This is a genomic window from Pedobacter sp. SYP-B3415 (assembly GCF_004138205.1).
Lineage (GTDB): Bacteria > Bacteroidota > Bacteroidia > Sphingobacteriales > Sphingobacteriaceae > Pedobacter.
This window is the reverse complement of the sequence record NZ_RXNQ01000001.1, coordinates 115344-171744: the sequence shown is the minus strand read 5'-3', so window position 1 is coordinate 171744 and position 56401 is coordinate 115344. Positions and strand designations below refer to the sequence as shown.

The window sequence follows — 56401 nt, the reverse complement described above, 5'->3', positions numbered from 1 at the left end:
TTGTGTTCTGACATAGCTTTAAACTCCGTTCAAAGGTATTGTTTTTTTGTTAATATGAGGAATCCGGGCGGTCATTTTTACATTGCCATGCCGCTCGCCAGGGCCTGTGGCTCAGGCATCGAAGCGCGTTACACCGGTTACCCCCTTAACCCGCATCAGGTCAGAAATCAGCTTTTCCAGGTGCTCGGTATCATTGACGTAAATCATGATTGAGCCGTCAAAAATACCATCATTGGTATCTACCGTAATGGAGCGCATATTGACCTTAAAGTCGTTCGATATAACTTTGGTAATGTTGTTGATCAGACCGACATCATCTATTCCCACAATATGCAGTCCGGTCAGGAAAGTCAGCTCTTTTTGTTTGTTCCATTTTGCCTTAACAACCCGGTAGCCATAATTGGCCATAAGCTGGGCTGCATTAGGGCAATTTGTCCGGTGGATCTTGATACCTTCATTAACCGTTACGAAGCCGAATACATCATCGCCCGGTATCGGGTTGCAGCATGCAGCCAGTGTGTAGTCGATCTTCTGCATATCTTCCCCAATAAGGAGAATATCATTTTCAGGACCTTTAACCTTGCTTAGCAGTGCTTCGATCTGCTGATTTTCAGAACGTTCAGGGCCACGGGTTTCAATCTCTTTCTCGCTGGCCAGATAATCCTTCATATCCTTCATCTCAATCTGCCCCTGGGCAACCCGGATAAACAGTTCCTGCGTTGAAGGCAGCTTGAAGAAGTAGGTCAGCTTATTTAAGTTTTCAGTGTTGTAGGTGATTTTGAGCGACTTGAGTTTACGCTCGAGCGTCTCTTTTCCTGTTTCAGCGATTCGGCGCTTTTCCTCTTTTAAAGACGATTTGATTTTCGACTTCGCCTTTGCTGTTACAACAATATTCAGCCAGTCTTCTTTGGGCGTTTGTTTACCCGAGGTTATAACTTCAACCTGGTCGCCATTCTGCAGCTTGTAAGATAGCGGAACAAGCTTATGGTTTACTTTTGCGCCAATACACTTCGCGCCTACATCCGTATGGATCTCGAAGGCAAAATCAAGCGCGGTTGCACCCATCGGCAGCTGGATCAGTGCGCCCTTCGGGGTAAAAATGAAAATCTCATCAGAGAAGAGATTCATCTTGAAATCGTCGATAAAGTCAAGTGCGTTCGCTTCAGGATTGCTCAGCATCTCGCGCACTTTCTGGATCCACTGATCGAGACCGTTATCATTCGTTGATTCCTTGTACTTCCAGTGCGCGGCAAAACCTTTCTCTGCAATTTCATTCATGCGAAGGGTCCGGATCTGTATTTCTACCCATTGCCCCTTAGGCCCCATAACGGTTGTATGCAGGGACTCGTAGCCATTTCCCTTCGGGGATGATACCCAGTCGCGAAGGCGATCGGGATTTGGACGATAGAGATCTGTAACAATCGAATACGCCTTCCAGCAATCTGATTTTTCGTGATCAGGAGCACTGTCGAGAATGATCCGGATGGCAAAAAGATCATATACCTCTTCAAAAGGGATATTTTTCTTCTTCATCTTGTTCCAGATCGAATGGATAGACTTAGGCCGCCCGTATACGCTGGCACGCAGGCCCTGTTCTTCAAGGATTTCCGTGATAGGCTCTACGAACTTCTTGATAAACAAAGTCCGTTCGGCCTTTTTCTCGTTAAGTTTCTTTGCAATAAATTTATAGGTATCTGGCTCAAGATACTTCATTGAGAGGTCTTCAAGTTCAGATTTAATGGCGTAAAGACCCAACCGGTGTGCCAGCGGGGCGTAGAGGTAAATCGTTTCTGAAGCGATTTTCAACTGCTTCTGGCGCGGCATGAAATCCATGGTGCGCATGTTGTGCAGCCGGTCGGCAAGTTTGATCAGGATCACCCTCACGTCATCTGCCAGGGTAAGCAGCATTTTTCTGAAGTTCTCGGCCTGCAGCGAACTGTTGTAATCAAATACCCCTGAAATTTTTGTTAGTCCGTCAATGATCTTTGCCGTCTTCTTTCCAAAAGAAAACTCAATGTCTTCCAGCGTGATATCGGTGTCTTCTACAACATCGTGCAACAGCGAACAAACGATGGAGGTCGTACCAAGACCAATCTCTTCGGCGGCAATCTGTGCAACGGCAATAGGATGGTAGATATAAGGTTCACCAGACTTACGGCGCATGTCCTTGTGGCTCTCGAGCGCCATATCAAACGCCTTACGGATTTCCTTTTTATCACCTTTTTGCAGAGTTGGCTTGCAAGCCCTGAGCAACGCCCTGTATCTCTTCAATATCTCTTTCTTTTCTGCCTCAAGATCAATAACAAGCTCGTTCTTCATTTGTATTATTTACGTAATAAATTACTTTCTGTGTCAGTTTAAGTTTATATTAGATAACGTGCAAAACCAATATATAAAATAAGCCGTAACTTTGCGAAAGCATAAATTTATGAAATTTCTGAGGTTTTTTCTTCCGCTTTGTGTCATCATTTCTGCCTGCTGGACGCTCAATGTGCGTGCACAGGAAGACCCCTCATCACTGCCGAAACCAAAAACCGGCAAGAATGATACCATTCGGGTAGCCCTTACCCAATACAACGGAGAAATGATTCCCTGGATCGCCTTATCGGAAGTCAGGATATTCGGGCAGCGCACATTCCGCTCGGAAGCCGACAGAGTGGCGTTCAACCGCCTCAGATACAACGTTCTCAAGGTGATGCCTTACGCACTGTATGCCAAACGCCGTTATGGTCAGCTGGAATATGATCTGTCGCAGACAAAAGACCGGAAAGAACAGCGTAAACTTGTCAAAGCCTGCGATAAGGAAATAAAAGACATGTTTAACCGCGAAATAAAAGAGCTAACCATTACACAGGGGCAGATTCTTACCAAGCTTATTGACCGCGAGGTGGGCCGCACCACATACGATATCGTAAAGGAGACCAAAGGTGGCTTTAACGCCTTTCTTTACCAGTCTGTTGCCCGTGTGGTTGGTCACAACCTGAAATCAAAATACGACCCCCGCGAGGATCGTGAGATCGAATCAATTATTATTTCGTCCGGTTACTATAACTACTAACTTATGGACAAAAAAGAGACGATCTACCGGTTTAAGGTAAGACGGACCGACGGGAAGGAAGTTCCCTTATCTCTTTATAAGGATAAGGTCCTGTTGATTGTTAATACCGCTTCACAATGCGGATTTACACCACAGCTTAAAGAATTGCAGGAATTGCGCGACCACTTCGGGGGCATGGACTTCGAGATTCTTGGTTTTCCCACCAACGATTTTGGAAGGCAGGAGCCCCTGGACGGCAATGCTATTCAAAGCTTCTGCGAAGTGAATTTCGGCGTAAAGTTTCCGGTTTTTGATAAGATCATGATCCGCGGCGCCCAGGCCCATCCCTTGTACGAATTCTTAGCGAATAAGAAACTCAATGGCGTACTGACCTCAACACCCCGCTGGAATTTCCATAAATACCTGATTAACAAACGGGGCGAAGTGTCAGATTACTTTTTCCCCTTTACAAAACCAGGGTCATCCAAGATCAAGAAACGCATTCAAAAGCTCCTGGCAGAAGATAAAAATACATGAAACTCGATATACTCGTGCTTGCAGCACATCCCGACGATGCAGAATTATGCTGTTCCGGTACCATCCTCAAACATATCAGACAAGGCAAGAAAGCCGGGATCATTGACTTTACCAGGGGTGAACTCGGCACACGCGGCTCGGCAGAGATCCGTGACGCAGAGGCTGCCGCTTCTGCCCGTGTCCTCGGACTGAGCGCAAGGGAAAACCTTCGTTTCCGCGACGGATTTTTCCAGAATGATGAGCAGCACCGCCTGGAGATAATCAGGATGATCAGAAAATATCAGCCTGATATCGTGCTGACCAACGCCTTACACGACAGGCATCCTGATCATGGTCGTGGCGGTGATCTGGCTAATGACGCTATTTTTCTTTCCGGCCTGCGCCGGATAGAAACCTCAGATGAGGGGAGGGCGCAGACAGAGTGGCGACCGCGCCTGGTTTTGCAATACATCCAGGACCGCTACATCCGTCCGGATATCATCGTTGATATTTCTGATGAAATGGAAGGTAAGCTGGAATCGATACGGTGTTTTGGTACCCAGTTCTTTAACCCTGATCTTGATGAACCGCAAACCTATATTTCATCTCCTGAATTTATGGATTCCATTCTTGGCCGCGCCCGCGAGTTCGGCAAAGACATCGGCGTAAAATATGGAGAAGGCTTCACTTCAAGAAAGCTGCTGGGCGTGAGCGATCTGTTTAATTTGCTCTAAATCAATATCTTGTTAGGGTTGCGGTGCATGCTGACCGAACAAAAAGCGCCTGGTGGTTGTTGGTCTTTGCATGGCAAACATCTTCTCTACCATCCGGAATGCGTACGCGCTGATCAAACATATCGACTTCGGCAAACTGGAGGCGCTGTCTAAAAAGGTCGACCTTCCAAAAGTTATGGACGCCTTCGCAAACCTTGACGATAAGCAACTGAGCGGCCTGATGAATATGATAGACAGTGGCCGCAAACAGAAGGCATTGCCGCCAATAGACGGTGATTTTTACCGGCTCGGTGAAGAAGCGCTTTCTGAAGAAGACCGGGCATTGCAGCTGCGTGTACGGGCATTTCTAGAGGCAGAGGTACAGCCCATTGTAAACTCCTATTGGAACAAAGCGGAATTTCCGTTTGAGATCATTCCCAAACTTGCAGAACTAAACATATGCGGTCTTACTTACCAGGGGTATGGCTGCCCCGGCAAGTCTAACCTGATGGAGGGCATTCTGGCGATGGAAATGGCCCGGATCGATACCTCCGTTTCTACCTTTTTTGGGGTTCAAAGCGGACTGGCCATGGGCGCCATCTACCTGTGCGGATCTGAAGCGCAAAAGGAAAAGTGGTTGCCCGGCATGCAGCAGTTCAAAACAATTGGCGCATTCGGGCTTACCGAGCCAGAGGTAGGGTCGGGGGCAGCCGGCGGCCTGACGGTCACCGCTAAGCGCGAAGGAGATACCTGGATACTGAACGGTCAGAAAAAATGGATCGGAAACGCCACATTTGCCGATGTAACCGTAATCTGGGCGCGTGACCTGAGTGATGGCGAGGTAAAAGGTTTCCTTGTTGAAAAGGGCACGCCCGGGTTTTCTGTAGAGAAGATGCAAAATAAGATGGCACTCAGAATTGTTCAGAACGGACTTATTACCCTGAGCAATTGTGTCGTTGCTGAATCAGATCGTCTGCAGCATGCCAATTCATTTAAAGATACAGCCAAGGTGTTGCGTATGACCCGGGCAGGTGTTGCCTGGCAGGCAGTGGGCTGCGCGCGGGGTGCTTATGAAAATGCGCTCGATTATACCCGCAAACGTAAGCAGTTCGGAAAGCCAATAGCATCTTTTCAGATGATCCAGAACCACCTGGTAGAAATGTTATCAAACCTGACTGCCATGCAGACGCTTTGTTTCCGCTTATCGCAGCTTCAGGATCAGGGCATTCTGCTTGATGAGCATGCTTCGCTGGCTAAAGTTTTCTGCTCCCTGCGTACACGTGATGTCGTAAGCCGGGCCCGCGAGGTCATGGGGGGTAACGGTATTTTACTGGAATATAACGTAGCACGGTTTGTAGCCGATGCCGAAGCGATCTACTCTTACGAAGGTACCCGAGAGATTAATTCACTGATTGTAGGCCGGGCCATAACCGGTTTTTCAGCATTCGTCTGACCTATAATTGCGGCAGAATTTTTTCCATTACCTCCAGACCTTCGTCGATATGGCTTTGTTCGATACATAAAGCCGGTCGGAAGCGGATGGTACGGTCGGCACAACCCAGGAACATGACGTTTTGTTCAAGACCCTTTTTGATAAAGGCATCTCGCATTTGTTTATCCGGAAAATCAAATGAGCATAAGAGGCCACGTCCGCGAACATTGCTCATTTTATCATAGGTTTCTGCCAGCCTTTCAAGGTTTTCAAAAAGATAACCGCCAACCCGGGCGGCGTTTTCGCAAAGGCCTTCTTCATCTATAATGTTTAGTACCTGCGTAGCGCGAACCATGTCGGTCAGATTGCCGCCCCAGGTCGAATTGATCCGTGAGGGAACATTGAATACATTTTTTTCGACCTCGTCGACCTTTTTACCTGCCAGAATACCGCATACCTGCATCTTTTTACCGAAGGCAAGAATGTCTGGCTGCGCATTCTCGTGAAAATGCTGGTGGCACCAGAACTTACCCGTCAGCCCAACGCCGGTTTGAACCTCGTCATAGATAAGCATGGCCTCGTTTTCGTCAGCCAGTTCTTTCAATGCGGCCAGAAACGTTTCTCTGAAGTGGTTGTCTCCGCCCTCAGATTGTATTGGCTCAATAATAATGGCGCAGATGTCATCCTTGTGGTCTTTAAACGCTTGTTTAACCTGTTCGAGCGACAGGGCTTCGGTAGACTCGGCCAACGCCAGATTTTCTTCATTAAGCGGAAAACGAAGCTGCGGCGTGCTGACCCGTGGCCAGTCGAACTTTGCAAACCATTTTGTTTTATCGGGCAGCGTATTTGTCAGGCTAAGCGTGTAGCCGCTGCGCCCGTGAAACGCCTTTTCAAAATGCAGTACCTTAAAACCTTTTTCTTCTTTATAGCCCTTCGCAAAATTTTTCTGGACCTTCCAATCCATGGCTACCTTTAGCGCGTTTTCAATAGCAAGTGTGCCGCCGGCGATAAAGAATGCATGCGGCAGGTAGTCGGGAATACCAACCCGGCCGAATGTCTGAACGAATTCCGCATATTGCTGGGTGTAGACATCTGAGTTTGACGGATTCGCCATCGCCGCAAGCAGCAGGTTCTTCTTAAACTCCTCATCGCCGCTCATTCCCGGATGGTTGTATCCTAGCGGAACTGAAGCAAAACAGGTAAAGAAATCCAGGATTCGCCGGTTATGCCGGGAATCGAACAAATAGGCGCCCTGGCTTTTTTCAAGATCAAAAGTCATGTCAAATCCATCAGCCAGGATGTGCTGGCGAAGAACCTTTGTAACATCAGATGGAGCAACTGAAAGCTGGTACATAACGTCAATGTTGGTTGATCAAAATTAACAGAATGCCCCGCATATGCAAACGCAGGCGGTCTCGCAGCCAGTGTCTGGACCGGCAGGCCGTGCATTAACCAGCTTTAAACTGTTTAAAGTATGTTTTGTATCAACAAAAAAAATAAAAAAAAATCGACTGCAGGCTGCTGCGCATAAGACGATTTGAGAATCGCAGAGACTGACCATCACTAAAATGAGAAAGCATTACGTTTGCCGAGCAGTCCGGTTAGCCCGCCGGTATGTACAGCCAGAACGCGTGAGCCACGGTCGAGCAGGCCTTTTTCCGCCAGGTCATTAATAGCATAAAACATTTTTCCGGTGTAGACGGGATCGGTCAGCATGCCTGAGGATTGCGACAGCGAAGCGATAAATTGCAGAAGCTGCGGGCTTGTTTTCGCGTATCCGCCGAAATGATAGTCCGCGTGTAATATCATCTGTTCAATGCTTGCCGTATGCGCCCCTATCCCGGCTGCAAGGAAGGAACCTCCCTTCAATACGGGTACAACATGGAGTGTGGTGTTTAAACCGGCCTGGATAATTCCACTGAGCAGGCCGGCAGCCGTAGTTCCTGTACCGGCGGCAACAAAGATGTGATCGTAGTGGTCGTTCAATTCATCAACCATTTCTGCACACCCCATCAGACCCTGGCTGCCTGCGCCGCCTTCATCAATAAAGTAAGCAGTCTCTTCGTTAGCATGATAATGCCTGAAAAGGGCTGGTTTATCGCGGTACGCGCTCCGCTCTGCAGGTATGAGCGTCATCCCGAAAAGTGAACATAAAAATAACAATTCATTTGCTGCTAACTCGCCGCGAACATACCCGGTTGCTTTAAAGCCAAACCGCGCCGCAGCTGCAGCTGTGGCCAGCAAGTGATTTGACCAGGCGCCCCCGAAGGTAACCAGGTGAGTTTTGTTTTGCCGGCGTGCGTCTTCGAGATGATATTTAAGTTTTCGCCATTTATTTCCGGATACATAAGGGTCTATCAGGTCATCGCGTTTAACGGAAATCTGGAAGCCCGAAGGCAATAGCAAGGGAAGAACCGGACTGGGCAGAAGCATACGTCAAAAGTAGACAATGCCGGTTAAAAAGCCAGCAAAAGCAACACAGCAAGCCTGAGTGCTTTTTGTGTTACGATCGGGATGTATGCGTGCAATTATTTAAGCATATAAAACGCTAAGGCTTCTAGGGACGGAAATAAATTTTTCTAACAAGGTAAGGGAAAAAGTTGAGGATGATTTTTACGTTGTCGGTAAAGTTTTTCATGAGATCCAAAATTAAGCATATGCGGTTCTACAAAGAACAAGCCAATTTTCAGCGCGGGAAATGAATAGGAAAGATTAGTTTTGTAAAATGGAAAATGAGGCTTTCGCGGGCGATCCGGATGAACAGGATCTGTACGAACATTTCAAAGTTGTAGCAGATAAAGGGCAGTCGCTGCTCAGACTTGACAAATTTTTAGTACAGCGAATTGAAAATGCCTCACGTAACCGCATACAAAATGCAATCGATGCGGGCAGTGTATTGGTAAACGGCAAACCCGGCAAATCGAACTACAAAGTCAAACCTCTCGATGAGGTGTCGATCGTACTTCCGCATCCGCCCCGGGATACAGAGGTTTACCCGGAGAATATTCCTCTTGATATTGTATATGAAGACGAGTCCTTACTGCTTGTTAACAAGGCGGCCGGCATGGTTGTTCATCCCGGCTTTAACAATTATACGGGTACGCTGGTAAATGCATTGGTTTACCATTTTTCTCAATTGCCTCAGCTACCGGGTAATGATGGTCGGCCCGGACTCGTCCACCGGATCGACAAAGACACCTCAGGGCTGCTGTTAATCAGCAAAAATGAACGTGCGATCACTTTTCTTGCGAAACAGTTTTTTGACCATTCGATCACCAGAAAATACCTGGCGCTCGTTTGGGGCGATATTGCTGAAGACGGTACGGTTGAGGGCTACATCGGGCGCAGCCTGAAAGACCGCAAGATCATGGATGTATACCAGGACGAGGATAAAGGGAAGTGGTCACGCACACATTTCAAAGTGCTTGAGCGGCTGGGTTATCTCACACTGATCAGTTGTGAGCTGGAAACTGGCCGAACGCACCAGATCAGGGCCCATATGAAACACATTGGTCACCCGCTGTTTAATGATTCGACCTACGGCGGGGACAAGATACTTAAAGGAACAACGTTTACAAGATACAGGCAATTTGTACAAAACTGCTTTGAACTGATGCCGAGGCAAGCCTTACACGCGCAGAGTCTGGGTTTTATTCATCCTGATTCGCGGAAATACATGCATTTCGAAGTACCTTTGCCGCTGGATTTCGCATCGGTGCTGGAAAAGTGGAGAAACTACAGCAACCAGCAGCAATAAACACATGGTTAGAGAATACATTCTTTTTCAGGACGAATTTTACCCGGCAGACGCGGGCATCCTTACTGCAGATAACCGTGCCTTTCGGTATGGCGACGGGTTATTTGAAACCATGCGCATGAGTAAGGGCAACCTTGCTTTTCCGGAGTCGCATGCAGACCGTCTGCAGGCGGGCATGAAGGCTTTGAAAATAGAAGGGGGGACGCTGCTCGACAGTTATTTCCTGAAGCAAAAGACCGGCGAACTGGCCAGAAAAAACCGCCAGAGCAATGCAAGATTCAGGTTGTCCGTTTTCAGGGAAGGCGCGGGGCTTTATACCCCTGAAAGCAACCGGTGCGGGTACCTGCTCCAGAGCTGGGCATTGCCGCATGCCGAATATGAGTTTAACCGCAAGGGTTTGATCGTTGATGTGTATGATGAGCTTACCAAACCAACCGGACCGCTGGCTAACCACAAAACAGCAAATTCCCTGCTTTATGTGATGGCGGGGATTTACAGGAAGAGCCGGCAGCTGGACGATGCTTTCATCTTAAACCAAAACGGTTTTCTGTGCGAAAGCATTAGTGCGAACGTTTTTGTGGTGTATGACAAACAGCTGTATACCCCAGCGCTTAGTGAAGGCTGTGTATCTGGCGTGATGCGCCGCGAGGTGATGCGTCTCGCCAAAATGCAGGATATTCCACTCATCGAAGCCCAGGTAAGCCCCGAAATTTTAAATGAAGCTGAAGAGGTTTTTGTTACAAATGCGGGGTCGGGTATCTCATGGGTAATGGGATACGGAAGAAAGCGTTATTTCAATGAAATGTCGCGGTTCCTGTCGCAGAAGCTGAACGAGCAGATCTTATAAGCGAACGCCACGCAGAAAATCTTCTACAGGCATTCTCTTTTTTCCTTCATACTGCAGATCAGTTACGCTAATATGGCCGTTGCGCGCGGCGAACTTTAAAAACGTTTTCCCGTCTGTCAAAAAAGTTCCGGGTGCCGCCGCCTGCGAAGCCTGATCAATTGCTGCGCCGAAGATCTTGAGCGTTTTTCCGTTTAATTCTGTAAATGCAGCCGGGTATGGGCTTAATCCGCGAATATGATTATAAACGGTGGCAACAGGCTGGTCCCAGTTTATCTTACAAAAGTCTTTAAAGATCTTTGGTGCATGTTTCAGCTCGCCGGTTTCAGGCTGTTGCTGCCCGGTGGCCGTACCGTCGGCAATGGCCCGAACGGTGTCTACGAGTACCTGTGCGCCTGTTTGCATAAGTTTATCATGTAATGAGCCGGCAGTTTCGTCAGCATCAATCGCGACCTTTGCAACACGGATGGTAGCGCCGGTGTCAATTTCATGCTGAAGGAAAAACGTAGTCACACCGGTTTCCTGCTCGCCGTTAATAATGGCATGATTTATCGGGGCTGCACCCCTGTATTGAGGCAGTAATGACGCATGGAGATTGATAGTGCCTTTCGGCGGCATATTCCAGACCACCTCGGGCAGCATCCTGAAAGCGACAACGACCTGCAGGTCGGCCTTCAGGTCAGCCAAAGATTCGAGAAAAGCAGGATCGCGTAATTTTTCGGGCTGCAGGACGGGCAGATCATGTTCAACCGCGAAGCGTTTCACCGCGCTTTGCTGCAGTTTCTGGCCCCGGCCCGCAGGTTTGTCTGCTGCAGTAACAACGGCTACAACCTCAAATCCGCCATCAATAAGGGCTTTCAAAGAAGCAACAGCAAAATCGGGGGTGCCCATAAAAACTATTCTCATACAGCTTGTGTTAATCTCCTGCAAAATAACTAAAAATAAACGCATCAAATGGTCGATACCCTGCAGGAAGTTAAAGAAAGCGGACTCATCTACGTAACAGACAGCAAAGCCGGTATCAAGCGGATGGGAAATCCGGGCGCTTTTTATTATACAGATGCGGCCGGAAAAAGGATCAGCGATGAAAAACAGCTTGACCGGATAAAAAAACTGGTGCTTCCGCCCGCCTGGACCAATGTTTGGATCGCTACATCTGCCAACGCCTACCTGCAGGCCACGGGTATTGACGCGGCCGGGCGTAAACAGTACCGGTATCACCCCAAGTGGACAAGCAGAAGATCTGATGCCAAATATTTCAGGCTTGCAGAGTTTGCCCGTGTGCTGCCAAAGGCGCGTAAACAAATCCTCACAGACCTGCGAAGAAAAAAACTTGACGAACGCAAGGTGCTGGCAATCTGTGTCGATGTAATGCAAAAGACGCTCATACGCATTGGAAATGAAAGTTATAAACGCAAGCATGGTTCTTTCGGGCTCAGTACGCTGCGTGACAAACATGCCGTTATAAAAGGATCCAGCCTGGAACTCAGCTTTACCGGAAAAAAGGGCGTTCAGCAAAAGATCCGGCTTACTGACAGGAATCTCGCAAAACTTGTAAAGAAGTGCAGGGAAATTCCCGGCCAGGAACTTTTTCAGTATTACCTGCCTGATGGCAGCCGCCGGAGTGTAGATTCAGGCAGGATTAATGCCTACATCCAGGAAATTACCGGCAGCGACTTTACAGCCAAAGATTTCCGTACCTGGGGCGGCACGCTTGAAGCCTTCAGGCAAATGGCGCAATGTTTCCATACAGGTGATGAGCGGCCGCGAAAAAAACTGATCGTTGACGTGCTGGACTGTGTAGCCTTTAAGCTTGGCAATACCCGGGCCGTATGTAAAAGCTCGTACGTTTATCCCATGTTACTGGAAGCTTTCGAAAATAATGAACTCAGCAAATTTTTAAAAAAGGTGCAACCCGGGCAAACGCCGAAGCTTAGTGGCCTTGAGAAGGACGAAAAAGTTTTGCTTACCTTCCTTAAGGCAGTAAGCGCACCCGATGAAGCTGCAAAACTACAAAAGGCCCTCGAAAAGTGAGAGTTGCGCACCGGGAAGGCCCGGCGCAGCTTGAAAGTTGGATAGGCTGATGCCTAAAAGCCTGATCTTTTCCTGGCCATCGACGGCTTTTTCGAGGAGCTCTGCTGCGGTTTCCGTTATGGGGCCGGCCAGGGTAAAAACCTGTTCCTGTGTGCGGCTGCGTGTAATCTGTCTGAAGTCAGCAAATTTGATTTTCAGTGTAAGCGTTTTGCCTTTTAAACCGTTACGGGCCACACGGCCGGCAACGATTTCTGCCAGACGTTTCAGCACAGCCTTCAGCTGAACAAGATCTGAGGTGTCTTCATTAAAAGTGTCTTCAGCAGCTACAGATTTGGTTTCCCGGTCTGGTTGAACAGGCCGGTTGTCTATACCCCGCACAACCTGAAAATAGAAACTTCCCGTTTTGCCGAAACGGAACCGGAGCTCGGCCTCGGTGAGTTTCAGCAGATCGGCACCCGTATGCAGTCCCATGGCTTTCATTTTTGCTGCGGTTACTTTTCCTACGCCAAAAAACTTCTCGACCGGCAGCTTTTCCATAAATGCTGCAACACGTGACGGTCCGATAAACGTGAGTCCATCGGGCTTTTGAAGGTCAGAGGCAATTTTGGCCAGAAATTTATTTACAGATACGCCTGCAGAGGCCGTAAGTGATAGTTCATTTTTAATGGCGTCTTTGATGTGCCGGGCTACGTCGATTGCCGACCCGATATTCATTTTGTCCGATGTGACATCCAGATACGCCTCATCCAGCGACAAAGGTTCAATCAGATCTGTGTACCTCCTGAATATGGCGCGTATCTCCTGCGAGACTTTTTTGTAAGCTTCAAACCGCGGCGGAACAAAGAGAGCGTGGGGGCAAAGCTTTGCCGCCTGGGCGCAGGGCATGGCTGATTTGACGCCGAATTTTCTGGCTTCATAACTCGCCGTTGTTACTACACCCCGGCTTTCAGGCGGACCGCCGACAACGATCGCCTTTCCGCGGTATTCAGGGAAGTCACGCTGTTCCACAGATGCATAAAATGCATCCATGTCAATATGAATAATTTTCCTGATCGGGTTCGCACCGTGTTCCATGAGGAATACGAAATTCAGTAATATCCTGCGAAATTCAAATCAAAAGAGACTTGTTTGCAGCGCCATGAGCTGTGCGGCCGGCTGAAAATGTTCCTCTTTAGATGAAACCACGTGAAACAGCGGCGTTTCCTCGTAGCGCGAGGCAACCACAACCCGCGTCTGACCCGCATGCGGGCTAAATAAATCTGCAACCAGTTGCGGATTATTGTTATCTCGCGAAAGATGAGAAAGAAGCAGCAGGCTCATATACTCCGGCCTGTGCGACAGAAACACGTCGAGTGCCTGCCGGTTAGACAAATGGCCGAAGCCACCGCGGATACGGTTTTTCAGGAAAAACGGGTAGCGGCCACTTTCCAGCATATCTTCGCAGTAATTGCTCTCCAGGAAAGCAGCGTGGCAGCGGCCGAAATGGCTGCTCAGTTCTTCGCAGCACGCACCCAGATCGGTAAAGACACCAACCCGCACACCCGCACCTTCAATAACAAAGCTATGCGGATCGATCGCATCATGACGCTTTAGAAAACATTTAACTGTTAACTCGCCAATCTGAATGCTTTCCCCCGACCTGAAAGCGAAAGTTCGCTCCTCGTCGAGGACCATGCGCATATGCTGACGGGTTTTCGGCGTCACATATACAGGAAGCCGGTATTTACGTGCCAGTACTGACAGCCCGCGGATGTGATCAGAATGTTCGTGAGATATAAAGATTGCCGCAACCTTATCCATCTTTTGTCCAAGACGCGCCATGCGCTTTTCAATCTCACGACAGGATATACCTGCATCTACCAGCACAGCCTCACGGTCATTGCCTACATAGTAACAATTTCCATTGCTACCGGAATTAAGGGATGTAACGAACAAAGACATGGTATAAAGGTCGGAAAATAATACGGACAAAAAAAAGCGGAGATGCTGCTTTTGCAACATCCCCGCCATCTAAATTAACGCTCTCAATATAAAGACGTTTTTAATAAAGGATTATTGTGAGCGGCATAAAATATTTTATTTATTTCCGGGATTAACCGACTGGTCAAATTTATCACCCTTCTCGTCAAGGTCGCTTTTTGGCTTGTCCTGCTCGGTCGTTATTTCCCCATCTTTCTGATTGCCATCCTTGTCAGCATTCTTTTGTTCTTCGGTCAGTTCAACGTCCGCGTTTCTGGGGTTCTTTTCGTTATGTTCTTCGCTGCTCATGTCTTTTATAGTTTTGAGTAAATAGGCTATCAAGAAGACATCTGCATGTACCGGAATGTTTAGATTAAATAAAAATCGGACAAAAAAAGCGGAGATGCCGCTTAGCAACATCCCCGCCATCTAAATTAACGCTCTCGATATAAAGACGTGCTCAGAAGCTATATATTGTGTGCCGGGTCAAATTTTTTTAAGAAGACAGGCGGGGGTGTTGCAGGTTGCTTCGAGAATATTTTCAATAACCCGGAAATCAAGATCCTCAGGTTGCGAAAACCAGATACAGCCTTTGCCGATCAGTAGTCCGTTAAGACGGTGTCTGAAGTTATTAAGCAAGTCATGTTTCATCACATAGAGTTTCAGGTAAGTCTGCCTGAAGTCGAATGCAACTTCAGACACGCCGTTGCGCTTATAAGCGTGCATGCCATAAGATGTGCCTTCATCATAACCTTTTAAAGTTTTGCGGCAGAGTTCGGTAAGTCGCATAACTGCGTCTCTGAAGGCTGCGGAAGAGTCGTTAACGCCGGGGTTGACTGTTGCAGTTTCCATAGGTTTAAGTTGAATAACTAATTTACAAAAGCGGAGTCATGGACACAACCCGCGTATTGCAGCGCATGCTGAAGATTCCCATTTGCAAGCTGCAAATTCCCGCCAATTAGGCGGCCTGCGGGTATTCCGAAGCAATGTTAAGTTTTTGTTAATCTTTTGTTTATTTATTGTTATGTCTGCTTAGCCGTCAGATTGTTTGATGGTTGTTTTTGGTTAATATGTTGAAAATCAGGGTTATGTCTTGCAAAATTCAATTTTTCTTTTGAACCCCCGGCCGGAATCGATACCTTAGCAAACCTCCGCTCTCCTTTAATAATCGCCGTATCAATAATCAGATGCGGTAAAAATGCACTTCTATGAAAAATAACATCGAAATCGCCGAAGGGCAAACCTGGAGCAATAACATTGAAACTTTTCAAATCAGCAGCATTGTAAACGACCAGGTCACTGTTGACAGCGCTGCAGGCGTACGTAAACTGGGTATCAACTTTTCAGGTTCTGTGAAAATGAGTGTTACCGAGCTCGAAGCGTTTCTTCAAAATGAGTTTGTAAGCTTTCAGCTTGTAGAATAACCGGCGTACCATGGCGCGGTTCCTTGCAAAGAATCGAAACAATTTTGTGGTGCTATTGGTTAATTCAGTCTATTAGTTGAATAAAATTTTTAACCCATGGATACTTTAAAGAAGTTTGAATTGATGGAAAAGATTGTTCGCGAGCTGGAAGACTTTCAAAACAGCGGGCAAGCGCTTATACAAAAGATTGCAAAGATCGAAGTCGACAACATTGAACTGGGCGATAAGCGCCTTGAAACCGATCTTCCCGAAATTCACCAGCGGGTAGCAGATAATACGGATACCATTCAGGGTATACTAAGTTATTTTGCAGAGAAAACCGCGAATTTTGGCAGTAAAAATAATGTCGATGCCCTGAAGGCCCAACAGGCCATAGATAACGCCACCGGACACTAACAAAAGCCCTTCGGGGCTTTTTTTTATAACTTGTGCGGCAGGGGCAGTTTGATGCAGAATGTTGACCCTTTACCGGGCTCGCTCGTAACGCCGATGCTGCCGCCATTCCTGATCATAAAGTCCCGGCAAACCAGCAGCCCCAGTCCTGTGCCGCGTTCATTCTGAGTGCCGCGCGTAGAACGGTTGTTAAACGAAAACATACTTTCCAAACGTGCCTCCTCTATACCTATACCCGTATCTGCAATACAAAGATTTGCTGTTTCGGTATCTGGAATTGTACCGAGGTGTATATTGCCACCAGGATAGCAGAATTTGATGGCGTTGTTGATCAGATTCCGTACTACAATCTGGATCATCAGCTTATCAGCATGAACCACAAGCTCTTTACCGAGGTCTTTTGTTATAGAAATAGATTTTGCCTTTGCCGCCGGCTCATAATAGGCGGCTTCATGTTCAACAAGGGCATTCAAACTGAAATAATCTTGCTGCAACGCAAATCCTTTCATCTGGCTTCGTGACCAGTGCAGAATATTCTCAAGCAGATCTGTCGTATAAAGAATATCCCGGTTTACACCCGGGGCGATCTCTTTGAACTCTTCAATGGTGATCAGATCTTTAGACAGCATTTTAACAACTTCAGACAGGTTTACAAGGGGGCCGCGCAGATCGTGCGCGATGACCGAAAAAATCGTGTCTTTCAACTGGTTTAGCTGCTGCAGTTCGTTGGCCTGTTCCTTAAGTTGCAGGGCATCTTTACGCAGAGCGGTCAAATCCTGGAGTTTGATCAGCGTTACAGGTACGTTCAGTTTGCTGTCGTTCATGAAACGAAGTTCAGCTTCCAGCTGGAATTTTCCGGCGGCAGCCGCAGTGCGTATCTCAAGTTTGCCCGACCGTTTTTCGCGTATTGCATCACTCAGCCGTGCGTCTGATGCGATAAGCGGATAGATTGAGCGGCCAATCAGCCTTTCACCAAGACCCAGAAAACGTTTCGCTGCCGAGTTGATATCGATCATGCGGTCGCGCTCATCGAGCAGGATGAAGCCATCCTGCATCAGGTCGAGTACCTTTTCGCGCGCCAGCGGAATAATATCAAATATTTTAAAACGGTAGATGCCGATCAGAACAATGATGATGGTCAGCGTAAATGCGAAGGGTGTAATGTCAAGGTTGTTTAATGGTCTGATGCCAAGGAGGTAGCAGATATTTGCAATCCACGGTATGAATGAGGCGAAAAGTATCAGGTGATTTTGTGCGCGGTATATAGGGTCGGCTCTTCTGAACCTGGAGATGAGCAGGTAGATACCATGGGCAAGAAGGCCGTAAAAATAGAAGGTGAATAACCGGTAGAACCAGCCCGGATGTATATCTGCCATAGGGAACGGACCGCTGTAATCAACCCGATGATCTTTATAAAAAAGATGGTGCCAGGCATTGGTCCATTCCAGCAGGATCGTGATGCAGGGAATAGAAAAAAGAAAGACCATATTCCGCGTGCGCTGGTACCATTCATCTTTGCCGCACATGCTTAAAGAAAAGAGGTACCAGAATACAGGAAGCGTTGCAATGCCCAGATACTGAATATCTGTAAAAAGCTTCATCTGCCAGATGGTTGACGAAGCAAGTTCGAAACCATAAGCAACCGACCAGATGGCGTTCGAAAAAAGGGTGAAACCCAGCCATTTCATCGCGCCACGTTCCCTGCGAATGATCAGGGATGACATGCCAAGTATGGCAAAGCCGGACACCAGCAGCAGAATGGCATAAATGTTAAAGGCAAAGGTCATGAAACGATTGGCGTTGAGCGTCTTGCCGGAAAATTACCGGACTGTTAATTTTAGGTGTGATATTTGTGAGCCAAACACTTGTTAAAAATAACAATAATATTCTTAAACCTTATCTCAATAAAGATGAAAAAGCTTTTACTTTCTTTTCTATTCCTTGGCCTGTATACCGCTGCTTCGGCCCAGATTGTGCCGGCATTTCAGCTTGGTGTGAAGGCAGGGGTGAACCTGGCCAAATTTAACACAGAGAACCGTTTTGGCAGCGATAACCGTACAGGTTTCTATGGCGGTCTCTGGGGGCGTGTTGGTGCAGCAGGCATTCATTTTCAGCCAGAGTTATACATTTCCGGCAAAAACACAGAGCTCACCAGCGATGCGACCGGTGAGGTAAACGAAGTGAACTTTACCAGCCTGGACGTACCCCTTCTTATCGGTACCAAGATCGGTGCAGCAGGCATTGGCGCGCGACTGAACACCGGCCCGATGGTTTCATTTATATTGAGCAAGGACCAGAAATTCGGTCAGGCTGCTGCTAATATATACAATGGAAATTTCAAGAACCAGGCTTTCGGCTGGCAGTTTGGTGCTGGTGTTGATGTACGCCGGATTAGTCTGGACCTTCGTTATGAACTTGGACTTTCAAAGCTCTCAAAAGACGGTTATCCTGATACAAAGCTGAACCTCTTTACGCTCGGCCTGGCGCTGCGCGTATTGTAGTCCTGCCTCAAAATACAAGGAACGTCCGCCCTGGTGCGGGCGTTTTTTTATTCCACCTGTTTCAGCTCATACTCAAAAGCCCCTTTGATCGGGGATATGGTTTTTTCACGATCAAGGCTGAGCACTTTGATGAAACAGCCTCCGAAATAAAAAATGAAAGAGGAATAAAAGACAAACAACATGATCAGCACGATAGATCCTGATGCGCCGTAGATGTTGCCAATATTACTCATTGGCAGCAAGATGCGCAGGATAAACTTGCCCAGCGTAAACAGTACCCCCGTAAGCAAGCCGCCTGATAAGGCAATGTTCCATTTCGGGCGACCATTGGTAAGGTATCTGAAAAGCACCGTAAACCAGGTCGTTACAATCACAATAAATATCAGTTGATTGAGGATAGATGTTACGACCAGACCGAAACTTGGCGATGCATCTTTCAGGTAGCTGGCAATCAGCACCTGGACACTATCAAGCAACAGCCCAACAAAAAACAACAAACCTGCCAGCAGAATGACCACGAAGGAGATGGCACGAAGCTTCAGGTTAAAGAGAATACCCGGTTTGTCCTTCACACCCAGCAGCCATATCTGGTTCAGCGAATTTTTGATCACGTTGAACAGGGTGGTGGCAACAAAAATAAAAAACACAAAACTGATCAGGGTAATGTACCACTGCTGATTGGCATCCCTGATGTTTCTTAGGGTCTGACGGATCTGAAGAATGCTGCTTTCATCCAAAATATTTCCCAACTGCTCGAACAGCTTCGTAACAAGTACCCGCCGGTCGGTAAAAATGCCGAACAGCCGGATCAGGATAATCAGGATAGGAGGGAGCGCAAAATTGGCGAAGAATGCCGTAGCCCCAGCCAGTCGCAACGGATCATTTCTTTTAAAAAGCCGGAATGCGTCTCTCAACAAAATAAAAAAATGTCCGAGTTTTCGGATGAAACTGCTTTGCATGATGGAGCGTATTGTGGACAGCGGATGCCTGCAACAGTTTGCCGGTCCCACCTGATGTCTTCAAATCAACCACGAACACGCTGAAATGTTTTCCTTGACGAACTTTTGAACATTCCGAATTTTACTGTGAATGGAGCGGAAGCAGGGCGCACCGCGTACAAACATTAGCAAAATGGCCGGTCTTGTGCAGACCGGCCCTCCTGGCAAAGCAAGTAATTGTTTATAGATTTCCGCGCAGTTCCTGCTCGCGCTCAAGCGCCTCAAACAGTGCTTTGAAGTTTCCCGCGCCGAACGATTGCGCTCCCTTGCGCTGGATAATTTCAAAAAACAAAGTAGGCCTGTCCTCGACCGATTTAGTAAAGATCTGCAGTAAATACCCTTCTTCATCACAATCAACCAGGATCCCGAGCTCGCGCAGCGGTGCCAGTTCTTCTTCGATCCTGCCTACACGCTCGGGGAGCATATTGTAATACCCCTCTGGCGGAGCACTCAAAAATTCAACACCCCTTGAGCGAAGTGCACGGACCGTTTTTACAATATCATTCGTGGCTACCGCGATGTGCTGCACACCTTCCCCTTCATAAAACTCGAGGTATTCTTCAATCTGCGACTTTTTCTTGCCTTCGGCCGGTTCATTGATCGGAAACTTCGAGTACCCGTTACCGTTGCTCATCACCTTGCTCATCAGTGCTGAATACTCGGTATTGATCTGCTTGTCGTCAAAAGAAAGGATATTCACAAACCCCATAACTTTTTCGTACCATTCAACCGTTTCGTTCATGCGGTTCCAGCCTACGTTACCTACGCAATGGTCAATATAAAGCAGGCCTGCATCTTCCGGGTTGTACTCACTTTCCCATGCGCGGTAGCCGGGCATAAATACCCCGTGATAGTTTTTGCGTTCGATAAACATGTGGACGGTTTCGCCATAGGTGTAAATGCCCGCCATACGCAGTTCCCCCGATTCATCATTGAGAACCAGTGGCTCCTGGTAAGGCCGGCCTCCCCGTTTTGTGGTCTCTTCGAAAGCTTTAAACGCATCATCGACCCAGAGGGCCAGCACTTTTACACCGTCACCGTGTTTACGAACATGCTCACTTATCGGGTGGTCTGATTTCAATGCCGTGGTGAGCACAAGGCGGATCTTGCCTTGCTGAAGCACGTAAGATGCCCGGTCGCGCAGCCCGGTTTCAGGACCTGCATAAGCGAGTGATTGGAAGCCAAAGGCAGTTTTATAGTAGTGGGCGGCCTGTTTTGCATTGCCCACATAAAATTCAACATAGTCTGTGCCGTTGATGGGCAGGAAATCCTGCGCATGGGCTATTTTTTCTGCAAAGGTTTGTGTCATATTATCTAAATAGGATGTTTTCAATTAACTGATCCAGCTTTTGTGGTAGTTCTCGTCTTCAATGCCCAGGGCATCTTCGGTAATCATAAGCGGCCGGAATGAGTCTATCATAACGGCGAGTTCCTGCGTAGATTCCTGACCGATCGATTTCTCAACGGTGCCGGGATGCGGGCCATGCGGTATGCCTCCGGGGTGCAGTGTGATCTGGCCCCTGACAACACTTTTCCTGCTCATAAAATCGCCGTCTACATAATACAACACTTCATCGCTGTCGACATTGCTGTGGTTATATGGTGCCGGAATAGACTGCGGGTGGTAGTCATACTTGCGGGGCACAAAAGAGCAGATCACAAAGTTATGCGCATCAAAGGTCTGGTGTACCGGAGGCGGCTGGTGCAAACGTCCGGTTATCGGCTCAAAGTCGTGGATCGACAAGGCCCAGGGGTAGTGAAAGCCATCCCAGCCGATATAATCGAAGGGATGCGTGCCGTACACATAAGGGTAGATAAGCCCCTGCTTTTTAATCAAAACCCTGAAGTCGCCCTTTTCGTCGATCGTCTGCAGGTTTTCCGGGCGTCTGATATCCCGCTCGCAATACGGTGAATGTTCTTCCAACTGCCCGAATGCGTTCCGGTACCGTTTCGGGCTGCGGACCGGGCTGAAGCTTTCGACAATAAGCAGCCTGTTTTCTGCGGTATCAAAATGCAGCTGATAAATTGTTCCTCGCGGAATGACCAGATAGTCACCATAAGCGAATTTCAGCTCGCCAAATCCGCTTTTCAGCGTTCCGGAACCTTCATGCACAAAAATCACTTCATCTGCCTCGCTGTTTTTATAGAAGTAATCCGTCATGGATGTGCGGGGCGCTGCAAGAATGATATGCAGATCTGAATTCACCAGCACCGCTTTCCGGCTTTCCAGGTAGTCATCTTGCGGTGGTATATTAAATCCGATCAGGCTGGTGTGTTTTAGGTGTTTTTCGCGGGCAATGCGCGGGGCAACACTGTACGGTTCAGCGATTGATTTGACGAGTGTTGGCGGGTGGCAGTGGTAAACGAGCGAGTATAAACTTGAAAACCCTTCGGTAGATACCAGTTCTTCGGCATACAGTTCTCCGTCAGGTTTGCGAAAGATGGTGTGCCGCTTTGGCGGAATTTTACCCAATTGATGATAAACAGGCATAGATGCAGGATTTGGTTAGAAAATTCTAAAAAGAAAACAGGCAACGTTGGCTAACGTTTGCAGCAGGCGATAAAATAGATGGGAATGCTAACAGTTAAGAATACTGTGCGAAGACGAGTTTTGACAGCATCCGGCTGCGGTAAACCGCCCGGCCTTCTTCGGCGGGCAGATTCAGGTACAAGCAGCCTGGTTTCGTGTTCATGTAACTAAAGTAAAGTTTTTTTCAATGGCAACAAAATCTCAGGTAACACGCCGGTTTATTCTACTGCAGCACGCCCTGCATAATTTTTCTTAGCTTTATCGCGATCATTTAACCAAATACCTAAGCGTATGAAACTAGTATCGTATAAAACGGAAGAGACTGAGCACCTTGGCGTTTTCATAGACGGACATATCTATAACCTGCATAGCTGCGATAAACAGCTGCCCGATCGTATGGCTGATTTCCTTGCCGGTGGCACAGACCTGATGGATCGCGCGAAACTGGTTGACCATAACATCCGTTCGGGAGCATTACAGGCAAAGGAAGAGGTGTTTTACGAGCTGATTGCCCCGGTTCCGCATCCTACTTCCTGCCGTGACGGTTACGCTTTCAGGCAGCATGTGGAGGCTGCAAGAAGAAACAGGAAAGTGGACATGATCCCGGAATTTGATGAATATCCGATCTTTTATTTTACCAACCACAATGCGGTTCAGGGTCCGGGTGAGATCAGCTGCATGCCAGACCATTTCGATAAACTCGATTTTGAGCTTGAGGTAGCCGTAGTTATTGGCACCAAAGGCCGGAATATTCGTGCTGAGGAGGCCGACAGTTATATTGCCGGATATATGATCATGAATGACATGAGTGCGCGCACCTTACAGATGGAGGAAATGAAATTAAATCTCGGGCCTGCCAAAGGAAAGGATTTTTCTACGGTGATCGGGCCCTGGCTGGTTACACCTGATGAGCTGGAGGCCTATCGCGTGCCGGCAAAGGCCGGACATGTGGGCGCTGCTTACGATCTGAAGATGACTTGCCGCGTAAACGGTAAGGAAGTGTCGTCAGGCTCAATGGCCGATATGGACTGGACCTTTGCTGAAATTATTGAGCGATGTGCGTACGGGGCCGATATCCTTCCCGGTGATGTAATTGGTTCAGGAACGGTCGGCACAGGTTGTTTCCTTGAATTAAACGGAACAGGGTTATTGCATGATCCGGCCTACCCGGTACAGTGGCTTCAGGATGGAGATACGGTTGAAATGGAGATTACCGGTCTTGGTGTACTGCACAACATTATTAAGAAGGAAGACGCTGATTTTTCAATCCTGGCACGCAAAAAATCCTGATATGCTCAGCCTTGACGCAGGTACACTGGGGCCGGCAGCGTTGCAAAACTACCTGCAGTATGCTGTTGCGCCCAGGCCAATCTGTTTTGCATCAACCATTGATGCCGCAGGAAATGTAAATCTCAGCCCGTTCAGTTTTTTTAACCTTTTCGGTACAAATCCGCCGGTATGTGTGTTCTCACCGGCCCGGCGCGTTCGTGACAATACCATCAAACATACGCTGGAGAATGTGCTGGAGGTTGCAGAATGCGTGATCAATATTGTCGATTATGCGATGGTACAGCAGACCAGCCTGGCCAGTACGGAATATGCGCGTGGTGTGAACGAATTTGTAAAGGCAGGCTTTACTATGCTGCCTTCCGATGTCGTTACTCCACCGCGCGTTGCAGAAGCGCCTGTACAGCTTGAATGCCTGGTTACGCAGGTTTTGCCCCTCGGCGAAAACAATGGCGCAGGCAACCTGGTCATTGCTGAGATTAAAAGGATTCACATCCGGGAGGAGATCCTTGATAACGAGGGAAAGATTGATCAGGCAAAGATTGATCTGGTGGCACGGCTTGGGGGCGACTGGTATTGCCGCATCACCGCAGACAATCTTTTTAAAGTGCCCAAGCCGTTAACTACCATGGGTATTGGTGTAGACGCCTTGCCTGCGGCAGCGCGAACATCGCATGTGCTGACGGGAAACGACCTGGGTTTATTGGGAAACCTCGCAAAAATTCCTGATGATGAGACCATCGAGGCGATGGCCCGCCGGGAGGAAGTAAAGGACATCCTGGATGCAACGATTGGCGATCCGGCGAACCGCGAGCGGGAACTGCATGAACTGGCCCGGATCTACCTGCAAGGCGGTCAGGCAGAAGAAGCGCTTAAAGTGGTGCTTTTAGCCGCGATTTAGATGGGGAGACCACCAGTCCCGTCATGAGTCAGGGATCACTGTTATCCGGTAAAAATTGGCTGAATGGAATAAGATCGTTCTGAACAGTCTCAAAGCAGTATTTGCCTGAGTCTTCTTAATCAAGCCCCCCCGGTATTCTCTGTCTGCGGGCTTCACGTACAGGCAGTGATTTTGATGACGGTTTTCAGTTAAAAGTTAAAAGTGAAAAGTTCAAACCCTCACGGCGCCAATCCCCACTGACGTCCCCCACGCCGTCATTCCGAAGCGCGTTTTCGCAGTCCGTTTTTTTTCAATATTGCAACGTCGAGGGATCTCCTGCGAAGGGGTAGCTCGAACGTTCGCCAATTGGACTAAACAAAAAGGAACCAGGACAAAGACACTAAAAGTTGAAAGTAGAAAGTTTGAAGTCAGGCGGGCAAGGAAAAAGGCACAGGAATGAAAGATCCTGTTGAGCTGAAAGGTAAAAGTCGAAAATGCAAAGATTGGGCGCGCAGGTGGCAAGGAAAAAGGAATAAGGATGAGATGGCGGCGCAGAAGACTATTTGTCGAGCCACGAGCCAAAATAAAGAATCAGGTGCCTAACCCTTCAGCCGCCGCAGCACTGCTGCCATTCCCCTGATCGTGATGCCGGGCTGGCGAAGATCTCATATGAACTTCCAGGGATCAGGAGGCCGGAGAGCAGATTATTAAATTGATTGATTAAAGCAGACTTACAACCTTCATCAGGCGGCGTTTGTAGTAGCCCTCGCTCAGACTGGTGATGGTAACACCTTTTTCACGACCTGAACTGGAATGAATAAACTCGACCTCTCCGCCCGAAACCGAGGTGATAATACCTACATGCCCGATGCGTCTTACCCTTGAGTTGGTGCCCGTAAAGAGAATGACATCGCCCGGTTTGGCGTCTGCAAGTTTGACCGGTTTTCCGGCACGCGCATATTCGTGAGACGAACGTGGTACCTTAAAACCGAAATTGCGGAAAACATACGTTACAAAACCTGAGCAGTCAAATCCCTTAGAAGGGCTTCCTGACGCATATCTGTACGGTACACCGATAAGATCTTTTGCAAAGTCGAGGACTACATCGGCGGTTGCCCGCTTTCCTGTGATTTTGTCAAGTACCTTGGTTACTACATTCTGGTAATATACCTCCTGCAGTGACTGCGATTTTGCCTGAATAGAAACCAAGCCTGAGAGCAACAAGATTACAAGTAGTTTGTTCAGCATTAAAACAAACATAAGTAATTAAGGCCGGGCTGCCAAACAGAACTTTTCCACATTCCTGTATAGTGTGAGTTATAATCTTTGCTGATTATCAAGGTGTTGTAACAGCAACAGGCAGCACTTTTCCGTTAAAGAACTTATGCGCCGTCCGGGCAAAATCGGCTACATATTTACCCATTTCGAAGGCCATAACCGGCGACTGGTAGCCTGGAAAGGCCTGTTCCAGCATTTCTGTCTGCGCCGAACCCAGGGCCAGGCAGTTGAAGCGAATCCCGGTATCTGCATACTCATAAGCCAGGCATTCAGTCAGCGTATGTAATGCGGCTTTGCTTGCGGAATAAGCTGAGAGTCCCGGAAACTTGACGCTGCCGGAATAGCCACCCATACTACCGATATTTACCACGTGACTTCCTGATTTTAACAGCGGAAACGTATTTTTTATCATCCTGAAATGGCTGATCACATTACTTTCAAGCATTTGGCCAAGGTCTTCCTCGCTGGTTTCAGAGAAAGGTTTGTTTACCAGGGCACCCGCGTTATTGATCAGAATGTCAATCTCTCCAAGATGCTGCTTCAGAAAGGGGAGAAGTGCTGCATAATCATCGTGCACGATATCAAAAGCAACGGGCAAAACTGTACAGTCAGGGCTAAGCCCCTTCGCAATTTCCAGTAGCTTGCGCAGTTTTTCGGCCGACCGGGCTATTGCAACGATCTTATTTGCCGGCGAAAGCGATAGTTCCAGTACGGTTTCGAAACCAATACCACTGCTTGCGCCTGTAATAACTATATTCATTTGTATGGTGTAAGGCCTCCCGGCAGATGCGGGAAGCCGTAAATTTTTATTCGTTCATTAATTGTGTAACCGGATTTTCGATTACGTGAAAACCATCATTGATCAATTTGGCATGATCCGGATCAACTGAAGCACGGAGCTCAAGCGAAACCCGGATCTCTTTTTCAAGCTCCGGATTGATTTTCATAAAATGCAGGATCTCGAGGATCTCCAGCGGCAGAAGCCAGTCGGTCCGGTATGTTGTCTTAAGCTGCTCCCAGATAGCAGGCAGTTCAGCATAGCCTTCCTGATTTTCACGGCAGTTGCGTACCTGACGATATAGTTCATGCAGCCTGAGCATCGGCTCATCATAAATGACTTTCTGAGTTAAATTGTCACTTACGTGTGTAATCGTTTCAAAACGGTCTTTGTCTGCAGCACCATTAAATACAGATATAATCTGCTCGCCAACAGCCATGTCGTACATTCCCCATTCTGGTCTGAAAAGAATATTTCCCAGATGATCCTGCACAGTGCAGTCGGTAAAGCCGATCAGGAGAATTTTATTCTCCCGGCGGGTTACGTACTTTACCGTTCCGCTTACGCTGATCCCGCTTTCAAAATGCAGTGATGTCTGCTGAAACGGCAGGATTCCCGCCGCTGTCAGTTGTTCAGAAGAGAAATCTTCCAACGGTGTACTGATCCCTTTCAGCCTGCCTACGGGCGATGAAAAGCCATCCTTATGGTAGGATTTTCCATGCCCCTCCAGTTCCTGATTGTTAAAGGCAAGCGCCGTTTCGCCTGTCGTTTTAAGGAAGGTGAGCCGGTCTTCCGGATCTATTCCCATATCAGTGAACACGCCGCTGACCTGCAGCCCCGAACTGTAAACGGCCGTTGCCGGATTTTTACATTCAATAGCCTTTACCATACTTTCGGCACCGCCTCTTCTGAAGGCCATGGTATCTGCAAATGCTTCGAGAACATCGATCAGATTTTGAAACGTTGGTGTAACGAACAGCTGCGGCTGGTTCTGTGTTATGTCATACGGATAGTTGATGGTGTCCAGGTTGTACCAGATTTTTTTGACATCCTGCTGCATGCAGGTATAACTTTCGCCTATTGACGAGAGGAGACCGGCACCATAAATCTTTGGGTTTTCCAGCGTCCCGATCAGGCCATATTCGACTGTCCACCAGTGCAAACGGCTTAACAAGGCCATCTCGGAGGGCTCCCCCATGTTTTCAGAAATAGTTTTCAGGTGCTTCTCAGCCTGCGCAATCTCCTGGTCGCCTGCATCAGTAGATTCCTTCAGGATCGAGAGGTGGCGGATTGCCTCGTACAATTCAAAATCTTTCGAAGAAAACATAGCCTTTGCACCGATTGATCCGAAATAACTCAGGTAGTTATTATAGTCGGTATCGGCAATAATTGGTGCATGCCCGGCCGATTCATGAATGATGTCAGGAGCCGGCGTGTACTCAATATGATTCAGTTGCCTGATGTCTGCTGCTATGACCAATACGCGATAAGCCTGATATTCCATAAACGCAGCAGGCGGAATAAAGCCGTCGACGGTAACGGCACCCCAGCCGATTTTTCCCAGGTTGTCATTCATTACCTGAAGATCAGGAATGCGCTCAATGCTGAGACCCGCACGTTGTAATCCTTTGATATACGGATAATAAGCCACATCTTTCAGATAACTGTAGTTCTGCCGCATTACGTAACGCCACACAGCCTGGTCAATGGGCGTGTATTTTTCGTAATGCTGCTCTACAATGAACTGTTTGAGATGATTAGGTAGACGGGCCACCTGCGGATTATTAAAATCATTAAAGGCACTCATTGCTGCGGGTTAAAAAATTATCAATCTGATTATTGCGAAAATAGGCCGTTAGGCCAAGGAATCCAAAAATAGGAACGTTCCGGCTTGTAAAAAATGATGTCAATCAGCTATTTTTACGAAAATCACAAAATCAGCGGTTGTTCATGCCCCCGGTATATGAATCTTACACAGGAAGCGCTCTTTGCCGCCCTTACAAAACCACTTTCGAAAAAGGCAATAGAACACCTTGCCAGTACTGTCGCAGCTAATCATGCGGCAGCACTCCTGCTGGATCTCAGTTTTGACGTTAACCCTCAGGTCGCATTCAGGGCGGCCTGGATTCTTGAAAATCTCTGTTATCACCATGCAGATTCTTTCGCCGTAGTGGCAGACGCGTTTATTCGCCGATTTGAACGGCAGCAAAATCATTCGGCCCAACGCCATTTTGCTAAAATCCTTACTATGATTAGCCGTCTGAAAACAGGCAAAGTCAATAAGTTAACTTTAGAAAACCAGGAAATGCTGACCCGGCCCGTATTTGACTGGCTCCTTGATGGCATGGTGCCAGTGGCCGTTAAATCGCATTGTATTCAAATTCTCGCCAACTTCTCGGTGCAGCAGCCCTGGATACGGGAGGAACTTTTAAATACGTTGGATTTTCTCGAAAGCAGCCACAGTATCGCGTTTTTTGCTAAAGCAAAGCAAATCAGAAAGCAATTTCAAAAAATGTAAAGCCTGGGTAAATTGGTTTGATCAGGCTTTTTCATGCCGATCCTGATGTTTAAATTCGCATAACGAAGTTTCACCCGGTATGCTGCAGAGCGTCTATCTTTTTTCATTTTCGGTATTGCCGGTTCTCGGTGTGGTTATATTTGTATCGAATCTCTGGTACCGGCACCGTAACTGGTTCTGCCTGCAGCCTGACCGCTGGCTGGACGAGCAAACCGTCTACCTTTCAGAACAGGTTATCGCTAAACATTTTTTCCGGAGCCGGGCCAATGCCTATATGGAAATTCCCTTTCAGGGCATTAAGATCGGCGGGTATCTGAGCATCCGCCGCAGCGGGATTTACACCTTTTATCTCAAAGACAAACACACGAAAATCTGCCTTAGAAAAGAACACGGCAGCTGGAAGCCTGAAAACCGTTATCCGAAAGACAGCTTTGAGCAGCGCTTCGCTTCTTATCTGGGCATCTACCTCGAAACCAGGCTTTTCAGTTAGGTCTGTCGATTTGTATTTTGAAACATGCATAAAAAAACCCTGCCGTTGCCGACAGGGTTTCAATATTAAGCGAAATTTAATTAGCTGGTCATGTTGTTAAACATGCTGCCGAGGTCGAGGCTGATGCCGTCGCCCAGCGAAAATGATGACTGGCTTTCTTCGTCTCCGTCTTTCGTATGTGTCGAGAACGACAACAGGTTGCCGATTCCGAGGTTTCCGATCAGTCCTGATGAGTTCGAAGAATCACTGTTTCCGAACAGACCGCCACCATTGATTGCTTTCATTTCCTGTGCATTTAACTCTTGCATTTTCATAACTGTAGATTTTAAGTTTTGCCTACTCTTTTTAGGTTTTCGGCGTCTCCTTAGGTTTTTTTCCTGATTGCTCAGTTATAATCATTAACGCAATCGCCGGACCAATAGATTTATAATATACTCATTATCAAAAACATATATGGAATGCATTATCCCTTGTTGTTGTGTTTATCCCAAAACCCTAACAGTTTAAAAAAAAGCAAACTTTTTTGTCACAATGCAATGTACGGTGCTTACGTAAAAGCAAAAAACCCTGCCGTTGCCGACAGGGTTTCAATATTTAAGCGAAATTTAATTAACTGGTCATGTTGTTAAACATGCTGCCAAGGTCGAGGCTGATGCCGTCGCCCAGCGAAAATGATGACTGGCTTTCTTCATCTCCGTCTTTGGTATGGGTGGAGAATGACAGCAGGTTGCCGATTCCGAGGTTTCCGATCAGTCCTGATGAGTTCGAAGAATCACTGTTTCCGAACAGACCGCCACCATTGATTGCTTTCATTTCCTGTGCATTTAACTCTTGCATTTTCATAACTGTAGATTTTAAGTTTTGCCTACTCTTTTAGGTTTTCGGCGTCTCCTTAGGTTTTTTTCCTGATTGCTCAGTTATTGTTATTAACGTAGCCTGAAAACAAAAGGATTTGTAATGTGCTCATTTTCAAAAACATATACGGAATGCACTATTCTTTTGGGTTGTGTTTTTTTTAAAACACTGTATTCTAGAAGGTTGAAGGCTGATTTTTGCAGGCGCTATTGCTATCGTTTAACCCCGCATTTTGGTATTTTTTTCCGTATATTTGAAACCTTATCTGTTTCCTGCTGTTGGGTATTGCAACACCTGAGGCAAGCTCACTTCTCCCGGTGGGATCCAGGTCACATTCATTAAAATCAAAAATATTGGCATTAAAAAGAAGAAGCACCAACAGGGGCCCGCGTTTGCCCTTTAAAAAGAAGGAAGCTGAACACCGCATTAACGAATTCATCACTGCTACAGAAGTCAGGGTAACCGGCGAAAACGTGGAGCAGGGTATTTATCCGCTTGCCGAAGCAAGGCGCATGGCAGAGGCACAGGAACTCGATCTTGTTGAAATTTCACCGAACGCCCAGCCGCCGGTTTGCCGGATCGTTGATTACAGCAAGTTTCTTTACGAGCAAAAGAAAAAACAGAAAGCCATTAAGGCAAATGCAAAACAGACTGTAATTAAGGAAATCCGTTTCGGCCCCAATACCGACGACCACGATTTTCAGTTCAAACTAAAAAACGCCAAAGGGTTTCTTGAAAACGGTGAGAAGGTTCGGGCCTATGTACATTTCAGGGGCAGGGCGATCGTCTATAAGGAACGCGGAGAAATACTTCTGCTGAAGTTTGCGCAGGCGCTCGAAGATTTTGCGAAAGTAGAGCTGATGCCTAAACTGGAGGGAAAGAGGATGTTTTTAACCCTTGCACCAAAAGCAGGAGCTAAATAAATAAATAAAGAGGGCTTGTTTGAAAGAACAAGCCCTGTGTTTTTACAGCAGAATCTGGCTGCTGATCTCCTTATCAATTGTAATGTATCCGGGGTAAGTAACCGCTGTGTTACCCAGCATAATGGTAGGCTTAATTTTTATGGTAAGCAGCCCAAGTACCTCGTTATCTTTCGATTTTTTTCGCAACGCTTTGATCACCCGGTCGGCCACGTCGGCGTTCGCTACCAGATTGTATACGTTGCTTGTCAGATTAACCGGTACGACCATTGTTTGTCCCGGCGCTATGCTGAAACCATTATTAACCATTCCCTCCGCAAGATCCTGCCTGTTTACCTGAATTTTGTATTCAAAGCGGTTAATGGCTGCCGTATTACCGGTAGGATTGCTTACTTCGAGATTTAAACGCGCATCGAGCGGTACATTCTTTCGCAACAGGCCAAGTGCCAGGCCGGGCAGGCTTCCTATGTTTAATTGTTCACCCCGGATAAGCGAACTCACATCTGCACCGGCTACACGTACGTTTTCAGCACTTACGAGGCGATATCTGCATTTCTCCAGGGTTTTGACCTGCTGTGCCTGGCGATTTACGCCACAGCCGGCAAACACAACTGCAGTTGCTAACAGCAAACCCATTTTTTTTATATAGTTCATTGTGTGTATAGTTATGTGCCCCGAAGAGCACGGTTCAGAAAACCGAAGCAATGGCGATGCCGAAATGCTTTTTTTCAAAAAGTTTCCCCATCAATACAAAAATAAGTTAACTTGCTTAAACGTATAAACAATCTGCCCGATGATATTAGCCTTTCTGAAACGTACCTTGTTTTTCATTGTTGTCCCCTTCACGTTGTATGCGCAGGAAGAGATCAGCGTATTGACCGAGCTCGACGAACTCACTCAGTTTTCCCGTCTCCCGACTTATCGTGATAAAAGCAGCGTGCTCCAATTTTCCTCATACGACAGAACCGGCAATAACGATGATGGTTTTAGCGGTAAATACTCCTTCATCCGGAAGGAAAAAGACAGCAGCCTCGTCATATTTGAAGCAAAAGGGAAGGGCGTAATCAACCGCATCTGGACGCCCACGCCAACCGATGACCTGGTAGACTTTTATTTTGACGGTGCAAAGAAACCGGCATTGTCTATCCGGTTTTCAGATCTCTTTTCTGGTACTGTTGCGCCATTTGTCGCGCCGCTAACAGGCAATCAGGTGGGCGGGTATTTCTGTTACCTGCCAATCCCTTTTTCAAACGGATGCAAGATCGTTTTCAGGGGTAAAAAGCTGGAATTTTATCAGATTCAATATAGAACGCTCCCTTCTGCAGCGAAGGTCAGAACATTTAATGCTGCTGAAAAGGCTTTGCCTGGGGCACTGGAACAGCTGGCAAAAACGTGGTCGGCGGTACGCGAGAATCTGCCAGCGCTTAAAGATCAGTCATTGCAAACCATCAATTTCGACCAGCAGCTACCAGCAGGAGGTTCAGTTGTACTCGCTGCGCTTGACAAGCCGGGCCGCATCGTTGGGATCGAACTGGAGCAGGCTTCGGCTTACGCCGGATTAAACCGGCAGGCCGATCTGAAAATCTCCTGGGATGGCGATCCACAACCGGCGGTTTATGCCCCGGTAGCCGACTTTTTTGGCTACGCCTTTGGTCAGACCTCGATGCAAAGTCTCCTTCTGGGCAGCAGGGCCAATATGAATTATTGCTATTTTCCCATGCCGTTTGCCGGACAGGCGCGGGTTGAACTGTTATCCCGGAAGCCAGACAGCGGTCTTTCAGAGAACCTGCGTGTAAAAGGCCGGATATATGTGCTGCCGCAAGGTCTTGATCCGGCAAAGGAGGGAAGGTTTTATGCGTTCCGAAACCGCGAGCAGCCTACCCGGCCAGGCCAACCCCATTTGTTCCTTGAAGGTAAGGGAAAAGGGCACTATGCCGGAACAATCTTACAAGCCCAGGGTTTGGAACCTGGCATGACCCTGTTTTTCGAAGGAGATGACCAGACGACTGCAGACGGAAAACTTACCATTCATGGTACCGGTTCTGAAGATTATTTTAATGGTGGGTGGTACGCGCTGCTCGACCGCTGGGACAGAAAGATGAGTCTGCCCTTGCACGGCTCACTCGATTATTCATTGCCTTTTGCTCGGACAGGCGGATACCGGCTTTTCCTGACAGATAAAATTCCGTTCAATCAAAGTTTCAGGCATACAATTGAACACGGGCCTGAAAACAACAACAAGCGCGGCGACTACACATCGATGGCATTTTATTATGCAGATAAGCCGCTTGCTACAAGCGAACAACCGTCAAATCGCACAACCGGAACGTATCTTCCCGATACAATGGTGCTTTACCCTCAACTTATGAATTTTAGTTTCAATGGTGCAATGCTCATGGACGGAGAGACGATAACGGCGAAAAATGGCGGAGCTGTACGTATCGACCTGCAGGAATTTCCATCTGGTCAATACAAGTTGTTTGCAGATGCAGATGACCTGCCCGACGGCGCCGAGCTTACGGTCTGGCAACGGCAATCGCGAGTTAGCAAAGATCTGTCATTTCAGGGTGCTGTAAAAAAGGCCCAGCATATGCGTTACCTGTGCGATATTGTGGTAGACGATTTTAGAAACAGCCTGACTTTTCATTTTAAGCGTGACCAGCAGAAGAATAAGCTGCATCTGCGGCGGCTCATCCTGGTTAAAAAGAAGAACCAGTGAGTGGAACCTGTTCAGGCATAACGATCAGGAGTAAGGTCCGTGGTGCATAAGCCCTCTTGAAGCCAATTCAATGCTGAGCCAGCCATTACGGCTCTGGCCTCTTACCTGCGCGCAATACCTTGGGGTAACTTTTTTTCCGGGAACACAGGGACGACCGCGGCAGTGAGTGCTCGGTTATATGGGGAGCTACTTCGGGAACGGGCTATTTTTTAGGAAATTTCAAAAGGTAAGGACTCAGTGTCGTCCGGTAAAAATTGGCTGAATGAAATAAGACCGTTCTGAATAGTCTCAAAGCAGTATTTGCCTGAGTCTTCCGAATCAAGCCCCCCGGAATTCTATGTTCGTGGGTTTTACGTACAGGCGGTGGTTTTGATGAGGGTTTTGCCTGATTACTGCCACGGATAGTTGCGAACCGGCCTTGTATCTTCTCGCCGCAGAAAAGTATTAAAAGTCTTGCACTGTCTTAAGGAGGTCGCGAAGAACTAAGGGGGGAACTCTTTGGGAATAATGAGCAACGAATCATTGTTGTCCGGTAAAAATTGGCTGAATGAAATAAGATCCTTCTGAACAGTCCCTAAAGCAGTATTTGCCTGAATCTTCTGAATCAAGCCCCCTGTATTCTATGTCTGCGGGTTTTACGTACAGGCGGCGGTTTTGATGAGGGTTTTGCCCGATCACTGCCAATGATACGTGCGAACCGGCCTTGTATCTTCTCGCCGCAGAAAAGTATTAAAAGTCTTGCACTGTTCTAAGGAGGTTGAGAAGAACCAAGGAGGGGAACCAGCCCGGAACAGAATGGCGCAGGGATAATCCGGGCCTTTTCCCGCCGCCGTCGGACTTTTGATGCTTTTATGCAAGAAGAGATACACAGCCGGAGCGTTTTGCTTCTTTTTCGCCAAAAAGAAGGAGCCCCCGCGGCGGTGAGCGGTTCGATACCATAGCCTCACATCTATTGGAAACCAAAGAGCTATAGGCTTTCGCAAACATTCCCCGCACAACAGTGAGCAACGAATCATGAACCAAGACCATGGCGCATAACCACTCATAACGCCGTTTTTAAGTCTGAAGCTGAGAACAGCCGGCCTTTTCCCGCCGCCGTCGGACTTTTGATGCTTTTATGCAAGAAGAGATACACAGCCTTGACTTCATGCCAAACGCAGTGTAATGCGGAGGGATCTCCCTGGTGCTGGGCATTGCCGTCACCTTGATGAAAAAACTTTATAACAAGCAAAGGTGAGATTCCTCACCGCACAATTCGCAGCAGAAACAATTTGGCTTGCGGTTTCGGAAGGAGCCCCAGGGCGGTGAGCGGTCCGATACCACAGTTTCACGTTAGTTGGCAACCGAAGGGCTATATACTTTCGCAACACTTTCCCGGACACCAATGGGTAAGGACTTATGGAGCCGCTGTCTATACATGAGTCTGTTTAAATCTTATATTCCTGAATCAAGCGCTTTATCCTCGCGATCCCGGTCCTTAAACTTTTCGTTATCAAAATCTTCAGATGAACTGCCGGTGTGCGACTGCGGACCACCGTCCGGCTGCCTTTCGCCTGTATAACCCTCGTCGCTCAGCGAGTCGTAACCCTGGGTGCCCGTATTGTCATAACCGTCGCGCGGCCCCCTTATTTTGGCCGTTTCCTCATCCAGCTGCTGGCGGAAGGAATTGTTCTCAATCGCTTTCTGTTTATCAGGATCGTTCAGGGGCTTTTTCATGGCAAATGTTTACAAAGCAACAAACTTCCGCTTATTTGGTTTTCAGCCGCTGGTCAATCCGCCGCAGGCTTTATAAAAAGAATGACACAGACCTTACGGGATGTTTATCGAAAAGGTCGTATTTTTGCTTAGTGTATTTTTTACACTAACTAAATTTGTGTTTATGAAAAAAACGTTGCTTCCCCTTACACTTGGTGGTCTCGGTATAGGAATCACCGAGTTTGTGATGATGGGGCTGCTACCCGATATAGCAAAAGATCTTCAGATTACCATACCGCAGGCCGGACACCTGATCTCGGCTTACGCGCTGGGTGTGGTGATCGGGGCACCGCTTCTCGTCGCTATTGCAGGTAAATATCCGCCGAAAAATATCCTGATTGCGCTGATGCTGATGTTCACCGTATTTAATGTTTTTTCCGCATTTGCGCCCGACTATACCGTGCTGTTTATTTCCCGGCTGTTATCGGGGCTTCCACACGGTGCATTCTTCGGCGTCGGATCTGTCGTGGCAAGCCGTATAGCCGATGAAGGTAAATCTGCACAGGCTGTCTCTATGATGTTTGCGGGACTTACGATTGCAAATATTGTAGGTGTACCCCTTGGGACCTTTATCGGCCACCATTATTCGTGGCGGTTCTCGTTTGCCATTGTCGGTGCGGTTGGTTTGCTTACGGTGTGGAGCCTGAAAGCCTGGTTACCTGCGCTTGAGGCAGCGAAAAACCGCGATCTTAAACAGGAGCTAAGCTTTTTTGGTAAAGCGGAGGCATGGCTGATCGTACTTATGATTTCAATCGGTACAGGTGGCTTATTTTGCTGGTACAGCTATATAGCGCCGCTGATGACGAGTGTAGGCGGGTTTTCAGAAGATTCGGTTACCTATGTGCTTGTGCTTGCGGGCACCGGCATGCTGGCAGGGAATTTTGTAGGCGGACGGCTTGCCGACCGCTTTTCGCCCGGAAAGGCATCGATGTACCTTCTTGTTGCAATGACCATAACACTCATTATTGTGCATTATGTATCGCACCTTCAGGTTCCTGCACTGATCATGACCTTTGTAACAGGTGCGGTAGCCTTTGCACTGGCAGCACCGATCCAGATGCTGATGATCAACACGGCGAAGGGCTCAGAGATGCTCGCCGCGGCGGCCAGTCAGGCGAGTTTTAATATAGGTAATGCGCTTGGCGCCTTCCTGGGGGGCTTACCGCTCGTATACGGTTATGGTTATACAGCGCCGGCAACTGTCGGGGCTGCAATGGCCCTAACCGGAGCCGTGTTTGCCTTTGTGCTGCTTCGTACGGTGCGGAAAAGTAACAAGCAGAAAGCGGCAGATAAACGCAGCGGTGTGCTGGAAGACGCCTGTGTGCCCGCCTGATCCCATTCGCTTAAAGCCATCTTTCAGAGGTAGGTATCGGGCAGAATTTCCCATGCCCAGGGCTTTTTGAAGGTCTTAAAGGTTCGGAGCGGTTCGTCGCGCAGGCTTTCACGAAATTCATGATTTCCGGCAGCCCGGTTGTGGATGTTTCCGCTGACCACGTCCACTTCCTGTAAAATAAAATCAAAGGTGCGGGATGTCATCTCTCCGGTATCCTGGTGGAAATAACGGCTGAAGGCTTCAGTGAGTACCCAGGCTGTACCCTTGTACCTGAAGCCGTATTTTAAGTCCCAGCGCCAGTTATTTCCTCCGGCGAAGCTGAGCGAAAGTGCGCCTGCTTCTATAGCCACGCTCCGGTAAGGATCGCCGATCTTTCCGCCTTCATTTGCCCGCAAAACAAAATCGTTATTCTGCAAAGCGAGTGTAAAAGCCTGCCGGTCTCTGATCCCGAAGTAGGCGGCCAGGATTCGGGGGCGCTGCTGCTCTGCTATGATCTCGGTAATGTTATCGCCGTAGGCCCGCTGTTCGCGTATCTCGTGGTCATATTCCAGAACCAGCACCATGTCTTCAGCTTTGTCGCCGTTCAGATCGCCGTAAGCAGTATCAATGGCATGCCACTGTGGCGGAATAAGCGAGCTGATGTCTTTTGCCTGTTTAGCAAGCTTCGGAAATGTGAATTGCCGCTGCGCCTCGGCAGGGGCTGTGTACAGGCAAAGTAAGAGGATCAGGAGTGGCTTCATGAACTGTTTCATAAACAGAACTCAGAATACGCCGGTTTAGTATGCCTGCTGCATGCCTCTTTTCATTTCAATAAGGCAGAGAACATTTCAGGACGAGTAGGGGTTTATAACCCGGAGAAACGGACGCGCCTTTCAGCCGGTCACAAACAAACGTCCACGCCGCGATTTCCCGGAAGCACAGCTGTGCAACCGGAATCATGCAAATCTCCGGAATGCGTATGAGAAAATTTGATGCAATTGTAATTGGTGCGGGGCAGGCAGGTATGCCGATGGCAAAAAAACTTGCCAGGGCAGGCAAAAAGACGCTGTTGATAGAGAAACGCCGGATAGGCGGAACATGTATTAATGATGGCTGTACACCAACCAAAACCATGATCGCCTCAGCACGAATGGCGTATCTTGCCGGGAAAAGTGATAACTATGGTATAACGATCCCCTCTTTCGAAGTTAATTTTGATCGCATACGTGCCCGGACCGGCGCAATAACAGATCGCTTCCGCGCGAGTGCAGAAGATGGTATCGAAGAAACTCCGGGGCTTACGCTGCTGTATGGAACCGCGGTGTTTACAGCCGACCATATCATTGAGGTGCGCAACACCGGCAGCCAGGCCGGGGTATTTACGGCCGAACTGATCTTTATCAATACGGGTGCAAAGCCCCTGTTGCCGGAAATTCCGGGATTGCGAACCGTAAATTATCTTACGTCTGAAACAATACTAGACCTCGATGAAGTTCCGGCGCACCTGGTTGTAGCGGGCGGTGGTTATATCGGATTAGAATATGCACAGTTATTTAAGCGGCTCGGAGCAAAAGTGACACTCATCGAGCAGGGCGACCGGCTGCTGCCCCAGGAGGACGCGGATGCCTGTGCAGTGATCAGTGATGTATTTAAGAATGAAAAGATAAACGTCCTCACTGATGCAGAAGTTGTAGAGATGCGCAATTACGGAAATAACCGCATTCAGGTGGCCGTAAGTCATCAAGGGAAGCAGCGTTCAATTACCTGTAGCCACCTGTTGCTCGCTTTCGGACGCGAGCCGCAGACGCGCGATCTTGGGCTGGAGTCAACCGGAATAAAACGTAATGAGAAAGGACATATCCTGGTCGACGAATTTCTCGAGACCCATGTGCCGGGTGTCTTTGCACTTGGCGATGTGAAGGGTGGCCCCGCCTTTACACACATAGCCTATAACGATCATTATCAGCTGATGCAAGGGATACTGACAGGTAAAAAGCAGTCCGTCAGGGGACGAATGGTGCCATACTGCATGTTTACCGATCCGCAGCTTGGGCGGGTAGGCATCAATGAAATGGAGGCAATTGATGCGGGGATCGACTACCAGTGCGCCAAACTGCCTATGGCGAGCGTTGCCAGGGCGATTGAAACAGATGATACGCAGGGTTTCATGAAGGCTATTGTTGACCGGAAAACCAAGAAAATTCTGGGTGCCTGCATTATCGGTGAGTCTGGGGGCGAAGTGATGACGATGCTGCAGCTGGCGATGATGGGTGGACTGACCTGGGAGGAGATCCGGTATGCAACATTTGCCCACCCGCTGTACGCGGAGTCGCTGAATAACCTTTTCATGTCCCTGGAAAGCTGAAATGGCCGGCTTTTTACGCCGGCCACGATTATAAGTTTAAAGCATGGTACAGCAAACCGGCAAGTACTGCGCCGATGAGTGGTCCGACGACCGGTACCCACGCATAGTCCCATTCGCTGTCGCCCTTACCTTTTATCGGCAACAAAGCATGCGTTAAACGCGGTGCAAAATCACGGACAGGGTTGATTGCATAGCCGGTCGTGCCTCCGAGCGACAATCCCAGTACCCATACCAGCAGCGCCACAGGCAGCGCGCCGATAGATCCGAGGCCTATCGGCGTTTTTTCAGTGCCCAGCTCGGCGTTGGTAAAATAAAAGATCACAAATATGAGCACGAAGGTCCCGATAATCTCACTGAAAAGGTTTGAGAACTTGTTTTTGATAGCCGGGGACGTGCAGAAGCAGGCGCGTTTAAGGCCCTGGTCTTCGGTAGCATTGAAATGATCGCGATAAAAGATCCATACGGTTGTAGCACCCAATATGCCGCCGGTTAATTGCGAGAGGATGTAATAGGGAACATTGACCCACTGAAATTTCTGGGTAATGGCAAGTGCAAGCGTTACGGCCGGATTGAGGTGTGCACCGCTGTAAGGTGCAGCAACCACAACACCAACAAACACAGCCATGGCCCATGCGGTCGTAATCACGATCCAGCCGCCGCCATGTCCTTTCGTACCTGTAAGCACGACATTGGCGACCACGCCGTTCCCGAGTAAGATGACCAGAAACGTCCCGATCAGCTCAGCAAAAAATTCATTCATTGTATTTTCCGGTTTGTTTGGTTAGTCTTCTGCGTTTGCGCGTGCGGCTCTCACGGCACGATTCCAGCCTTTAATACGTTCTGCATTTGCAGCATCGTCGCCGGGATCGAAATTGCGGTCTATTTTCCACTGCGAGCCAATTTCTTCAATGCTGCCCCAGAAGCCGGTGGCCAGACCCGCCAGGTATGCAGCACCAATCGCTGTAACTTCAGTGACTTCCGGTCTGATGACCTGACACTGCAACAGGTCTGCCTGGAACTGCATAAGCAGGTTGTTGGCGGTGGCGCCGCCGTCCACGCGAAGTTCCTTGATGGCGGTACCTGCATCGGCTTCCATCGCTTTCAGTACATCGCGCGTCTGGTAAGCAATGCTTTCAAGGGCAGCCCGGGCAAAGTGAGCGGCATTGGTACCGCGGGTAATTCCTGTAATTGTACCGCGCGCATGCTGATCCCAGTATGGTGCGCCGAGACCGGCAAATGCAGGAACAACATAGACACCCTGGGTATCCGGCACAGTATTAGCCAGGTGCTCCACATCGGCAGAGGTGCTGATGAGCTTGAGTTCGTCGCGGAGCCACTGTACGACCGCTCCGGCGATAAAAATGCTCCCTTCAAGCGCATAGGAAACCTTGTCTCCGATTTTCCATGCAATTGTTGTAAGCAGATTATGTGTTGAGAGTTTAGGGTCGTTGCCAATGTTCATCAGCATGAAACATCCGGTGCCATAGGTGTTTTTTACCATTCCCGGCTGGGTGCACATCTGTCCGAAAAGGGCAGACTGCTGATCGCCGGCAATCCCCGCAATAGGAATCTGGTGCGCGAATATCTGTCCGGAGGTCTTGCAATACACCTCACTTGATGATTTTACCGCTGGGAGCATACTGAGCGGAATGCCGAAATGTTTAGCCATGTCGGTATCCCACTGAAGGGTATTGATGTTGTAAAGAAGCGTCCGCGAGGCGTTCGTTACGTCTGTAATGTGTTCTGCTCCGGCAGTCAGCTTCCAGATGAGCCAGCTGTCTACAGTGCCGAACGCAAGTTTACCCGCCTCTGCTTTTTCGCGTGCGCCGGGAACTTCGTCCAGAATCCACTTTATCTTGACCGCCGAAAAATAAGAATCGATAATCAAACCTGTCTTTTTCTGGATACTGTCATTCCAGGTTTCTTTTTTTACGCTGTCACAGTACGTTGCCATGCGCCGATCCTGCCACACAATGGCGTTGTAAACCGGCTCGCCGGTTTCCCTGTCCCAGACCACAGTGGTTTCCCGCTGATTGGTAATGCCAATCGCGTTGATCTGACGGGCCATGAGCCCTGCTTTTGAAATTGCTTCGGCGGCAACGGCAATCTGCGATGACCAGATTTCCTGCGGGTCATGTTCAACCCATCCGGCTTTCGGGTAGTACTGCTTAAATTCTTTTTGTGCAATGGAAACGATGTCTCCGTTTTTGTCAAACACGATCGCTCTCGAGCTGGTGGTTCCCTGGTCGAGCGATAAGATGTATTGCTCCATGTATTGGTTTCGGTTTAGTATTTGGCTTGGTTATGTAGATTTTTTTCCTGCTGCCGGCCGGAATTTTTATAAAGATAGCCTTCTGCAAGTTTTGAAAAAGTTTCTGTCTGATTTTTTTGCCAGGCTTCATCCCGGTTGAAGACCCTTGCCATGATCGATGCCACGGGGGCTGCCATTTCTATGGCTGCAGCAGCATCGAAAAAGAGCACGCGCAGGCGTCTTGACAATACGTCTTCCACCATTTCCACCCGCTCGTTTTTGCAAATCCATTCCACCTCAGCTACAGTATAAGGGTAGGCGGGATGAATGCGCTTCCTTAACTCCGGGCTCACATTCATCATATTTTCAATATGCCCCCGGTCAGACCCGTAAACGGATAGGTTGTCGCTACCCAGCCCGGCCGAAGCACCATGAATCGGCAGTGTTTTGGTTATGCAGGGTTTGGCAGACAACTGGTGGTTCTTCACGGCCAGGTCTACGGTTTCCTCGGCCATTTTCCGGTAGGTGGTCCATTTTCCACCGGTAATGGTGATCAGTCCTGATCCCGATACGATCAGTTTATGGTCGCGGCTGATCTCTTTGGTACTGGTCCCGTCCTTGTCAGAAGGTGCGGCAAGTGGCCGCAGGCCGGAAAATACCGACAGGATATCGCTTTCTTTCGGTTTAATATTAAAATAACCTGCTGCCGTATTTAAAATGAAAGATACTTCCTGGTCAAGCGCACGCGGTTCCAGGTCACTTTCATCAAGCGGCGTATCTGTTGTTCCTACCAGCAGGTGTTCGTGCCAGGGTACAGCAAATAATACGCGGCCATCTGATGTTTCCGGTATCATAAGCGCTACCTCCGTATCCAAAAATGCCTTGTCAAGCACAACATGTACGCCCTGGCTGGGCCTGACAAGCTTTGGCGCGTTCGGCGTATTCATATTTAAAATATCATTGACAAACACGCCGGTTGCATTGATAACTGATTTTGCCCTGATGGTGTGGGTCTCGCCCGTAATCAGGTCGCTTACCTCGGCTCCGGCAACCTTCCCTGACGTATCACGCAGCAGACCGGTAACTTTCATATAAGTGGCAAGTGTTGCACCTTCTTCAGCAGCAGTTTGTGCAAGATTGAGGGCCAGGCGTGCGTCATCAAACTTACCGTCGAAATAACGAATGCCGCCTTTAAGTCCTTTCGTTTTTATGCCCGGAAGCAGTTTGCTTACTTCTCCTTTTGAAAGAAACTCCGATTTGCCAAAACTAAACCTTCCAGCCAGCAAATCATAAAATTTTAGTCCGACAAGATATTTTGCTATGGCAAACCACGAATAACAGGGAATGATAAAGGCCTCTTTTTTGACCAGGTGCGGAGCGTTCTGCTGCAGCATGCCCCGTTCGTGCAAGGCGCTGTAGACAAGTTTGATATCGCCCTGGGCAAGATAACGTACGCCGCCATGAACAAGTTTGGTACTGCGGCTTGATGTACCCTTGGCAAAATCTGACTGCTCGATCAAAACCGTTTTCAAACCCCGCGAGGCCGCATCGACAGCAATTCCCAGGCCCGTTGCCCCGCCGCCAATTATTAAAATGTCGTAATTGGCAGATCCGGAAATGTCGAGCGGATGATTTCTTTTCATGGACTTAAAAAAAATAAAATGAAATAATACGCAATTATAAGAAATCATTTTCGAAACCTTGAACAAGGGTTCATTTATTTGAAAAATTCTTTGTTAGCCACTTTTATTAATTACTTTGCAAACAAATTTCAATTGAATGATCACCCTGGCGGAAAGACATCAGATAATATTAAGTAAGCTGCAAAAAGATCAGTATATCAACGTCGTTGATCTGTGCAAGGAGCTGAATGTTTCTTCAGTAACTATCAGAAAAGACTTAAAATTATTGGAAGAAAAAAATCTGCTGTACCGCACACATGGCGGCGCTACGGTGAACAATCCCTATACTGTAGACCGGCCTGTGAATGAAAAGGAACAGATCATGTCTGCAGAAAAAAACAACATTGGCCTGCAGGCTGCTGCGCTTCTGCAGGAAAATGATTCTATTGTGATTGCATCGGGAACTACCGTACAGGCATTTGCCCGCAATATTCCGCAGAACCTGAATATCACCGTTATTACGTCAGCGCTGAATGTGGCCCTGGAGCTGGTAAGGAATCCGGGGATCGAGGTGATGCAATTGGGCGGCCTTCTAAGGAAAAGCTCGTCTTCGGTAACCGGCATCTATGCTGAAAACGTTTTGCGCGATTTCTTCTGTACCAAACTTTTTCTTGGAGTGGATGGAATAGATCTGGAATATGGTCTGACGACTACCAATCCGATGGAAGCCCATCTGAACAGGCAAATGATCGGGTGTTCCCAGAAAACCATCGTGCTGGCAGATTCAACAAAGTTTGGCAAGCGCGGTTTCGGTAAGATCTGCGGTCTGGAAGAAATAGATCAGATTATAACCGACAATGGTATACCTGACAGCGTGCTTCAGCATCTTGAACGTTCGGGTGTTAAGGTAACGCTTGTTTAGCCCGCCTGCTGTGCGGCCGGGAGCGTAAGTCTGAACGTGCTCCCTTCGCCCATCGTGCTTGTTACGCTTAGCCTGCCCCCGCTCAACCCTGTAAATTCCTGACTTAACAACAGTCCGAGCCCCGTTCCAATCTCTGCGGCTGTACCTTTCTGGCTTATTGTGCCTGGTGTGAAAAGATTTTTAAGCCGGCTTTCGGGAATACCAACACCCGTATCTGCTACCTCGAAACATATATCGCCCGAAGGGGTAATCCCGCTGCTGAGCGTAACCCGGCCTCCGCTCTGCGTAAATTTCAGCGCATTGCCAAGCAAGTTCCGGATCACAAAATCAAAATGGTCGGGATCTGCATGCAGCAAAGGCATCTCACCGGCGGCAGGCACCAGGTTCTCGACGGTGATGTTTTTATCTTCTGCACGGTCAGTTACAAACTGCAGATTTCTTTCAATTACAGGAACAGGATCAAAATCTTTCAGATTCACCCTTATACCTTTAATCTGCATCTCGCCCCAGCGAAGCAAATTGTTCAGCGTTTCGAGTGAGGCGTTACATTTTATAGAGAGTTTATGAATAAGTTCGCTGCGTTCGGCTGCCGAAAGATCGTCATCATTAATAAGAAACAGCAAGTTCACAATTGATGCAAATGGTGCCCGGAGATCATGCCCCAGCACTGAAAAGAGCTTGTCCTTTACCGTATTGGATGCCGTCAGCTTTCTGTTCAGACTCCGAACCCTGAAAAAATAGACTGCAAGGATGACAAACATGGCGAGTATAGCCACCGCCACAAAAAACGTAACTGATTGCTGCAGGCTTTTTTTACTGTTCAGCAGACGGAGTTCTCTGAGCTCGGCATCAGATTTTTCCTTCTCATAATTTGCACTGATATTGGCAATACGCTGGCCGGCAGACTGGTAATAAAGACTATCAGCAAGGGCATAACTTTGTTTTGCAAGTTCCAGTGCGCGTTTATAGTCACCCCGTTTTTTATAAATATCACTTAAGGCAGCATATATATCAATCTGCTGTTTAAAAGCTTTTTTTTCGGCTGCCAGCTTAAGTGCATCGGTCAGGTAGGCAAGTTGTTTTGCCGGGTCTGATTTGTAATTGTCGGCCAGTCCGCGCAGGGTCTGTACCTCCCGGAGATAATTTTGAATTTCCCGCGATTTTTTAAGCGCGGCAAGCTGCAGTTTAATGGCTTCAGCTGTCTGGCCGTCTTTTGCATAAACCGATGCCAGCGTGTTGAGCAGTGTGATATGGAGGCCCGCATAATTTTTTTCCTTGCTCAGCGCAAGTCCTTTCTTCAGGTAACTTTCAGCGCGGGATATAGAGTCAAGACCCTTATACGCATTGCCGAAATTCGTATACATGTTTAATGTGATACTTGAAAGGGGAGCTTTGGCTGCGGCTTTTTCGGCGAGTTTAAATTGAACAAGCGCTTCGGGAAATGTTTTCCTGGCCAGATAGACTTCGCCAATGGTATTGCGGGCCTCTACTATGCCGCGGTATTCACGCAGGGCCTCATTGATTTTCAGGGCGGCGATGAAGCGTGCCATGGCTTTATCATAGTTGCCCTTGCGAAGCTCAACGACACCTATCCTGATCAGAACACTTGCCTCACCCTTCTGGTTGCGTTCGCGCCTGTACAGGGTAAGCGCACGACCGTATTTCTGGCGCGCATCATCAGACATGCCCAGGTTATCGTCAATCATACCGAGTTCCCGGAGCATAGCCGCCATGCCGCCGAGATTTCCGCGTTTTTCAAACCGCGCGTAAGCCTGCCTGGCCAGAAGTTCGGCAGAATCAGGTTTATAATAACGGTAAAACCCGATTTCTTCCTGGTAAGCTTCGATGCTTTTTTCGGCATGCCGCCTACCCTGCAAAGCACTGCAAACGCTTGCTTTGGCTGTCAGCAACAATATCACGGTCACACAAAAAAATCTGAGCTTCATTCTGATCTCGCAAAGATACGTAACTACGGCTTCATGGTGATATTATTTATATGATCTGCGCCGCGCCAGCCGGGTTTTTACGTAACAATTTTCTTAAAAGTCTGCCGGTCGGGGTAAATTGCCTACTTTTAAAAATTAGGGTATACCCCATAGTTTATGACTAGAAACTTCTGTTTTATCTTCCTGCTCCTTGCTGCCATACGCGCCGAAGCCCAGCAGGTAAGGCCAATGACTGCTTCGGCCATTTACAAAGAACTCAGGCAGCTTAACAAAATGACCAGGGTACTTTACCTGGCCGCGCACCCTGACGACGAAAACACAGGCTTGTTGTCGTGGCTGGTCAATGAGGCGCATGCCAATACCGCATATCTTTCTTTAACCCGTGGCGATGGCGGTCAAAATCTTCTCGGCAGCGAGCAGGGAGCTGCACTCGGATTGATCCGGACGTACGAATTGCTGGAAGCAAGAAAACTTGATGGCGCGGGCCAGTTTTTTACAAGGGTCATAGACTTTGGTTTTTCGAAAAATCCTGAAGATACGTTCAAACAATGGGACCGTAACGCCGTTACCGCCGATGTAGTCAGGGTGATCAGGCAGTTCAGACCGGATGTGATTATCTGCCGGTTCCCGCCAACCTCAGCTGCCGGACACGGGCAGCATACAGCTTCGGCTATGGTAGCTGAAGACGCTTTTCGGGCAGCCGGCGACAAAACAAAATTCCCCGAACAACTCAAAACCCTGCAGGTATGGCAATCCACCAGACTACTTTGGAATACGTTCAGATTCGGTAATACCAACACTACAGATGAGCGGCAGTTGAAAATAACGGCAGGACAGTATGATCCGCTGCTGGGACTGGGTTATGGCGAGCTGGCAGGTTTAAGCAGAAGCCTGCATAAAAGCCAGGGTGCCGGTACGCAATCGGTAGCGGGCAGACGAACTGAGTACTTTGTCCATGTTGCGGGAAAGCCAACTACGTCGGGCTTGTTTGACGGTATTCAGCAGGGTTGGGAGCGTGCCGGTCAGCAGTTGATCGGGACAGCCATTGACCAGATCATTCAAAAATTTGATTTCACCCGGCCCGAAGCCAGCCTGCCATCGCTTATTGCATTACGGAAAAAGCTGGCTGGGGTCAGGCAAAACCTTGATGTTTCAGATAAGTCCAGATCGCTTGACGGGATCATTCTGCACTGCGCCGGTCTGATGGCTGAGGCTGTTACCGACCGGCCCGAGGCAGTTGCCGGCGAAAAGCTTTCGTTCAAACTTAATATTGTACAACGTGCGGGGATTCCCGTGCAACTGAAAAGCGTTAGATGGCCGGGTGAGAATCCGGGCAGTCAGCCTCTTCGCCTGCCGGCGGATTCGCTGTTCACCATTCCGAAAGAATTAGCACTGCCCGAATCACTGCAGCCAACAACGCCATTCTGGCTCAAAACTCCGCCAAAAACAGCTTCACAGTTCAGTGTTGATGACGAAGCACTTATCGGCAAAGCGGTAAATGAAGATGCGCCGGCGGTTCGGCTGACCGTTTTGATTGCCGGTGAACAGCTTCAGCTTGATGTGCCTCTGTCATTCAAAAAGCTTGATCCTGTTCGGGGAGATGTGGTCGAAGCCCTTCGGATCGTACCGGCCTTTGATCTGAAGTTTGCGCAGCCGCTGTATATACAAACCGGTAACACGGCATTTCAAGCCGGTGTCAGGATCGCCGCCCGTCGCAGCATGGATAACGGATCGCTGCGCCTCACCTGCGAAGGGAAAACGATCGCTTCGGTAGAAGGTCTCAGACTTAGCGCAGGCAAGGACACACTTATAACAATCCCGGTTCGCGCCGGCAATCTTCCGCCTGCGAAAGAACAGGGACTGGTCATGTACGCCTCAATTGATGACAATTTTGGTCAGCATTTTGAACGAACGCAGCAACTGATCAATTACAGCCATCTTCCGGTTCTGCAGTATTTCACGCCGGCGTCTGCAAGGCTTGTCAAAGCAGATCTGAAAGTAGCGGTAAAAAAGGTTGGTTACGTAGAAGGAGCGGGTGATCTTACGGCCGATTTTATGCGTGTGGCGGGAATAGAGGTGACTGTACTCAAAGAAAGTGATATTGGAAATCCGGACAGACTTGCCGCGTTTGATGCCATCGTTACCGGTGTACGCGCACTGAATGCGGAAAGGCGCATGGTTGCCTGGATGCCGCAGCTGTTGAATTACGTTAAAAACGGCGGAACACTGGTAATGCAGTACAACACGCTTCAGGACCTGTCTGTCAGGCAGCCGGGCCCGTACCCGCTGTCGATCAGCAATACGCGGGTTACCGAAGAGAACAGCACCGTCACGTTTACAGACCCTTCTCACAGGCTCATGAACTATCCGAACAAAATTACCCAGACCGATTTTCTTGGCTGGGTGCAGGAGCGGGGCGCATATTTTGCTGGTTCCTGGGATCAGCGTTACAAGCCGCTTCTGTCCATGAATGATACGGGTGAATCGCCTGCTCTGGGCTCTGTATTGTATGCGCCTTTTGGAAAGGGCCACTATATCTATACTTCTCTGGCCTTTTTCAGGCAGCTGCCGGCGGGAAACCCCGGCGCAGCACGACTTTTCTTTAACTTCTTATCTGCCGGAAAAAATGAACGATAGGAGCTGGACCCGTTGGTATGTGCTGCTGATCGGCTTTCTGCTGGTTCAGATTATTGCATACGCCATCTTTACACGTTACTGGTCATGAGCAGGATAGATTGGATTGTACTGGTCATAACCCTGATTTTTGTAGTCCTCTACGGAATATACAAAGGGCGGGGACAGAAAGATGTAAACTCTTACCTGATGGCCGACCGCCAGATGCCCTGGTACATCGTTTTGCTGGGGATTATGGCTACCCAGGCCAGCGCCATCACATTTTTATCGGCGCCCGGACAGGCTTATACAGACGGGATGCGTTTTGTGCAGTATTATTTCGGACTGCCCATAGCCATGGTCGTCATTGCAGCTACCTTTATCCCGATCTTCCAGCGACTAAACGTTTATACGGCCTATGAATACCTCGAACAACGTTTTGACAGGAAAACGCGCGTACTGACAAGCATTTTGTTCCTGCTATCGCGCGGACTTTCTACAGGAATCAGTATCTATGCTCCCAGCATCATCCTTTCTTCCGTGCTTGGCTGGAATATCTATCTGACCAATGTGCTGACTGGCGGCCTGCTGCTTATTTATACCTATACCGGTGGTGCTAAAGCTGTTGCCCACACGCAGAAAATCCAGTTTCTGATCATTCTCGGCGCGATGGTTTTTACCGGTTTTCTTGTTATACAGGGTATGCCTGAAGGGGCTAGTTTTGGTGATGCACTCTATCTTGCCGGCAAGTCGGGCAAGCTCAATGTAATTACCACAGACTTTGACTGGAAGGATAAGTACAATATCTGGAGCGGGCTTATCGGCGGCTTTTTTTTGGCGCTGTCCTATTTTGGTACAGATCAAAGCCAGGTTGGCCGTTACATCACAGCAAAAGACACCAACGCGGGCAAGACAGGTCTGTTGCTGAATGGTCTTGTTAAGATCCCGATGCAGTTCGGTATTTTGTTGTTAGGCGCGCTGCTGTTTTCTTTTTTTGCGTTAAGGCCGGCGCCGGTGTATTTCAATGAGCAGGCCTACAACAGTTTCAAGGACAAGTACCCTGCGCAAGCCCTTGCGTTCGAGCAAAAACATGAGCAGCTTGAAAACGATTTTCAGCGCCATTCGCGACTGCTGTTAAGTCAGCGCGGCGCAGGCAATCCGGAGCAGCAGCTAGCCGTTGTGCCGTACCGGGAAGCGCAGCGAAAACTTCAGGATCTTCATAAAGAAGTTGAAACTGCTATCAAAGAACGCAGGATCAGTGCCGACACATCTGATGTAAATTATATTCTGCTCTATTTTGTAAAGAGCAGTCTGCCTGTCGGGATGGTTGGTTTGCTGTTTGCAATTATCTTTCTGGCGTCCTGGGGTTCAATATCTGCGGCACTTAACTCGCTGGCATCCTGTTCCTTAAAGGATATCCACTATCCGGGAATACGGGAAGGTGACCTGAGTGCACAAAAGGAGCTGTTACATGGTCGGCTGCACACGTTGTTCTGGGGGCTTTTTTCTATCGGCGTTGCCATGTTCGCTACACAAATGGGTTCGCTGATCGAGGCGGTCAACATTCTCGGATCACTTTTCTACGGACCCATTCTTGGGATCTTCCTGGTGGCTTTTTATATGAAACGCATCGGTGGTACAGCAGCGTTTGTTGCGGCCGGACTGGCGGAAGCGCTGGTTGCAGCCGTTTGGCTTTTTGATGTAGTATCCTTTCTCTGGCTAAATGTAATCGGTGCTTTGGCCGTCATGCTGTTCGCCTGGCTGATCAATTTCTTTCTGAAAGGCCGAAAGGAAGTTGCGTAGCTCTGCAATCAGACCAAATGCCCGGCGATCATCAGTTTATTTGTTCCGATAGGCGGTGCCGGATGGTTTACCCTATGGCTTGTATACAGCCAGCTTCAGTAAGGCACGGAAAAAATGTACCTCGTAAGGCTTTCCGTCTGTAGTTCTTTTCAGGTTGGCAGGAAGCGCTTTTTCGTTGTATGAATGAACCTCGACAGTCTGTCCTTTTTTAAGGTAACCGTTACCGATCATCGTATCGATATCTAATGGTTTCACGAGGATGCATCCATGTGATTCTGCCAGTGTAAACGAGCGTTTCTGCGCCGTGAAAGCTTCATCAAATGGTGTGGTGTGAATGAAGTCGCCTATGACGTGCTCGTTGCCGTTCATTTTTCGGTCGTTATTCGTATCCTTGAGATACTTCACAGAGACATGTCCGAAATCGTTGAAGATCCACCGGGAAGGAAAGCCGCCGGCGGGGTACAGCTGACGGGCATAATCAAGAATCTGATTTAATACAGCGCGCTGATTGCCGGCATATGCTGCCCACAGGCTGTTTACCGATGTTAATTTCTTCCAGACGCCCCGGTGTTTTACCATGACGGTGTCTCCCTGCCGCTGAATCTCCGTTCCCCACTCAATACCCGACCACAGTGCATACCGCCCATAACTGATATGTTTTTCAATGGTTTGAATAACGAACCGGCCAACAGTCGTCGATGTTTGTGCATGTCCGTCCTGTCCCATGGTTGTGACATCAGGTCCGCCATGTGCGCTTTATTCCCTTATTTTAATAAGCGTATCGGCAGGAATGTTCAGTTTGCCTTTAAAAACTCGATCATTCTGACAGATGCCGACTCAGGCGGCTGTCTGTCATTGATATGGAGCCGCAACGAACTTTTTTGGTTAAGAACCAGCGTTAGGGGTAGCGGGTCTTTCGCACCGGATATCTGTTTGTTGTTCTGCAGCGGCTTTCCGAAATGCCCTGAAATTGCGCCGGCTGTCAGCGTTTTTGTAATCCGGTCAGGAAGAGCCAAAAGGATCGACGTTTGCTGCAACGGCTCAGGAAATTTTTCTACGGAAACCAGGATCGAAGTATCCCCGGCAGCATGCTCGTCTGCCAGCGCCAGGGGCAGCCTGTCTGCAAAGACTTTATGCAGCCGGATCAGTCTGGCATTGGTTAAGTTAGTTGCGGGCAAACTGTTCAGGCTGTCCAGGTACAAAAGGAGCGCACTATCGGTATTGCGGGCCAGGGGTGCCAGCGAGGTATCGTTTGGCGCATTTGCTACATGAGAGTCAGCCCGGTTGTTGCAGGCGTAAACAACCGGTAACAGCGCCAAAACGACAAAATACTTAGATATCGAACGAGCTGAATGCATGTTGACAGATTGATCTGGATTGGTTTGAATTATCCGGGAGTGGACAGGTTTAAATGAAATCAGGCGGAACGAGGTTCCGCCTGATGGTGTTTTCAATAGGTTTTAGTAGGGTGCGTGCTTAAGCTTTGGGCCAGTCGTTCTCGTGCTCGGCATTACCGAGTTTAAGTTTTCTGGCAGACACCACGAAACTTAGCGTCATCGGTGTGTTATCGTTAACAGCAATACCCTCATTGTATTGAATAATGTATCCGTCTTCGAAAGTGAGTTCCTTCATTTTCGCATCTTCATCGCCTTTTTTGAAAACGATGGTACCTGAAAGAGGTTTGTACTGGTTGTTAACCATTGATTCGATTACTGAGGTATCTTCAGTAGATTCTACTTCAATATGGATAGTCCCTCCGTATACACCTGATGAAGGACGTCCTTTTGCATCTACGTCACGGTTAAGGGAAAAGTTGCATTGCAATACGTCGAATTCTTTAGACCCTAGGGTCAATCTGGTTTTAAAAGCCATGGTAATAAGTTTTAGAGTGTTTTGCAGCCCATCCGACTGCGGTTAAGTTAATTGTTGTAAATGAGGGCAAGCTTATGCTTTTGGCCAGTCGTTTACGTGTTCGGCATTGCCAAGTTTCAGAGACCGTGCTGAGATCTGGAACTTCAGCGTCATGGGATGATCACCCACGATGTTGATTCCTTCGGCATACTTAACAATGTAGCCATCCTGGAAATTCAGTTCTTTCATCTTGGCATCTTCCTCTGTCTTCTTGATAAGCAGGGTACCTTGAATGGGTTTGTACTGATTGTTGACCATGGCCTCTATGATAGAGGTGTCTTCAGTAGATTCGATTTCGACATCGATTGTTCCGCCATAAACACCTGAGGAAGGTCTGCCTTTGGCGTCAACGTCGCGGTTGAGGGAGTAGGCACAGTGGAGCACATCGTACTCCTTGCCCGAAAAGTTTAATCTTGCTTTGAAAGCCATAACTTTTGGTTTAAAATAAGTAAATTAAATAAGGACTAGCTGACAGGTCAGCGCATAGTTAACGACAATATGTTTGCCGTTATTGCCTTTATTATCAGCGAGGTAGTGACCAGTTTTCTAAACGGTATTTGCATTCCGGCCAATCAGCGCCGTTTTTTTATTAGAATTTGTTGAAAACTTTCAATGCGCATACCGGCATTTCAAAAAGGTAATGATCTGATTTCTATACATGCCTGCTCAATTAACCAGACAGGCCGCAGTTTTAAGACAATAAAAAAAGTCAAAAATAATTTCTATCATTTCTATAGACTTTATATATTTGTGGTATACCGCTTACAAAAAAAAAGAGGAAAAATATGAAACTGGTAGCAGATACGGTGAGAAAAGGCCAAATTGAACCGCGCATTACGTTAATAGGAGCAGGCCCGGGTGATCCGGAACTTCTTACAATTAAAGGTATGAAAGCATTGGCCAGCGCCGATGTCGTTTTGTACGATGCACTTGTAAATGAAGCTTTGTTGAATTATGCTCCTCAAGCAGCCGTGAAGGTTTTTATAGGTAAGCCAAGCGATGACGAGACGTTTTCGCAGGATGCTGTTAACAAACTGATCGTAGACTATGCTATGAATTATGGTCATGTAGTACGCTTGAAAAGCGGCGATCCTTTCTTTTTTGCAAGAGGGTATGAGGAGATTGATTTTGCCGAATCGTATAGTATTCCGTCAGAGATCATTCCCGGTATTTCAAGTGCGACCGGTGCACCGAGCTTGCAGAAAATACCGATGCTGCACAAAGGGCTAAGCGAAAGTTTCTGGGCGGTAAGCGGAAGCTCTGAAAACGGAAAACTTTCTGCAGATCTGCTTAAGGCAGCCGCCAGTGATGCGACCGTTGTTGTCCTCAATGGTATTACCAGGGTAGCGGAAATTGCAGAGGTTTTCCGTCGCAATGGAAAAAACAGGCTTCCGGTTGCTGTAATAGAAAACGGTTCAACCCCGCATGAGCGTATCGTGGTAGGTGTTGTTGATACGATAGCAGAACTGATCGAAGAGAAGCGGATCGGAGCCCCGGCACTGCTTGTGTTCGGAGCGGTTGTTTCCTTACATCCACAGTTTCAGCCTATTCGGGATTTTTACGAGCTGATTGCGCAGGAGGGTGCTTATTAGCGTCATAGCAGGCGTTTCTGATATTGATTTAATATTTGTTTTGTTGTTAGAACCAGGTACACAGCTACCTGGTTTTTTTATGGCTGGTTTCTAAACCGAACGCCCGTTGTGTTGTTTGGAAAGCATAAAAGTATTAGTAACTTGACAGCATTATCTATACCTGAGATTAAATGGAAATCATACATGTAAGCGCCGAGTGCTACCCTGTGGCCAAGGTTGGCGGCCTTGCCGATGTGGTCGGTGCCCTGCCAAAATATCAGGGCAGGCTTGGGCATTTTGCCAAGGTTGTTATGCCCGCGTATCAGAGCCGCTTTATAAGAGAAAACGAATTTGATGTGGTGTATGATTCCTGGCTGCGGCTCGGGCGCAACGATTATCCTTTCCGGATTTTGCGGGAGCGTTCAAACAAATTGGGTTTTGACCTTTTCCTTGTACATATAAACGGATTGTTCGACCGCGAGGGCGTATATGGCTATGCCGACGATACGGAACGTTTCATCGCATTTCAAATTGCGGTGCTTGACTGGATCGTGCAATGGGAGCACAGGCCGGATGTGATACACTGCCATGACCATCATACAGGCTTGCTGCCGTTTATGGCCGCTCACTGTTTCAAATACCGGCAATTGTCGCAGATCCCGACCATCCTCACCATTCATAATGCACAATACCAGGGACAATTTGGGTACAATAAATTACATTATTTGCCACCTTTTGATCCCTGGAAAGCCGGAGAGCTTGACTGGGACGGCGATATCAATCCGCTGGCAGCTGGCATTAAGTGTGCATGGCGGGTCACTACGGTATCGCCCAGTTACCTCGATGAGCTGGGCAACGGCGCCCGCGGCCTAGAAAGCCTCTTACGGGCCGAGCGTGGGAAGTCTTACGGCATACTCAATGGTATTGATAATGAGGTCTGGAACCCGCAAACCGACCCCATGTTGCCAAAGAAGTTTCTTTCAAGAACGGTAGAATCAGGAAAACGTGTAAACAAAGAGACGCTTTGCCGTGTTTTTGAGTTAAATCCTGATTACCCGCTATTCGTTTTTATTGGCAGGCTGGTTGAAGAAAAAGGCGCTGACCTGTTGCCCGAGATCTTTTACAATGCCATTCAGCAGAGTGAACGGAAAATCAGTGTGCTGGTGCTTGGATCGGGCGACAGCGATACGGAACACCGGCTTTCACAACTGAAAGAATTGTTTCCGGGCATTTACAACACCTATATCGGCTACAACGAACAGCTATCGCATCAAATGTATGCGGGTGCTGATTTCCTGCTTATGCCATCGCGGGTGGAGCCCTGCGGACTAAACCAGATGTATGCTCTGCGATACGGGACCGTACCGGTGGTGCGGAGGATAGGCGGGTTGAAAGACACGGTTATCGACATCGGCGACGGCGGGTTTGGCATTTGCCACGATCAGACAAGTGCCTGGGATGTGGAACGGGCCATACAGCGTGCACGGGAGCTTTATGCAAACCAGAAGCTCTTTAAACAGGTGCGCAAATACATGATGCAGCTTGATCATTCGTGGGACAGGGCTGCACAAGACTATATAGATTTATACGATATAACATAAAAGACAATGACAGATAAAGTTCTGGGTGTAATTCTTGGCGGTGGCCAGGGATCCCGTCTATCCCCGCTTACCCAAACGCGCTCGAAGCCGGCCGTGCCCATAGCAGGTAAATACCGCCTGGTGGACATCCCGATCTCCAACTGCCTGAATTCCGGCATCCACAGGATGTTTGTCCTTACCCAGTTTAATTCAGCCTCGCTGAACAAACACATAAAAAATACCTACCACTTCAGCCATTTCAGTACTGCATTTGTTGATATTCTTGCTGCTGAACAGACGGTAGAAAATGCGGCCTGGTTTCAGGGAACTGCAGATGCGGTAAGGCAATGCATGCACCACATTGTTAATCATGAATTTGATTATATCCTGATCCTCTCGGGCGACCAGCTGTATCAGATGGACTTCCAGACCATGATTGATGCGCACATTGCTGCTTCGGCAGAGATTACCATAGCTACGATTCCGGTTACCGCAAAAGATGCTACAGACTTCGGAATTTTGAAGGCAGATGAGTCGCAGATGATCACTTCATTTATCGAGAAGCCAAAAACGGGTCTTGAAGACTGGGTGTCTGATACTGGCGAGGTCATGCAGTCGGAGGGCAGGAACTTCCTGGCCTCAATGGGTATTTATGTGTTTAACCGCGACTTCCTGATCAAGATACTGGATGAAAACCCCGAAGAAAAAGATTTTGGTAAAGAAATCCTGCCAAGAGCCATTCAGTCGAACCGGGTTCTGAGTTTTCAGTATGAAGGTTACTGGACCGATATCGGTAATATTTCATCGTTCTTTGAAGCCAACCTCGGCCTGACAGATGAAATTCCGAAATTTAACCTGTTCGACAGTACCCATACCATCTTCACCCG

53 protein-coding genes (2 of these 53 only partly in view) are annotated in these 56401 nt (G+C 48.2%); 24 read left to right on the top strand and 29 right to left on the bottom strand.

All coding sequences use genetic code 11. From position 1 onward, the window contains the following. On the bottom strand, window positions 1–14 hold the start of the coding sequence (locus EJV45_RS00775) for a Fur family transcriptional regulator (RefSeq protein WP_107216330.1). Its footprint begins 475 nt before the window's first position; the window shows 14 of its 489 coding nt (coding positions 1–14); its start codon is at window positions 12–14; its stop codon lies off the left edge, out of view. A 97-nt stretch (window positions 15–111) separates the two neighbouring features. Beyond that, window positions 112–2319 carry a bifunctional (p)ppGpp synthetase/guanosine-3',5'-bis(diphosphate) 3'-pyrophosphohydrolase gene (locus tag EJV45_RS00770; protein ID WP_129713709.1) on the bottom strand — a complete coding sequence of 736 codons (2208 nt, stop codon included), beginning with the start codon at window positions 2317–2319 and terminating at the stop codon, window positions 112–114. Window positions 2320–2428: 109 nt separating this feature from the next. On the opposite strand from EJV45_RS00770, the gene EJV45_RS00765 reads away from it, so the two are divergent. The 4 genes from EJV45_RS00765 (at window position 2429) to EJV45_RS00750 (ending at window position 5719) form a co-directional block, all read left to right on the top strand. Then, a complete protein-coding gene (locus tag EJV45_RS00765) occupies window positions 2429–3058 on the top strand; it encodes a DUF4294 domain-containing protein (protein WP_129713708.1) in 630 nt (209 codons plus the stop codon). A gap of 3 nt (window positions 3059–3061) precedes the next feature. After that, window positions 3062–3574 (top strand): glutathione peroxidase, encoded by a 513-nt coding sequence (locus EJV45_RS00760; RefSeq protein ID WP_129713707.1) that lies wholly within the window; start codon window positions 3062–3064, stop codon window positions 3572–3574. Further along, a complete protein-coding gene (gene bshB1, locus EJV45_RS00755; RefSeq protein WP_129713706.1) occupies window positions 3571–4287 on the top strand; it encodes a bacillithiol biosynthesis deacetylase BshB1 in 717 nt (238 codons plus the stop codon). Before EJV45_RS00760 ends, bshB1 begins: the two co-directional genes overlap by 4 nt. Window positions 4288–4357: 70 nt before the next feature. Beyond that, complete coding sequence (locus tag EJV45_RS00750) at window positions 4358–5719, top strand: acyl-CoA dehydrogenase family protein (RefSeq protein ID WP_129713705.1); 1362 nt, start codon at window positions 4358–4360, stop codon at window positions 5717–5719. A 1-nt stretch (window position 5720) separates the two neighbouring features. Here EJV45_RS00750 and lat read toward each other — a convergent pair whose 3' ends face one another. Both lat and EJV45_RS00740 read right to left on the bottom strand, forming a co-directional pair. After that, window positions 5721–7052, bottom strand: coding sequence for an L-lysine 6-transaminase (lat, locus tag EJV45_RS00745; protein WP_129713704.1), 1332 nt, complete (start codon window positions 7050–7052; stop codon window positions 5721–5723). A 209-nt stretch (window positions 7053–7261) separates the two neighbouring features. Further along, entirely contained in the window at window positions 7262–8131 is an 870-nt protein-coding gene (locus EJV45_RS00740; RefSeq protein ID WP_129713703.1) for a 1-aminocyclopropane-1-carboxylate deaminase/D-cysteine desulfhydrase, read from the bottom strand. 292 nt (window positions 8132–8423) lie between these two features. Between EJV45_RS00740 and EJV45_RS00735 the strand changes: the two genes are divergently transcribed. Continuing rightward, window positions 8424–9455, top strand: coding sequence for an RluA family pseudouridine synthase (locus EJV45_RS00735; protein WP_129713702.1), 1032 nt, complete (start codon window positions 8424–8426; stop codon window positions 9453–9455). Between the two features lie 4 nt (window positions 9456–9459). After that, window positions 9460–10302 (top strand): aminotransferase class IV, encoded by an 843-nt coding sequence (locus EJV45_RS00730; protein WP_129713701.1) that lies wholly within the window; start codon window positions 9460–9462, stop codon window positions 10300–10302. Here EJV45_RS00730 and fmt read toward each other — a convergent pair. After that, entirely contained in the window at window positions 10297–11205 is a 909-nt protein-coding gene (gene fmt, locus EJV45_RS00725; protein WP_129713700.1) for a methionyl-tRNA formyltransferase, read from the bottom strand. The genes EJV45_RS00730 and fmt overlap by 6 nt on opposite strands. A gap of 48 nt (window positions 11206–11253) precedes the next feature. Between fmt and EJV45_RS00720 the strand changes: the two genes are divergently transcribed. After that, complete coding sequence (locus EJV45_RS00720; protein WP_129713699.1) at window positions 11254–12333, top strand: DNA topoisomerase IB; 1080 nt, start codon at window positions 11254–11256, stop codon at window positions 12331–12333. On the opposite strand, the gene dinB is transcribed toward EJV45_RS00720, so the two are convergent. The 4 genes from dinB to EJV45_RS00700 form a co-directional block, all read right to left on the bottom strand. Further along, on the bottom strand, window positions 12310–13407 hold the full coding sequence (gene dinB / locus EJV45_RS00715; protein ID WP_129713698.1) for a DNA polymerase IV: 1098 nt from the start codon (window positions 13405–13407) through the stop codon (window positions 12310–12312). The two genes, EJV45_RS00720 and dinB, sit on opposite strands and share 24 nt — an antisense overlap. A 39-nt stretch (window positions 13408–13446) precedes the next feature. Beyond that, window positions 13447–14274: an MBL fold metallo-hydrolase gene (locus EJV45_RS00710; RefSeq protein WP_129713697.1), complete on the bottom strand. Its 828-nt coding sequence runs from the start codon at window positions 14272–14274 to the stop codon at window positions 13447–13449. Between the two features lie 135 nt (window positions 14275–14409). Then, window positions 14410–14601 (bottom strand): hypothetical protein, encoded by a 192-nt coding sequence (locus tag EJV45_RS00705; RefSeq protein WP_129713696.1) that lies wholly within the window; start codon window positions 14599–14601, stop codon window positions 14410–14412. A 177-nt stretch (window positions 14602–14778) separates the two neighbouring features. Next, window positions 14779–15144 carry a DUF1801 domain-containing protein gene (locus tag EJV45_RS00700; protein ID WP_129713695.1) on the bottom strand — a complete coding sequence of 122 codons (366 nt, stop codon included), beginning with the start codon at window positions 15142–15144 and terminating at the stop codon, window positions 14779–14781. A gap of 356 nt (window positions 15145–15500) precedes the next feature. Between EJV45_RS00700 and EJV45_RS00695 the strand changes: the two genes are divergently transcribed. Both EJV45_RS00695 and EJV45_RS00690 read left to right on the top strand, forming a co-directional pair. Further along, entirely contained in the window at window positions 15501–15716 is a 216-nt protein-coding gene (locus EJV45_RS00695) for a hypothetical protein (RefSeq protein ID WP_129713694.1), read from the top strand. 96 nt (window positions 15717–15812) lie between these two features. Next, window positions 15813–16112 (top strand): hypothetical protein, encoded by a 300-nt coding sequence (locus EJV45_RS00690; protein WP_129713693.1) that lies wholly within the window; start codon window positions 15813–15815, stop codon window positions 16110–16112. Window positions 16113–16135: 23 nt separating this feature from the next. Here the strand turns inward: EJV45_RS00690 and EJV45_RS00685 are convergent, their stop codons facing one another. After that, window positions 16136–17896: a histidine kinase N-terminal 7TM domain-containing protein gene (locus EJV45_RS00685; protein WP_129713692.1), complete on the bottom strand. Its 1761-nt coding sequence runs from the start codon at window positions 17894–17896 to the stop codon at window positions 16136–16138. A gap of 123 nt (window positions 17897–18019) precedes the next feature. Between EJV45_RS00685 and EJV45_RS00680 the strand changes: the two genes are divergently transcribed. Beyond that, on the top strand, window positions 18020–18610 hold the full coding sequence (locus tag EJV45_RS00680) for a porin family protein (RefSeq protein ID WP_129713691.1): 591 nt from the start codon (window positions 18020–18022) through the stop codon (window positions 18608–18610). Between the two features lie 47 nt (window positions 18611–18657). On the opposite strand, the gene EJV45_RS00675 is transcribed toward EJV45_RS00680, so the two are convergent. The 3 genes from EJV45_RS00675 to EJV45_RS00665 all read right to left on the bottom strand — a co-directional run bounded on the left by EJV45_RS00675 (window position 18658) and on the right by EJV45_RS00665 (window position 22099). Further along, on the bottom strand, window positions 18658–19569 hold the full coding sequence (locus EJV45_RS00675; protein WP_129713690.1) for a YihY/virulence factor BrkB family protein: 912 nt from the start codon (window positions 19567–19569) through the stop codon (window positions 18658–18660). A gap of 220 nt (window positions 19570–19789) precedes the next feature. Next, window positions 19790–20917 (bottom strand): 4-hydroxyphenylpyruvate dioxygenase, encoded by a 1128-nt coding sequence (gene hppD / locus EJV45_RS00670; protein ID WP_129713689.1) that lies wholly within the window; start codon window positions 20915–20917, stop codon window positions 19790–19792. 24 nt (window positions 20918–20941) lie between these two features. Then, complete coding sequence (locus EJV45_RS00665) at window positions 20942–22099, bottom strand: homogentisate 1,2-dioxygenase (RefSeq protein ID WP_129713688.1); 1158 nt, start codon at window positions 22097–22099, stop codon at window positions 20942–20944. 330 nt (window positions 22100–22429) lie between these two features. Between EJV45_RS00665 and EJV45_RS00660 the strand changes: the two genes are divergently transcribed. Together EJV45_RS00660 and EJV45_RS00655 are read left to right on the top strand one after the other, a co-directional pair. Beyond that, window positions 22430–23428 carry a fumarylacetoacetate hydrolase family protein gene (locus tag EJV45_RS00660; protein ID WP_129713687.1) on the top strand — a complete coding sequence of 333 codons (999 nt, stop codon included), beginning with the start codon at window positions 22430–22432 and terminating at the stop codon, window positions 23426–23428. Window position 23429: 1 nt separating this feature from the next. Then, window positions 23430–24326, top strand: a complete 897-nt coding sequence (locus EJV45_RS00655) for a flavin reductase (protein ID WP_129713686.1) — start codon at window positions 23430–23432, stop codon at window positions 24324–24326. A 699-nt stretch (window positions 24327–25025) separates the two neighbouring features. On the opposite strand, the gene EJV45_RS00650 is transcribed toward EJV45_RS00655, so the two are convergent. From EJV45_RS00650 to EJV45_RS00640, 3 genes are all read right to left on the bottom strand, one after another. Then, entirely contained in the window at window positions 25026–25553 is a 528-nt protein-coding gene (locus EJV45_RS00650; protein ID WP_129713685.1) for a C40 family peptidase, read from the bottom strand. Window positions 25554–25641: 88 nt separating this feature from the next. Further along, entirely contained in the window at window positions 25642–26343 is a 702-nt protein-coding gene (locus EJV45_RS00645) for an SDR family oxidoreductase (protein WP_129713684.1), read from the bottom strand. A 46-nt stretch (window positions 26344–26389) separates the two neighbouring features. After that, window positions 26390–28168: an aromatic amino acid hydroxylase gene (locus EJV45_RS00640; protein ID WP_129713683.1), complete on the bottom strand. Its 1779-nt coding sequence runs from the start codon at window positions 28166–28168 to the stop codon at window positions 26390–26392. 156 nt (window positions 28169–28324) lie between these two features. Between EJV45_RS00640 and EJV45_RS00635 the strand changes: the two genes are divergently transcribed. Together EJV45_RS00635 and EJV45_RS00630 are read left to right on the top strand one after the other, a co-directional pair. Further along, window positions 28325–28879 carry a hypothetical protein gene (locus EJV45_RS00635; protein WP_129713682.1) on the top strand — a complete coding sequence of 185 codons (555 nt, stop codon included), beginning with the start codon at window positions 28325–28327 and terminating at the stop codon, window positions 28877–28879. A gap of 79 nt (window positions 28880–28958) precedes the next feature. Beyond that, on the top strand, window positions 28959–29369 hold the full coding sequence (locus EJV45_RS00630; protein ID WP_129713681.1) for a hypothetical protein: 411 nt from the start codon (window positions 28959–28961) through the stop codon (window positions 29367–29369). A gap of 80 nt (window positions 29370–29449) precedes the next feature. Here EJV45_RS00630 and EJV45_RS00625 read toward each other — a convergent pair whose 3' ends face one another. Both EJV45_RS00625 and EJV45_RS00620 read right to left on the bottom strand, forming a co-directional pair. Next, the gene (locus EJV45_RS00625; protein ID WP_129713680.1) at window positions 29450–29683 is read right to left on the bottom strand and encodes a hypothetical protein; all 234 of its coding nucleotides are present in this window, start codon (window positions 29681–29683) and stop codon (window positions 29450–29452) included. Between the two features lie 295 nt (window positions 29684–29978). After that, entirely contained in the window at window positions 29979–30212 is a 234-nt protein-coding gene (locus EJV45_RS00620; protein WP_129713680.1) for a hypothetical protein, read from the bottom strand. Window positions 30213–30577: 365 nt separating this feature from the next. On the opposite strand from EJV45_RS00620, the gene infC reads away from it, so the two are divergent. Further along, complete coding sequence (gene infC / locus EJV45_RS00615; RefSeq protein WP_129713679.1) at window positions 30578–31147, top strand: translation initiation factor IF-3; 570 nt, start codon at window positions 30578–30580, stop codon at window positions 31145–31147. 42 nt (window positions 31148–31189) lie between these two features. Here the strand turns inward: infC and EJV45_RS00610 are convergent, their stop codons facing one another. Continuing rightward, window positions 31190–31798, bottom strand: a complete 609-nt coding sequence (locus EJV45_RS00610; protein ID WP_165304949.1) for an LEA type 2 family protein — start codon at window positions 31796–31798, stop codon at window positions 31190–31192. 139 nt (window positions 31799–31937) lie between these two features. Here EJV45_RS00610 and EJV45_RS00605 point away from each other — a divergent pair, with 139 nt between their 5' ends. Next, entirely contained in the window at window positions 31938–33863 is a 1926-nt protein-coding gene (locus EJV45_RS00605; RefSeq protein WP_129713678.1) for a glycoside hydrolase family 172 protein, read from the top strand. A 1434-nt stretch (window positions 33864–35297) separates the two neighbouring features. Here the strand turns inward: EJV45_RS00605 and EJV45_RS00600 are convergent. Continuing rightward, window positions 35298–35579: a hypothetical protein gene (locus EJV45_RS00600; RefSeq protein ID WP_129713677.1), complete on the bottom strand. Its 282-nt coding sequence runs from the start codon at window positions 35577–35579 to the stop codon at window positions 35298–35300. 163 nt (window positions 35580–35742) lie between these two features. On the opposite strand from EJV45_RS00600, the gene EJV45_RS00595 reads away from it, so the two are divergent. After that, window positions 35743–36951: an MFS transporter gene (locus EJV45_RS00595; RefSeq protein WP_129713676.1), complete on the top strand. Its 1209-nt coding sequence runs from the start codon at window positions 35743–35745 to the stop codon at window positions 36949–36951. Between the two features lie 23 nt (window positions 36952–36974). Here the strand turns inward: EJV45_RS00595 and EJV45_RS00590 are convergent, their stop codons facing one another. Then, window positions 36975–37691, bottom strand: coding sequence for a hypothetical protein (locus EJV45_RS00590; protein ID WP_129713675.1), 717 nt, complete (start codon window positions 37689–37691; stop codon window positions 36975–36977). A 218-nt stretch (window positions 37692–37909) separates the two neighbouring features. Here EJV45_RS00590 and EJV45_RS00585 point away from each other — a divergent pair, with 218 nt between their 5' ends. Next, entirely contained in the window at window positions 37910–39295 is a 1386-nt protein-coding gene (locus tag EJV45_RS00585; RefSeq protein ID WP_129713674.1) for a mercuric reductase, read from the top strand. 28 nt (window positions 39296–39323) lie between these two features. Here EJV45_RS00585 and EJV45_RS00580 read toward each other — a convergent pair whose 3' ends face one another. Genes EJV45_RS00580 through EJV45_RS00570 form a run of 3 tightly spaced genes read right to left on the bottom strand, consistent with a single transcriptional unit; the run spans window position 39324 to window position 43189 of the window. Continuing rightward, window positions 39324–40055 (bottom strand): MIP/aquaporin family protein, encoded by a 732-nt coding sequence (locus tag EJV45_RS00580; RefSeq protein WP_129713673.1) that lies wholly within the window; start codon window positions 40053–40055, stop codon window positions 39324–39326. A 21-nt stretch (window positions 40056–40076) separates the two neighbouring features. Further along, window positions 40077–41567, bottom strand: coding sequence for a glycerol kinase GlpK (gene glpK / locus EJV45_RS00575; protein WP_129713672.1), 1491 nt, complete (start codon window positions 41565–41567; stop codon window positions 40077–40079). 14 nt (window positions 41568–41581) lie between these two features. Further along, window positions 41582–43189 carry a glycerol-3-phosphate dehydrogenase/oxidase gene (locus EJV45_RS00570; protein WP_129713671.1) on the bottom strand — a complete coding sequence of 536 codons (1608 nt, stop codon included), beginning with the start codon at window positions 43187–43189 and terminating at the stop codon, window positions 41582–41584. Between the two features lie 136 nt (window positions 43190–43325). On the opposite strand from EJV45_RS00570, the gene EJV45_RS00565 reads away from it, so the two are divergent. Further along, the gene (locus EJV45_RS00565) at window positions 43326–44090 is read left to right on the top strand and encodes a DeoR/GlpR family DNA-binding transcription regulator (protein ID WP_129713670.1); all 765 of its coding nucleotides are present in this window, start codon (window positions 43326–43328) and stop codon (window positions 44088–44090) included. Here EJV45_RS00565 and EJV45_RS00560 read toward each other — a convergent pair. Further along, a complete protein-coding gene (locus tag EJV45_RS00560; RefSeq protein ID WP_129713669.1) occupies window positions 44087–46036 on the bottom strand; it encodes a HAMP domain-containing sensor histidine kinase in 1950 nt (649 codons plus the stop codon). The two genes, EJV45_RS00565 and EJV45_RS00560, sit on opposite strands and share 4 nt — an antisense overlap. Window positions 46037–46192: 156 nt before the next feature. Between EJV45_RS00560 and EJV45_RS00555 the strand changes: the two genes are divergently transcribed. Next, the gene (locus EJV45_RS00555; RefSeq protein ID WP_129713668.1) at window positions 46193–48673 is read left to right on the top strand and encodes a PIG-L family deacetylase; all 2481 of its coding nucleotides are present in this window, start codon (window positions 46193–46195) and stop codon (window positions 48671–48673) included. 84 nt (window positions 48674–48757) lie between these two features. Next, window positions 48758–50452 (top strand): sodium:solute symporter, encoded by a 1695-nt coding sequence (locus EJV45_RS00550; protein ID WP_129713667.1) that lies wholly within the window; start codon window positions 48758–48760, stop codon window positions 50450–50452. A 72-nt stretch (window positions 50453–50524) separates the two neighbouring features. Here the strand turns inward: EJV45_RS00550 and EJV45_RS00545 are convergent, their stop codons facing one another. From EJV45_RS00545 to tssD (EJV45_RS00530), 4 genes are all read right to left on the bottom strand, one after another. Further along, entirely contained in the window at window positions 50525–51178 is a 654-nt protein-coding gene (locus tag EJV45_RS00545) for a hypothetical protein (RefSeq protein ID WP_129713666.1), read from the bottom strand. A gap of 68 nt (window positions 51179–51246) precedes the next feature. Beyond that, window positions 51247–51810 (bottom strand): hypothetical protein, encoded by a 564-nt coding sequence (locus EJV45_RS00540; protein WP_129713665.1) that lies wholly within the window; start codon window positions 51808–51810, stop codon window positions 51247–51249. Between the two features lie 118 nt (window positions 51811–51928). Further along, window positions 51929–52324 carry a type VI secretion system tube protein TssD gene (tssD, locus tag EJV45_RS00535; RefSeq protein ID WP_107216766.1) on the bottom strand — a complete coding sequence of 132 codons (396 nt, stop codon included), beginning with the start codon at window positions 52322–52324 and terminating at the stop codon, window positions 51929–51931. A 72-nt stretch (window positions 52325–52396) separates the two neighbouring features. Then, the gene (tssD, locus tag EJV45_RS00530; RefSeq protein WP_107216287.1) at window positions 52397–52792 is read right to left on the bottom strand and encodes a type VI secretion system tube protein TssD; all 396 of its coding nucleotides are present in this window, start codon (window positions 52790–52792) and stop codon (window positions 52397–52399) included. Window positions 52793–53148: 356 nt separating this feature from the next. On the opposite strand from tssD (EJV45_RS00530), the gene cobA reads away from it, so the two are divergent. From cobA to EJV45_RS00515, 3 genes are all read left to right on the top strand, one after another. After that, entirely contained in the window at window positions 53149–53955 is an 807-nt protein-coding gene (gene cobA, locus EJV45_RS00525) for a uroporphyrinogen-III C-methyltransferase (RefSeq protein ID WP_129713664.1), read from the top strand. Between the two features lie 170 nt (window positions 53956–54125). Then, on the top strand, window positions 54126–55535 hold the full coding sequence (locus EJV45_RS00520; protein ID WP_129713663.1) for a glycogen synthase: 1410 nt from the start codon (window positions 54126–54128) through the stop codon (window positions 55533–55535). A gap of 6 nt (window positions 55536–55541) precedes the next feature. Beyond that, a protein-coding gene (locus tag EJV45_RS00515; RefSeq protein ID WP_129713662.1) for a glucose-1-phosphate adenylyltransferase crosses the window boundary here: on the top strand, window positions 55542–56401 show its 5' portion. Its footprint extends 409 nt past the window's final position; 860 of the gene's 1269 nt are visible here — the first part of the coding sequence; its start codon is at window positions 55542–55544; the stop codon falls past the right edge of the window.

What these genes read in the sequence shown, in the direction of transcription:
- EJV45_RS00770 (WP_129713709.1), bottom strand. Translation starts at nt 2,319, where the DNA reads ATGAAGAACGAGCTTGTTATTGATCTTGAGGCAGAAAAGAAAGAGATA.
- EJV45_RS00765 (WP_129713708.1), top strand. Translation starts at nt 2,429, where the DNA reads ATGAAATTTCTGAGGTTTTTTCTTCCGCTTTGTGTCATCATTTCTGCC.
- EJV45_RS00760 (WP_129713707.1), top strand. Translation starts at nt 3,062, where the DNA reads ATGGACAAAAAAGAGACGATCTACCGGTTTAAGGTAAGACGGACCGAC.
- bshB1 (WP_129713706.1), top strand. Translation starts at nt 3,571, where the DNA reads ATGAAACTCGATATACTCGTGCTTGCAGCACATCCCGACGATGCAGAA.
- EJV45_RS00750 (WP_129713705.1), top strand. Translation starts at nt 4,358, where the DNA reads ATGGCAAACATCTTCTCTACCATCCGGAATGCGTACGCGCTGATCAAA.
- lat (WP_129713704.1), bottom strand. Translation starts at nt 7,052, where the DNA reads ATGTACCAGCTTTCAGTTGCTCCATCTGATGTTACAAAGGTTCTTCGC.
- EJV45_RS00740 (WP_129713703.1), bottom strand. Translation starts at nt 8,131, where the DNA reads ATGCTTCTGCCCAGTCCGGTTCTTCCCTTGCTATTGCCTTCGGGCTTC.
- EJV45_RS00735 (WP_129713702.1), top strand. Translation starts at nt 8,424, where the DNA reads ATGGAAAATGAGGCTTTCGCGGGCGATCCGGATGAACAGGATCTGTAC.
- EJV45_RS00730 (WP_129713701.1), top strand. Translation starts at nt 9,460, where the DNA reads ATGGTTAGAGAATACATTCTTTTTCAGGACGAATTTTACCCGGCAGAC.
- fmt (WP_129713700.1), bottom strand. Translation starts at nt 11,205, where the DNA reads ATGAGAATAGTTTTTATGGGCACCCCCGATTTTGCTGTTGCTTCTTTG.
- EJV45_RS00720 (WP_129713699.1), top strand. Translation starts at nt 11,254, where the DNA reads ATGGTCGATACCCTGCAGGAAGTTAAAGAAAGCGGACTCATCTACGTA.
- dinB (WP_129713698.1), bottom strand. Translation starts at nt 13,407, where the DNA reads ATGGAACACGGTGCGAACCCGATCAGGAAAATTATTCATATTGACATG.
- EJV45_RS00710 (WP_129713697.1), bottom strand. Translation starts at nt 14,274, where the DNA reads ATGTCTTTGTTCGTTACATCCCTTAATTCCGGTAGCAATGGAAATTGT.
- EJV45_RS00705 (WP_129713696.1), bottom strand. Translation starts at nt 14,601, where the DNA reads ATGAGCAGCGAAGAACATAACGAAAAGAACCCCAGAAACGCGGACGTT.
- EJV45_RS00700 (WP_129713695.1), bottom strand. Translation starts at nt 15,144, where the DNA reads ATGGAAACTGCAACAGTCAACCCCGGCGTTAACGACTCTTCCGCAGCC.
- EJV45_RS00695 (WP_129713694.1), top strand. Translation starts at nt 15,501, where the DNA reads ATGAAAAATAACATCGAAATCGCCGAAGGGCAAACCTGGAGCAATAAC.
- EJV45_RS00690 (WP_129713693.1), top strand. Translation starts at nt 15,813, where the DNA reads ATGGATACTTTAAAGAAGTTTGAATTGATGGAAAAGATTGTTCGCGAG.
- EJV45_RS00685 (WP_129713692.1), bottom strand. Translation starts at nt 17,896, where the DNA reads ATGACCTTTGCCTTTAACATTTATGCCATTCTGCTGCTGGTGTCCGGC.
- EJV45_RS00680 (WP_129713691.1), top strand. Translation starts at nt 18,020, where the DNA reads ATGAAAAAGCTTTTACTTTCTTTTCTATTCCTTGGCCTGTATACCGCT.
- EJV45_RS00675 (WP_129713690.1), bottom strand. Translation starts at nt 19,569, where the DNA reads ATGCAAAGCAGTTTCATCCGAAAACTCGGACATTTTTTTATTTTGTTG.
- hppD (WP_129713689.1), bottom strand. Translation starts at nt 20,917, where the DNA reads ATGACACAAACCTTTGCAGAAAAAATAGCCCATGCGCAGGATTTCCTG.
- EJV45_RS00665 (WP_129713688.1), bottom strand. Translation starts at nt 22,099, where the DNA reads ATGCCTGTTTATCATCAATTGGGTAAAATTCCGCCAAAGCGGCACACC.
- EJV45_RS00660 (WP_129713687.1), top strand. Translation starts at nt 22,430, where the DNA reads ATGAAACTAGTATCGTATAAAACGGAAGAGACTGAGCACCTTGGCGTT.
- EJV45_RS00655 (WP_129713686.1), top strand. Translation starts at nt 23,430, where the DNA reads ATGCTCAGCCTTGACGCAGGTACACTGGGGCCGGCAGCGTTGCAAAAC.
- EJV45_RS00650 (WP_129713685.1), bottom strand. Translation starts at nt 25,553, where the DNA reads ATGCTGAACAAACTACTTGTAATCTTGTTGCTCTCAGGCTTGGTTTCT.
- EJV45_RS00645 (WP_129713684.1), bottom strand. Translation starts at nt 26,343, where the DNA reads ATGAATATAGTTATTACAGGCGCAAGCAGTGGTATTGGTTTCGAAACC.
- EJV45_RS00640 (WP_129713683.1), bottom strand. Translation starts at nt 28,168, where the DNA reads ATGAGTGCCTTTAATGATTTTAATAATCCGCAGGTGGCCCGTCTACCT.
- EJV45_RS00635 (WP_129713682.1), top strand. Translation starts at nt 28,325, where the DNA reads ATGAATCTTACACAGGAAGCGCTCTTTGCCGCCCTTACAAAACCACTT.
- EJV45_RS00630 (WP_129713681.1), top strand. Translation starts at nt 28,959, where the DNA reads ATGCTGCAGAGCGTCTATCTTTTTTCATTTTCGGTATTGCCGGTTCTC.
- EJV45_RS00625 (WP_129713680.1), bottom strand. Translation starts at nt 29,683, where the DNA reads ATGAAAATGCAAGAGTTAAATGCACAGGAAATGAAAGCAATCAATGGT.
- EJV45_RS00620 (WP_129713680.1), bottom strand. Translation starts at nt 30,212, where the DNA reads ATGAAAATGCAAGAGTTAAATGCACAGGAAATGAAAGCAATCAATGGT.
- EJV45_RS00610 (WP_165304949.1), bottom strand. Translation starts at nt 31,798, where the DNA reads ATGAACTATATAAAAAAAATGGGTTTGCTGTTAGCAACTGCAGTTGTG.
- EJV45_RS00605 (WP_129713678.1), top strand. Translation starts at nt 31,938, where the DNA reads ATGATATTAGCCTTTCTGAAACGTACCTTGTTTTTCATTGTTGTCCCC.
- EJV45_RS00600 (WP_129713677.1), bottom strand. Translation starts at nt 35,579, where the DNA reads ATGAAAAAGCCCCTGAACGATCCTGATAAACAGAAAGCGATTGAGAAC.
- EJV45_RS00595 (WP_129713676.1), top strand. Translation starts at nt 35,743, where the DNA reads ATGAAAAAAACGTTGCTTCCCCTTACACTTGGTGGTCTCGGTATAGGA.
- EJV45_RS00590 (WP_129713675.1), bottom strand. Translation starts at nt 37,691, where the DNA reads ATGAAGCCACTCCTGATCCTCTTACTTTGCCTGTACACAGCCCCTGCC.
- EJV45_RS00585 (WP_129713674.1), top strand. Translation starts at nt 37,910, where the DNA reads ATGAGAAAATTTGATGCAATTGTAATTGGTGCGGGGCAGGCAGGTATG.
- EJV45_RS00580 (WP_129713673.1), bottom strand. Translation starts at nt 40,055, where the DNA reads ATGAATGAATTTTTTGCTGAGCTGATCGGGACGTTTCTGGTCATCTTA.
- glpK (WP_129713672.1), bottom strand. Translation starts at nt 41,567, where the DNA reads ATGGAGCAATACATCTTATCGCTCGACCAGGGAACCACCAGCTCGAGA.
- EJV45_RS00570 (WP_129713671.1), bottom strand. Translation starts at nt 43,189, where the DNA reads ATGAAAAGAAATCATCCGCTCGACATTTCCGGATCTGCCAATTACGAC.
- EJV45_RS00565 (WP_129713670.1), top strand. Translation starts at nt 43,326, where the DNA reads ATGATCACCCTGGCGGAAAGACATCAGATAATATTAAGTAAGCTGCAA.
- EJV45_RS00560 (WP_129713669.1), bottom strand. Translation starts at nt 46,036, where the DNA reads ATGAAGCTCAGATTTTTTTGTGTGACCGTGATATTGTTGCTGACAGCC.
- EJV45_RS00555 (WP_129713668.1), top strand. Translation starts at nt 46,193, where the DNA reads ATGACTAGAAACTTCTGTTTTATCTTCCTGCTCCTTGCTGCCATACGC.
- EJV45_RS00550 (WP_129713667.1), top strand. Translation starts at nt 48,758, where the DNA reads ATGAGCAGGATAGATTGGATTGTACTGGTCATAACCCTGATTTTTGTA.
- EJV45_RS00545 (WP_129713666.1), bottom strand. Translation starts at nt 51,178, where the DNA reads ATGGGACAGGACGGACATGCACAAACATCGACGACTGTTGGCCGGTTC.
- EJV45_RS00540 (WP_129713665.1), bottom strand. Translation starts at nt 51,810, where the DNA reads ATGCATTCAGCTCGTTCGATATCTAAGTATTTTGTCGTTTTGGCGCTG.
- tssD (WP_107216766.1), bottom strand. Translation starts at nt 52,324, where the DNA reads ATGGCTTTTAAAACCAGATTGACCCTAGGGTCTAAAGAATTCGACGTA.
- tssD (WP_107216287.1), bottom strand. Translation starts at nt 52,792, where the DNA reads ATGGCTTTCAAAGCAAGATTAAACTTTTCGGGCAAGGAGTACGATGTG.
- cobA (WP_129713664.1), top strand. Translation starts at nt 53,149, where the DNA reads ATGAAACTGGTAGCAGATACGGTGAGAAAAGGCCAAATTGAACCGCGC.
- EJV45_RS00520 (WP_129713663.1), top strand. Translation starts at nt 54,126, where the DNA reads ATGGAAATCATACATGTAAGCGCCGAGTGCTACCCTGTGGCCAAGGTT.